Genomic DNA, 57,671 nt, shown 5'->3' on the forward strand with positions numbered 1-57,671 from the left:
ACCTTTGATTGGATATAATCCGGCAGCCGTATACCCTTGATAACCTTGGCCCATCAAAACTAAAGTGTCACCAACAGTAACCTTATAATAATCTGCCATTCTTTCTGTGATTAATATCGCTTTATCATCAGGCGAGAGTAGGGCACCTTTTTTTAGTTTTCTGTCTAGCTTTAGTAATTTATTATCGGTTAATGGATTGATTCCGTTTAAAGCGGCAAATCTAGATTTTAGTCCAGTTGAGACCAAAGCTCCCGATTGAAACTTGGTATAAACACCACTAACACCATCAATTTCTCTTATTTTTTTTAAATCAATTTGGTCAGAGGTAAGTGTGTTGTCAATTATTTTTTCATCAACATAGCTACTGTCAGTTATTTGAAGGTATCCAACACTTCCGGAAACAGTGTTTTTGATATTAAAATCATAGGTCCAGAATTGCATTTGACGTAAGAAAAGAACAAAAAATAGCGAAGCGGCAATAGAAGAGATCGTCAGAAAAGCTCTTTTTCTATTTCGCCAAATATTTCGCCAAGCGAGCATGATAAATGTAAACCTCATATTATGCTTTTATTTTGGTCATATATTGAGTAGTAAAATAATGAGAAGGAACTTTTACATCAAATTCAATTGATTCATATTCCATCAATGTCTTTTGGTTAGGTTTGTCTGCAGGGAAAAATTCCATTTTACTAGGAATTATTTCTCCTCCCATGTTTTTGATGTCAGAGGCTAGCATTGTGTTTACCAACTCCATGTCTTCATCAAAAGATTCCTGCTTCATTACATTATAATTTTCCTTTTCAATCCAAAGTTCAATTTTCCCCCAGATTACATCGGCATTTTCATGCGGAATTAGCTTAATGCGGTAACAGTCTTTTTCTGAAATAGTTTCTGTACCTAGCAGCGTGTGATCAAAATCTTTTGAAAGTGAGGTTTTCTTTACCAAATCATCATTACTCAAGTCCGTTCCCATCCAACTCTGATTCATCATTGAAGGAGGCATTTTTATATTACGTTCTATAGAAGGAAGATAATACCAAATTTCTCTGTTTCGTTTTAAGTAGGTTGTTCCTTTGTCACGTACAGGTTCCATAATATACATTAAACTAAGATCCTCACCCTGTGTCCATGATTTCATTCTCATTTCACGTGTGTATCTTGCTCGGATAGTGGTTATTTTCATTTCTGAAATAGAGCTTTTACCTCTTAATTTATTCTCAGCTTTGTATATTATTTTTTCTATCTCTGTAGTATTTTGAGCAGTGATTGAGAAGAAAGAAAAAGCAATCAAACAAAATGTTAGTATGGAAGTAGAAAAAGGATTTTTCATCATGAGAAAAAAAGAATTAATAAGTTTAAAAGTAATAATTTAATAAGGGACTAACAATTTATTAATTGTCTAAAATTTTATGTACCTGTTTGCTTAAACTGTGTTTTATACCCGGAGAAAGACTTTCAGTGTATTGGTCTTGTGTCCAAAGTTTAATTTCACTTTTTAGCTCTGGGAATTTATCTACAGTACTCAAAATAAATTTCATTGCTGTAATTCTAGTAGAGGGAATCAGTTTTATGTTCTCCCAGATATTCAAACAGATATCAAAAAGTTTTCCTTCTTGTTCTTCTCCAAGTTCCATCTTTAATAAAATAATTATGGTTTGTCTTTGATGTCCTTCTTTTAAGGTTGGGAGTTGTTCTATCAAGCGATCTATAAAACCAAAAATTCTTGAATCATTGCGAGACATCGCATGACCGATGAGCCAAGATGCTTTCCAAGCGTCAGGAGTATTTTTTAATGAAAGTTCAAGTAATGGTAAAAAGGCATTTGGATTGGATTTGATAAAACGCATCAATCCTTCTTTATTTTTTCTTGTCTCAAATAACTCTTTTAGATTTTCTTCTGTATACATAATATTAAAATATGAACGATGGGAAAAGGCGTTGAAATTTTTTTGTGACACTAGCTTTAAAAAATAAAATCTCTCGCGTTATGGGGTGCGTAAATTCTAAAGAGTAGGCATGTAAATACAAACCATTTCCTTTTGCCCGTTTTTCTGGATTACAATAAATGGAGTCGCCTAGAATAGGGTTTCCAATGGAAGAAAGGTGTTTTCGTATTTGATGTTTTCTACCAGTTGCTGGGTATAGTTTAACCAAATTCAGAAACTCATATTTTTCAGAAATTTCAGAAACTAAAATTTTATATTTTGTGCTTGATGGTTTAGCATCTATCGGAGTGTTAATATCCCCTTCAGCATTCATTTTTCCTGTAGAGACGGCAAAATATGTTTTGTTTATTTTTTTTTCTTCAAATAATTTATTCAGTTTGATTACTGAACTACTCGTTTTTCCAATTAGTAAAATTCCACTTGTTGGATGGTCCAATCGATGAATAGGTTCTGGAGATACTAAGGCGTCTGGGTGACTACTTTTTTTTAAATGTGAGGACAATGCATTTTCTAAGGTCCATTTTTTATTACCACTGACAGTTATCCCAGCAGGTTTATTTACAAGTGCTAGATAGTCATCTTCAAAAATAACTTCTAGCTGGATGTCAATTTTTGGTTTGTTTTTTTTTGAACTAGATTCATATAGTTCTATGATTTCTCCACCTAGCAAGAAAGTTCCAGAATTAACGCAATTACCATTGATTTTAATAAGTTTGTTTTTAAGCGCTTTTTTTACACCACTTTTTGTTGGAATATGTTCAAACATACCAGGAGCTAAATCTTGTAGTCTTGTTTTTTTCTCTAGCAATGGAACTTTGAAAGTTTCAATGATTTTCAAAGTTTTTTCAGGTGTATTCATAAGTCAAAGTTAATGAAAATGGAATCAAGAATTGACTTTTGTATTTGTTATTGTTTGTGAAAGTAGCGTTGCGTAAATCGGTTTGTTTCCCATGAGAGTAGTCAATACAGAGGCGGTTACTGTTGTTATAATTAGTGGTAAAATTAATTCGTAGTTTGAAGTCATTTCAACGGCTAGCACCAAACCGGTTAATGGAGCTCTCACGGTTGCTGCAAAAATTGCAGCCATTCCTGCTACAGCGAATACTCCCGGATGCTGAATAAAGTTAGGGAAGTAGGTTTGCATTGCGATCCCATAATACATACCAAATAAGATTCCTAATGTCAACATGGGAACAAAAATCCCCCCGGATACTCCTGAAGAATAGCTAAAAATGGTAAGCAACATTCTGATGCCAAGTAAAAACAATAAAAAACTCAATGAAAAATTATGATTGAGGACTTGTGTAATAGTATGATAACCGCCACCAATCATCTCAGGGAAAAACAAGCCTGTAGATCCTATAATAATGGCCATAAAAATTCCAATTATGATAACTGGTTTTTCCTTGAGAAAAGAAAATAGAGTAAGTGAACCAATTAATAAATAATTAAACAAATATCCGAGAATTCCAAATATCAGACCAAGAATGGCAAACATCCATAAGGAACTAGGATCAGGACTTACAAAAATTGTCATTTTAATACTAGGTGCAGGTTCCAGTAACAAACGAACCATTAAATCAGCAGTACCTGCGCCTACCATAATGGCAGCAACTGAGAAAAAATTCCATTTAAAATGTTCGTGCATTTCTTCAATAACAAAAATAATTCCGGCAAAAGGTGCATTAAAAGCACTAGCTAAACCAGCTGCTGCACCCGCGGATATTAAAGCATTTTCTTTTATGGAGGAAGGAGCAAGGATATCCTTTACCATTTTACCTATATTGGCACCTAATTGAATTGTTGGACCTTCTCTGCCGAGTAGCAAGCCACTACCTAAGGATAGTAGAGATGCAAAGAATTTTACCGGTAGTACTCTTTTCCATCGCATCGGACGGATTCCATCCAAAGCACCTTCAATTTCTTGAATTCCACTACCTGTGGTCTCTGGTGCGTATTTTCTGACTAAAAATAGAGACAACGAAACAGTGATTGCGATAAAAATAATTGGATAAATCCATGAAATACTAGCCTCAGTGGTTGAGATAGAAAATAATTTATCTCTATACTGCTCAATAAAATTCAAACAAATCCTGAAAAAGGAACTTACTATACCAACAAGAACACCTATTACGAAAGCATAGAACAATAATTTATTATTGCTGCCATTGTTTTTATGGAGGCGAAATTTAGATCTGAAATTCATAAAATAGCAATAGGAATATGACTAAAAATAATAAAAATATTGAAGTTAGGCATGCATTGATTTTTATATTTGTGGAAAGCGTTAGAAACTTATGCTAAAAGAATTTGAAAGAGATATTTTAGAACAGCTAAAAGCTAATACAATAGAGCCTTTAGAGGAAATACAAGCACTTTGGAGTGGTTATGGTAGTATTGTTCGCTATCGTGTGCTTGGTGGAATGGTAGAGACTGTAATCATCAAACACATTAAACCTCCTAAACAAGGTAATCATCCGAGGGGATGGAATACCAATATTTCTCACCAGAGAAAGTTAAAGTCCTATCAGGTAGAGTCTTCTTGGTATCAAAGCTGGAGTTCAAAATGTATGGAAGCTTCAAGAATTCCTAAATGTTTTGGTGTAATAAAAAAAGAGGAAGAAATATGCATTATTTTAGAAGATATGGATGCTGCCGGATATCCAATACGATTACAACATGTTTCAGAAAAGCATTTGCAGAACTGTATCAAATGGTTGGCAAATTTTCATGCCACTTATCTCCATCAAAAACCAAAAGATTTATGGACAGTGGGAACTTATTGGCATTTAGAAACACGACCTGAAGAACTTGATGTTTTGAGCGATATTAAATTGAAACAAAATGCCAAAAATATTGATGCCATTTTGGTGAATAGTACTTACCAAACCTTTGTTCATGGGGATGCAAAGCTTGCTAATTTTTGTTTTTCTTCAACAGGTGAAGTTGCAGCTGTCGATTTTCAATATGTTGGAGGAGGAGTGGGGATGAAAGATTTAGCCTATTTTGTTGGGAGTTGTTTTTACGAGGATGAATGTGAACGTAAAGAGCAAGAAATTTTAGATCGTTATTTTTCAGAATTGAAAATAGCTCTTAGAAAGAATAACTCCTCTGTAATATTTGATAAATTAGAAGAAGAATGGCGTGCTCTTTATCCAGTAGCATGGGCAGATTTTCATCGTTTTTTAAAAGGATGGAGTCCTGGTCATTGGAAAATAAATAGTTACAGTGAAAAGATTTGTAACGAAGTATTAAAAAAAATAAATAATTAAAATTTCTCAAATACACCAAGCCCAAAAAGTGCAAAGTCATATTTTACAGGGTCGGATGGATCTAGTTTACGAAGGGCGGTATCAAGTTCTAACAGTGCTTTACCGTCATTTTGTTTTCTTGTAAGGATTCCCAGTTTTCGAGCAACATTTCCTGAATGTACATCTAATGGGCAAGAAAGTAGGGCTGGACTGATTTCTTTCCATAATCCAAAATCAACGCCTTTTGTATCCTGTCTAACCATCCATCTAAGGTACATGTTAATTCGTTTAGCAGCGGAGCCATTTTTAGGATCGGAGACATGTTTGGTACTTCTAGGAAGATGAGGAATTTCAAAAAACACTTTTTTAAACTCATGAATAGCTGATTGTAAGGAATCTTGAGTTTGATTTTTTGTAAAAACACCTTCTAATCCATTATGATTGAGGTAAATGTTTTTTAGGGAACGAATAAAGAATTTGAAATCTTCTAAGTTATAGGTTCTATGCACAAAGTGTTCGATTTTGGACAAATCCTCTTCCGTATGATTTAAAATAAAGTCGTAAGGAGAGTTTCCAAGGAAATCCATCATTTTATGACTGTTTTTTATAATCATTTCCCTTTTACCCCAAGCAATTGTTGCAGCTAAGAAACCAGCAATTTCTATATCTTCTTTTTGAGTATATAGATGTGGGATTTGTACTGGGTCAGAATCTATAAAATCTAAGGTGTTGTACTCTATAACCTTAGTATCTAAAAATTCTTTTAGTTCCTTAGAATTCATTTTTCTAACCGTGTATAGATTGTGTAGTTCCTAAATCCTTCATAATATTTGCTTCGTATTCCAACAAAGCATTCCATTTTTCATTTACTTGATTTACATCACCATAATTTCTGGCGAATTGTAAAAATAGAGTGTAGTGATTTGCTTCAGAGACCATTAAATCTCTATAGAATTTTGCTAATTCTTTGTCTTCAAGATTTTCAGATAATAATCTAAAACGTTCACAACTTCTAGCTTCAATCAAAGCAGCATACAAAAGTCTGTGTACCAATTGATCTGTTCTAGAACCTCCTTTAGGAAAGAATTTTAATAATTCAACAACGTATAAATCTTTTCGATCTCTACCCAAGGTTACGCCTTTAGCAACTAATTTATCAAGCACTAACTTAAAATGACTCATTTCTTCCTTTACCAAAGCAATCATTTCTTGTACAAGATCTGTGTATTCCGGGAAACTAACAATTAATGAAATCGCTGTTGAGGCTGCTTTTTGCTCACAATGTGCATGATCAATTAATATTTCATCAATGTTTTTTTCTGCAATGTTTACCCATCTAGGGTCTGTAGGTAATTTTAATCCTAACATATTTTACTCTGTTATTTGTGTTTCGAAACCATCAAAACTAGTGGAGTTCTTTTCTAATTGGTATTCTTTTATTTTTTCTTCACCCTGCTTTGTAGCCCAGTCATTGAGGTGAGTTCTTTCTTCTTTGAAATCATAAAAAGGTACTGCCATTCCGCAAGATTCTTGAACAGCTTCAATATCTAATTCTATAATTTGACGCGCCCCTGCTAAAGGAGGGAAATACGAGATATAATCAGTGAATTCAGTATCTCTTTCATGGAAAATTTTTGCTTTTCCATATAGTCTTAGAATATTTGGTTTTCCTTCAAAAGCAGTAAACATGATGGTCATTCTGTTATCTTGTAATAAATGAGCAGCGGTTTCATTTCCACTTCCAGTCACATTCAGCCAGATAATTTTATTATTATTTAAAACTCTAAAAGAGTCCATTCCCTTTGGTGAAATATTAATAGTTCCAGTAGGGGCAGCGGTAGCAACAAAAAACAATTTTTGCGCTTTTATAAAGGAAATAATTCCGTCGTTTAATTCTTTTTGTTTCTTTCCCATAATTATTGATTTATGATTTTTTGTAAACGGACACCAAAATCAGTCATAGCTTTGATTTCTTTTACTGATGCAAGTCTCTCTTTATACACAATTAATAATCCATTTTTAGAAGCTTCTATATGATAGTATGTATTGCTTTCAAAAAACAAAACTAATTCATCATTAAATAATTTTTCAATGGCTTCCGTTTCGTTACCAGAAAGATAAAATCTTTTTGTGAAATCTTGATGATTTTTAATTCTAATATCTTCATAACCTGCAAGGTGATAAATGTATTCAAATAAACCATCTCTGTCTAATATAAAACTAGGGATATCTTTATTCACTTTTATGTGCATCATGGTACTTCTCACCACCTGCTTTGCAATAAATTCCCCTTCTGTATAAATCACATCAAATACAGTGGTGTCTTTATTAGAGAGAACATTTTTAATTTTACTGATATTTTTTGATTTAAAAAAACCATAATTTTCCAGAAACAAAAATGGCTTTTTTTGAAGGGCACGGTAGTTATAATGAAATGCCTCTGAAATATTTTTGATGGCTTTTTGTCTTCTTGTAAGATTTTTTGAGGCAAGTCTTTTTGTGGCACTTATTCTTCGCAAAGCAAATGGGTGCTCAGTATGTGAACCATGTAAGTCTAATCCGGTAACTTCAAAATGCCCTCCTTTAGAGGTAAAGGTATTAATGTAGTCGTTTACATTTTCCATTACGGTATGATCTACAAAGCTACATCTAGAAAAATCTAAAATAACATCTTCGTTTTCTGGAATTTGATCCAATTTGGATTTTAGTTTAGAGTAATTTAAAAATGTACAGAAATTAACAACACTTACATAGTAGTTGTTTTTCTCATCATCTTCTTTATACATTAAAACATTAGGCTTTAATAAGTTTCGAGTGAATAAAGTAAAGTTTTTGTTTAAAATGACATGAATGATAAATGTAATCAGGATACCACTAAAAATTCCAATAATTAAATTGAAGAATATGGTAGCGAGCAAAGTAGTCATAAAAATAATTAGCTGCTCACCTCCAATTTTAAATACTTTAGCAATGTTTGTTGGGTTTGCTAGTTTGTAACCTGTATATACTAAAATTGCAGATAAGGCAGGTAAAGGAATTTTACATAATTGATCTTGAAATAAAAGGATAAATAAAACAAGAAAAAATGCATGAAAAAAATTGGCAGATCGATTGGAAGCTCCGTTGTTTGCTGCAACTGAACTTCTGGCAATTACAGTAACCACATTTAGGCCACCCAAAAAACCACTCACTGTAGTTGCAATCCCTAAGGCTTTTAAATCTTTGTTGATATTTGATCTTCTTCTTAAGGGATCCAATTTATCTACTGCTTTGATACTTAAAAGCGATTCTATACTTGAGATTAATGTGATTGCAAGTACCACATTTATAAATTTAATACTAAAAATATTAGAAAAGTCGGGAAAAGCAAGACTTTGAACGATATTGTCGGGTATATTGATCAATAAACTTTTATCTACAGGATATTCTTGTTGTAAGAAATATTCATAATGGTACGCCAAACCAACTGCTAACATTACAATCCACATAGGAGCAGGAATCAACTGGAAATAACGATTTCTAATTTTAGAATAGAAAACCATGATAAACAAACTCATAATACCCTCCATACCTGCAATATAATTGTTGTGTGTATCTACAAAAAAGTGATACACGGTAAATGGAATTTCATATAATAATTCTATCGTAGTTCCTTTGATGGTAATATATCCGAACATTACATGAAACTGTTTGGCAAGAATACCAATACCAATAGCTGCTAACATTCCTTGAATAGCAGAAGAAGGAAAGAAATCACTAAGACTTCCCATCCTTAAAAAGCCAAGTATTAGCATCAGAATACCTGCAAAAACAATGGCAGCAAGCGTGAATAAGTATCCTTGATGTAAGTCCCCGCCTGCTAAGGTAGTGATGGCTCCAAGAAGTACAACTACCAACCCGTTACCCGGTCCTGTTATGGTGACGTTAGATCCTCCTAAAAAGGCAACCAGAATACCACCAATTACAGAAGATATAACTCCCGCTACCGGAGGCGCTTCAGAGGCTATTGCCAAGCCTAAGCCTAGTGGTAATGCTATTAATGATACTACAAAACCAGCAAATATATTTTTAGGAATTGTGGAGATAAAACTTTTGAGCGCAGATTCTTTTTGTACCATATGTTATTTAACAATGAGAACATCCGTTGGGAGTTCAGATAATATATACTCCATATCGTGCGGAAACAATCTATCTAATATAGTTGTTTTGTTAGGAGCGTTCATAATCAATAAGTCAGCTCTCACAACACGGGCATAATGACCGATAGAATAACCTCTTTTACCAAAAATACTTTGAGTTTTTATAGCAATTCCATTTTTATTTTCTTCAGAAATATGAGTTAGAATATCTTTAACCCTCATTTCTTCTCTATTGGCAATCCTTTCTTTTTCGATCTTCATTTTTCGCAATGAAATATCATCATTTGCTTTTGCATGAATTTCTTGTTGGGTAACCTCTTCCACAATTGTAATTTTTGGACATGATAGTCCTTGAGAGACATAAAAGGAGGTTTGAATTGTTTCTTCAGTTCTAGGATCTTGCAATCCATTTACAACAATATGTTTACACGGAACTCTTTCTACTGAATGTTTTATCAATAAAAGTACCGAACATGGAGCTTTTCTGGTAAGAATTCTTGCAATAGATCCTACATAGTATTTGTATATATTCTCCTTTTGAAGGGCTCCTAGAATAAGCAAATCTATTTGATGTGTTTTGCAGGTGTCTAAAATAACATCAACAGGATTACCTGTTTGAAATACTAAATTTTTTTTAGAATGAAGTTTAGGAGCGTTTTGGAAAATATTTTCCAGTTTAGATTCTTTTTCCTTGGTTTTTTCGCCTACATGAACACAGACTAATTCCGAGTTAAACATATTTGCCAGTCGAACGGCTTCATGTATGTTGGCAACTATATTTGGGGAAAATGCAATACCTATTAAAATTTTATCAAATGAATGCATTTAGTTTATATTTGTTAGGGCGGCAAGATATTAAAAAAATGTAACTAACTGATATTAAATGTCGAGACCAAATAAATTTCTAAGTAAATCTATTGTTGGGTTTAATTCTTGCAATTTTTCAAATTTTTCTTGCGGTGTATACACAAACTTTTTAACCTCGGTAACTTCAATTTTTATAGTCAAATCAATACTATAATTGTTAAGCGAATCTCTTAGGAATTTCAACAATCTAGGTCTCAGTCTTTCCAATTGTTCAGCCATCAGCTGATTAGGAAGTATATAATGAATGTGGAATTCTGATAATGTAGGTTTGGATGCCATTAAAATAGAAGCCAAACTTTTATCTCCTCTTTTGATAAGTTGCTGTGCGTACTGCGACCATAAGTTCACCAATTTTCCTTCAGAGAAAGGAGTTTTCGGTAAGGTATCTCTATCAATTTCAGTTTCAGGCGTGATTTCCACGGCTTCAACTTTTTCAGTCAAACTTTTTAAAGAAAGAGCAGAAGTTCTCCTTTTGCCGGTTCTCATTCGTGGAGCCGGTTTTGGTGGGGCCACATTTTGCGAAGGACTTTCTGGGAGTGATTTTTCTTTTGGGATCTCTTTTTTTACCGTTTGAATTTTTTCTTCAACCAATTGAGATTTAAAAAATGAGGCAGGTATTATGTAGTTACTGCTTTTTTTTTTTCTGCCTCGAAGGTTATAGAAGCAATTTGCATCAAAGTCAATTCAACTAATAAACGTTGATTTTTACTAGTCTTGTATTTTAAATCACAATCGTTCGCTTTTTCAATGGCTTGAAGTAAAAAAGGCAACGAAGCCGCACTAGCTTGTTCTAAATATCTTTTTTTAGCAATATCTCCAACTTCTAAAAGAGGGATTGTTTCAGCATCTTTTGCGACTAATAAATCTCTAAAGTGTGATGCCAGTCCGTTGATGTAATGATGTCCTTCAAACCCTTTACTTAAAACAGAATTGAATTCAATCAGTACTTGAGGAATGTTGTTTTTTAAAACTAAATCAGTTGTTTTAAAATAAACATCATAATCCAATACATTCAAGTTTTCAGTAACAGCCTCTCTAGTAAGGTTTTTTCCGGAAAAACTAATAACCCTATCAAAAATCGACAAGGCATCACGCATAGCACCATCTGCTTTTTGAGCAATGATATGCAATGCATCATCATCAGCCGTTATTCCTTCTTGTTCTGCAATTTTCTTTAAATGTAATTTTGCATCTAGCACACCAATTCTTTTGAAATCAAAAATTTGACAACGAGAGAGAATGGTAGGGATTATTTTGTGTTTTTCAGTTGTAGCTAAAATAAAAATAGCATGAGCAGGTGGTTCTTCTAATGTTTTAAGAAAAGCATTAAATGCTGCTTGAGATAACATATGAACCTCATCAATGATGTATACTTTGTATTTTCCTGTTTGAGGAGGAATACGAACTTGATCGGTTAAGGATCGAATATCATCTACGGAGTTGTTAGAGGCAGCATCCAATTCAAATATATTGAAAGCAAAATCTTCATCCGCATGAGTTCCATCTTCATCATTAATTTTTTTAGCAAGAATCCTGGCACAACTAGTTTTTCCAACTCCTCTAGGTCCTGTAAACAATAAAGCTTGTGCTAAATGGTTGTTTTTTATAGCATTCTCCAAAGTATTGGTAATGGCTTGTTGGCCAACCACGTCTTCAAAAATTTGAGGACGATACTTACGAGCAGATACTATAAATTGTTCCATAGAGTGATAAAAATTGAAAGACAAATGTAGGGATTCGAACAGCGATAAGCAACAAAAAAATACTGCTAGAATAAAAAGATTTTTTTGTAATGAATATGAGCTAGTTATTTAAAAAAAAATTAATATTGCTTGTAATTATTTAAGATACCTGCGTACTAAATGGTGTAGGTTTAAAATGAAAATTAAATATGAGGAATAATAAAATTGTAGTGCTAATAGTGGGATTGTTTTTTACTATGTCTTCATTAGAGGCTCAGAATTATGAGAAAAAAGTAAAAAATGGAACTTTAAAAGTGGCTTATTTTGCTAGTGGTTGTTTTTGGTGTGTTGAGGCAATTTATGAGAGTGTGAATGGGGTAGAAGAAGCGATATCTGGTTATTCTGGTGGACATACTAAAAATCCAACTTATAAATCAACGGGTACTGGAAAAACCGGACATGCTGAAACAGTTGCAGTATATTATGACCCCAATATTGTGAGTTATGAAAGTTTGGTTGAGGTATATTTTGGAAGCCAAGATCCGACTACTTTTGGGCAAAATCCAGATTTTGGTTCTCCTTACAGAAGTATTATTTTTTATCAAAATGCAACAGAGAAATTAATTGCTACAACCATGTTTGATGCTTTAAATAAAGAGGTTTATAGAAATAAAATGGTAACTGAGATTAAGGCTTATGAAAAATTTTATGAAGCAGAAGACTACCACCAAGATTTTGAGAAATTACATCCGAACAATGGCTATGTAAAAAATGTATCGATACCGAGATTGAATCGATTTAAAAAGGCTTATCCTGAATTGTTAAAATAAAACAAGAGGAGTAATTATTAGATTACTCCTCTTGTTTTTTAGGGGCTCTTTTATGTTCTTTAAGACTTTGCATAAGCATCCATTCAATCTGTCCGTTGGTAGATCGAAATTCATCAGAAGCCCATTTTTCAATAGCCTTAATCATATCTTCGTTGATGCGTAATGCAAATGCTTTCTTTTTAGCCATATTATTTTTTATATCGCAGCAATATTTCTTTTGCTTTTGCTTCTAATTGAGTGCCAATTAAAATTTTCTTACCATTGTTTAAATGCAACTGAATTCCTTTGTTTCCTGATACATTCATGGCAGTTCCATTTAATTTTTTCCAAAATCTTCCACCTTTTAAGCCATAGCCACCAAATTCGGTAAAAGCATTGTAGGTTCTAACTTCAGCTGTTTTAATTTGATCCCATGAAATAATATTATTGCTAAAATGAAATGGTAAAAATTGATAATGAATTCCTTTTTCATCAATTCTAGTTTTTAATTTAAAAAGAAAAATCAAGCTTGCAGAAGCAATAATAATGGACAAAGTTACAAGATACTCATAGATATTCATTCCATTTTTATTTAGAAATAAATGAGTAACTAAAAGCAATGGCCCCAAGCTGCTGACAGCGAGTAGGGTAATAAGCCATTTTTGTTTGAATTGTTGTTCTTCCACAAATACTCTCATAATTAGCGGTTTTTTTCTCTTTCAAAAACAATTCTTGTAGAGCTCTCAGAAATATGTCTCGCTTCCCATCCAGCCCTTCCATATTCATTCAGCACATCTTCCAGCTTTTCATTGTTATTTGAAAAACCCATTTTCCAATTGATAACTTTATATTCTTTCATGTTTCTTGATTAATGGTTTAGTGTTCCTGTATTTAAAACAGGTGAAGCTTCTTTATCACCGCATAAAATAACCATTAGGTTACTTACCATAGCAGCTTTTCTTTCTTCATCTAGCACTACAATTTCCTTTTTATTCAGTTCTTCTAAAGCCATTTCTACCATGCTTACCGCTCCTTCTACAATTTTGTGTCTTGCTGCAACAATAGCGGTTGCTTGTTGTCTTTTGAGCATTGCATTTGCGATTTCTTGAGCGTAAGCTAAGTAACCAATTCTAGCTTCTAGAACTTCTATTCCAGCAATAGATAGTCGTTCTTCAATTTCTTTCTCTAAGGCTTCACTTACTTCGTTTACACTAGAGCGTAAAGTAATATCTTCAGCAAGTCCTTCGTCTGCAAAATTATCATAAGGGTACATACTCGCAAGTTTTCTAACGGCCGCGTCTGTTTGAACACGTACAAAGTTCTCGTAATTGTCAACATCAAACGCCGCTTTGTATGTATTGGTAACACGCCAAACTAAAATAGTACTGATCATGACAGGGTTACCGAGTTTGTCGTTTACTTTTAAGCGTTCACTGTCAAAATTACTTGCTCTTAATGAGATTTTCTTTTTCTTATAAAAAGGATTTGCCCAATAAAGTCCATTGGTTTTTACAGTTCCGATGTATTTACCAAATAGTAATAATACTTTAGAGCTGTTTGGATTCACCAAAACAAGTCCAAATGATAAGAATAGCCCGATAAATGAGAGAGGAATATAAATACCAGTTTCGTTACTTATTGATAGAAATATTCCACCGAATAATAATAAAAAGATGAGTACTAACATGAAATACCCGTTGAGAAGTTTAATAGTTTTTTCTTGGTTCATAGTAATAGATTTAAAGTGATATCAAAATGATATCACAAATATAAGAACAAAATACTTTGATTTGCAAGTGTTTAAGGAAAAATGTTTTTTTAGAGTTTAACAATAAGCTTTCCATGACGATTTGTCCTAATTTATTTTTTGGCTTGATATTCGTATCTTTTCAAGCATGAGCAAAAAACAAGTATCCTTTAAATGGGCCTTTACAGAGTATATTTGGCCAAGAAGAAAAACTATGTTTGTTGGACTTTTACTGATTATAGTAAGAAGTTTAGCAGGAATGGTTTTACCATATTCAAGTAAAACGTTAATTGACGATGTCATTCCATCACAAAATATTCAAAATCTATTGTTGTTGCTTGGAATAGTGTGTTTTGCTATTTTAGTGCAAGCGCTATCTTCATTTTCGTTAACTAGGGTATTGAGCGTAGAAGCACAGCATTTAATTTCAGTTTTAAGGGCACAGGTGCAAAAAAAATTATTAAAATTACCCATACGTTTTTTTGATAATAACAAATCCGGGGCTTTGGTTTCTAGAGTAATGTCTGATGTGGAAGGTGTGCGAAATTTAGTTGGAACAGGGTTGGTTCAATTGGTAGGAGGTTCTTTTACGGCGATTATTTCTCTTGTAGTTCTGATAAGAATTAATGCCTTGATGACTGTCTGTGTTTTAGTACCTGTTTTGATTTTTGCATTTGTAGCATTAAAAGCTTTTGGGTATATCCGACCGATTTTTAAAGATAGAGGAAAGATTAATGCCGAGGTAAAAGGAAGGCTGACAGAAACTTTAAATGGAATTCGTGTGATCAAAGGGTTTAATGCGGAGGAACAAGAAAGTAAATCGTTTGAGAAAGGGGTAGAACGTATTTTTCTGAATGTAAAGAAGAGTTTGACTGCGACGGCGATAATAACAAGTTCTTCTACATTTTTATTAGGATTGGCCTCTGCCGGAATCATGGGAATTGGTGGCTATTTTATGATGGATAATACGATGACTTATGGTGAATTTATTTCTTTTACCTTGTTTTTAGGGTTTATGATTGCACCGATTGTTCAAATGAGTAATATTGGTAGTCAATTGACAGAAGCTATGGCAGGCCTAGATAGAACTCAAGAATTGATGGAGATGGATGAGGAAGATGATCCAGAGCAAAGAAAAGTGGTGTTAAAAAATATCGAAGGTAAAATTGATTTTGAAAATGTTTCATTTAGTTATGAAGAGCATAAGGAAGTTTTACATGATATTAGTTTTTCAGCGAAAGCAGGTTCTGTTACAGCATTAGTAGGTTCTTCAGGATCAGGAAAATCCACTATTGCTGGGTTAGCAGCAACATTTTTAAACCCTAGTTCAGGTAGCGTTCTTTTGGATGGAATTGATATGTCTACTGTTAATTTAAGTAGCTTTCGAAGAAATTTGGCCGTGGTTTTACAAGATGATTTTTTATATGAAGGTACCATTCGTGAAAACATTTTGTTTCCAAAACCAGAGGCTAGTGAGGAGGAGTTGTTGGCAGCCGTGAAAGGCGCATATGTAAATGAGTTTACTGATCGTTTTGAAGAAGGTTTAGAAACTGTAATTGGAGAAAGAGGAGTGAAGCTTTCAGGAGGTCAAAGACAACGTATTTCTATTGCTAGAGCTATTTTAGCAGATCCTAAAATTATTATTCTAGATGAGGCAACTTCGAATCTAGATACACAAAGTGAAAGTTTTATTCAAAAGAGTTTGCAGGAGCTAATGAAAAATAGAACCACTTTTGTAATTGCACATCGATTGAGTACGATTCAAAAAGCAGATCAGATTTTAGTGATAGAAAAAGGAAATATAGTTGAATCTGGAAAGCATACTGAGCTTATAGAGAAAGAAGGTAGATATTACGAATTATTCACCTACCAAAGTAGGATATAAAGAAAGAGGTTTTACATTTTGTAAAACCTCTTTTTGTTTAACTCTTGATTCCATCATATATAAGCACCTTGCTCCAAAGTGGGCTAGCTTCATTTATAAAATCAATATGCGCTTTTTCTACTTGGTAGGCATCATGTCTTTCTTTAGAGGTGAATCCTACGGTGAGTTTAAAACTGAAGGAGTCATCTACAACATCTCGTTCTGCTTTCGGTGAAGTTCCATAAAAGGATAGATCTACATATTTTGAGTCTTCAATAAAAGTTTTCAGGCATTTTTCGAAAGTATGAGCCTCTTTTTCAGGTTCTTTTAGCCAGAATAAAACAGTGTGCAAGAATTGGATAGATTTCATATCAAATTATTTTTTTGAGTTATATGTGAAGTTATGTTCTTTAGCAATTGCATTAAAGGCTTCCATTTGATTTTTTGCATGCATCGTTGCATGGATAGAATCAATTAATGTGTTTGCTTTTTCTATCTCAGTTAATGCAGTTTTTGGTGTGTATTGCAATGCTTTTATCGAGTGTAATAAGGCAGCTTCGTTTAGTTCATCTCTGTATTCTGTTTTAGCCAATCCTAAATAAACATTGGACATTTGTGGGAAGTGAGTTGTAAGTGTACTAAAATAGACAGAAGCATCTTTGTTGTCTTCAAGTTGGTAATAAAGTTCTCCCAGATTCAATAAGGCTACATCTCCTTCTGGAAAAATTTTTAAGGAAGATTTAAATGATTTGATGGCTTTTTTTTGCTCGTTATTGTACATATAAGCAATACCAAGTTTGTCCATGGCCATTACAAAACTTTCATCAAGCCTAATAGCTTTTTTATATGCGCTTATGGCAGAAGCGTATTTTTTTTCCGTGATGAGTTTATCTCCTTTTAGGTAGTTAAATGTTGCTTCCTTATTAGAAGAGGGAGTGTAGGCTAAATATTTTTTGCGTTCTGACCTTTTGGTAGTAAGTGTGCTGCAGTTTTTGGTAAGTAACTCAAAAACGTTTTTGTATTTTTCTCTAAGTTCTTCTATAGAAACCTTAGGTTTTAATTCAGGAAATTCTTGTTCAATTTCAAATTTGGCTTGCAAAATACATTTTTTCATGCCTTTGTCTATGTCCTCTTTAATATCAATATCTTGGATATATGTACAACTTAATTCAGCAATTTTTTCTTCGTATTGCTGTGCAAATAAAGTGCTTCCAATAAAAAATATTGCGATGGTTACTATAGATTTCATATCTGATTCTTTGGCTTTGATTTTGAGCTATTAAACATACAAAAATAAAAGGCTTTTATACATTTATCCCTATTCTTTTATAAATTCTTTATAATGGTTGTAACGTTGGTAAATTTGCGACACATAGTTATATGGTTCAATTCCTCTTACATATCCATAACTAACCACAGGATCGGAAAAATGTTTTTTATGACTTAAATCTAAGATCATTTGTTCAACATTATCATCCCAGATATTTTTATTCAATCCTCTTTTTGTTGCCAGTTTTTGAGCGTCTAGTACATGATAGTAGCCGCAATTGTAGGAGGCCATTGTTAGTTTTTGTCGTTGGGTTTTGTCTTCTGCTTCTTCAAATTTGTTATAAAGAGATGCTAAATATTTAGTACCTCCTTGCACGCTATGCTTTGGGTCAGATCTGTTAGGGACTCCTAATTCTTTGGCAGTAGAGGGCATTATTTGCATCAAACCACCTGCACCTGCCCATGATTTTGCTTTGGGATCAAATCGAGATTCTTGATAGATCAATGAAGCAACCAGTCTCCAGTCCCAGCCGATTTTTTTAGATTCTGTTTTGATCAAATTATCATAAATACTGATTTTGTTTGTGTTGATACTGTAAAAGCTACTTTTGATACGTTTTTTAAAATCTTTTTTATTCTTGAAGTATTTGTTGTAGATAACATAATAGTCTACATTTTTCTTCGCTTTTTTTAGCCATTTGTTTAGTTCTGCAAGTAACTCGGTAGATTCTTTTCTAGTGGCCCAAGCTGTTCTTTGTGAAAAACTGATGGGAACATCAATATCTAAAATAGGATAATAGGACGCCATGATTTTTGCAATATTATCGTCTGCAACGGTGTATTTAATTTTACCTTCTGCAACCATTTTAATGATCTCATCGGTGGTTAGTTCTCCGTTTAGGGTGTCAATGTGGATGGTACCTCCCAGTTCTTCGGACAAGTTCTCTAGTCTTTCTCTATAGGATGTTTCTGCTCTTACAGAGACGGTGTCATTCAAAAGCTCCATGGGGTCATGTATAACAGAACGCTCAAGTGTGCTCCATTTTAAGGATCTCCAATTATTCGGTTTTTTCTGTACTAAAACTTGTTTGGTTAGGTAAATGTAATCAGAAAAATTAATCAATTCTTTTCGCTCATTTGTCACAGTCAAACCATGAGCCATTAAGTCTACTTTGCCGCTTTGAAGGTTAGGGATTAGGTTATTAATATCTTGTGCTACAACAATTTCTAATCGAACTCCTAAGTGTTTTGCAAAGCGTTCTAATAACTCATATTCAAACCCCATTGTTTTTCCTTTGTAGAGAAAATAACTAGTGGCACTATAGGTAGTTGAAACCTTTAGGACTCCAGATTTTTTGATGTCATCCAAGCTTCTTTTTTCGTAAGCTATTGGTGTTTCTTGTGTCTTTGTGGTATTCTCAACTATTCCATTTTTTTTATACTCTTTTTTATCAGAAGCACAAGATAGTGTACTTAGTAACAACGAAATAATAATAAGTTTTTTCATAAAACAAAGGTGGTTTGGTAAGGGGAAAATACAATTATTTTTTTGCGATTACAATGGAAGTTTGCCTTCTATTTTAGAAACGTTTTTCTTTAAGAATTTTGGAGAGTCTATTCTTAATCCAAAAAATAAATTATAAAAGACTCTTGTTTCATTGTTTCTAGCGGTTGTATGTTGTTGCTTGTAGTGCGTATCTGAAAGGGTAGCAAAGATACCGCTGTAGAATTTTTTTCCATTGTAACCCGTACCTATTTTTCCTTGCCATTGCGTGAGTAAATTGTTTTGATAGCTTAGATTGCTGGTTGCAGTACTTCTTGTTGTCAATTTGGTATGTATGTTTCCTATGCTTACGAGTGCACCAATGGTGGCATAAAAATTTTCTTTGAGTACAAAATTATAGGCGTAACCGGGGCCAATGGTGAATTCAAGGTTGTCTGATTTTTGAGTGTTTATGTTGGATGATAGATCATCTATTGTGTACTGTCTTAGTTTTAGAACAGGAAGGAAGGTGCCTGCACTTTTTAATTGCCTTTCCATATGTGAGGTGATACTTCTATAAGAGAATTTTGAATTTTGGATAAATCCTGTTTCTATTTCATAGGCGGTATAATGTAAATCAGGGAATTGAATGAAGTTATTTTCTGGAATGCTGGTAAAATCTGAGCTGTTTTTTAAGTAGTAACCTTGAATGTCTGAATATTGTAGAGTTGTGAACCAGTGTTTTAAAACCAATTTTATTTTTAAGTTGAAAGAACTGGTTTTTCCTTTGGAATCATTATCGTTGTTGTTAGGGAAAATTTTTGGAGCAAATTGAAAGCCAGCTAGTATAAATTTATAATTTAATTGAATGCGATAATTAGTTCGGATATTTGGTGATAGTTCGTAGCTAGTGTTATTCGTTTTTACTTTAAAAATTTCATACTCATTATTGATAGAATTTTCAATTGCTAATTTGTTCCGCATTTTTTCGATAAACCCGTTTTCCACAATAACTCTGGTAGAGTCAATTTGGCCAAAACTCCATAGGGTCAACATTAAAAATGATAATAAGGAAAATAAGTCCTTTTTATGAAGTTGTCTCATAGTTGTAATAGTTCTATTCTCCGAGTTTTTGTATTTCGTCAGACAAAAATAGAGAGCTATTCATTTTAGAATTGGCAACTTTAATCATAGCACTGGCAACGGTTATGGTTTTAATGGCTCTGTATTTTTTTAAAGGACCTAAAAATAAAAAGTTGACTCCTTTCATAAAAATAGCTGCTATGGATTCTAGGATACGAGTCTCTTTGGAGTTTCTGAGTAAAAGAGAAGGTCTGAAAATAAACGTTTGCTCAATGTTAAAGTTAGAAATCCTAACCTCCATTTCACCCTTTGTTTTTGTGTAGAAAGTATTACTTTGACTATTGGCTCCCATTGACGAGATTACTAAAAATTTGGGAATCTTATTTTGCTTAGCCATTTTTGCCGCAGTTACGGGAATTCCAAAGTCAATTTTTCTGTAAACGTTTTCATCGGGGGTTTGTTTTTTTGTGGTACCGATACAGCAATATACTTCGTCAGCAGTGAACTCTTCAATTTGTTTTTCTAGTTCAAAAAGGTTGCCTAAATATTCTTTTATTTTCGGGTTGCTTATATTGCAGGTTGATCTAGAGAAAAGTTTAACCGTGCTATATCTCTTATCTAGCAGTAATAATCTTAATATATGATTTCCTGTTGCCCCTGTGGCTCCGATGATAATAGCTGTTTTTCCCATTTTTTCTAGTTTTAGATGCGGTCTACAAACGAAAGGTAATAATTAATGCTGAAATATTTACGATGCTTTTTTAAAGCATGGCATCATATAAGATTTCTACGGGGTGTGTTGCGGTTTTATTCACTCCATCTTTTATTTGGTGTCTGCAGCTTGTTCCTGAGGCGGCGATAGTTACAGAATTGTCAAGTTTTCTCAGTTTTGGAAATAATGTATCTTCTCCTATTTGCATACTGATGTCATAATGTTCCTTTTCATACCCGAAGGATCCAGCCATTCCACAACATCCAGTGTTTAAAATGGTCACTGTGTAGTTTTCTGGTAAATTTAAAATACTGAAAACAGGGGAGGTGGAGCTTAGTGATTTCTGATGACAATGTCCGTGTATTTTTATGGTCTTTTTATCTTTTGTAAACTGTTTGGCGGTCAGTATGTTTTTATCAATACAGTTTGCTAGAAATTCTTCTATGGTAAAAGTGTTTTCTGAAATTTGAATCGCTTTTTCTTTGTCGGACACCATTCGATGGTACTCATCTCTGAAAGTTAAAATAGCAGAGGGTTCAATTCCAATAAGGGGTGTTTCTTTGGAGATAAGCGGATGGAAAATAGCAATGTTTTCTTCTGCTTTTTCTTTTGCAAAGGAAAGAAGTCCTTTGGAAATAGCGCTTCTTCCAGATTCAGCATGATTGATAATTTTAGGATCGTACCCCAATTTAGTTAGTGTTTTTAACGTCGCAATTCCTGCCGATACATCAAAATAATTGGTAAACTCATCACAAAAAACATACACTATTCCAATTGGATTCACTGGAGTGTAAAGCTTTAGCTTGTTTTTTTTATAATGTTGAAGTAGTGTTTTGGTATTAAGTTTAGGTAGTTCTCTTTTGTTGCTAATACCTAAAATATTTTTAACAAAGTTTTTATTTAGGAAAAAGTTGGTTATTCCTGGAGTGATGCTTCCTAGCTTATTATATTTTTCGTTGTAAGCAAATAGTTTTGTTCTCAGACTAGGAGTGTTGTTTTTGTAGTATTGATGTAAAAATTCAGCTTTTAGAACAGATACATCTACATTACTAGGACATTCACTAGTGCACCCTTTGCAATTTAAACACAAGTCAAAAGCTTCGTATAATTCTTGATGGTTGAACTTATTAATTTTATCACTGTTGGTTAAGAATTCTCTCAACGCATTAGCTCTAGCTCGAGTAGTGTTTTTTTCGTCTCTTGTAGCACGGTAACTAGGGCACATGGTGCCGCCTGCTTCTGCTGATTTTCTACAGTCTCCTGATCCGTTACATTTTTCTGTCAATCTCAGGATGCCTTGATTGTCAGAAAAATCTAAGAAAGTTGTAACTTCTGGTTCTTTTCTGTTTGGTGTATATCTTAGGTCTTCGTCCATGGAGTAAGAATCAATGATTTTCCCTGGGTTTAATATATGATTTGGATCGAAAGCGGCTTTAATTCGTTTGAGAAGAGCATAGTTTTGTTCTCCAATCATTAAAGGTATAAATTCAGAACGAACAATTCCGTCTCCATGTTCACCACTAAAAGAACCTCTGTATTTTTTTACTAATTTAGCAGTGGCGGTAGTTATTTCTCTAAATAACTTTACATCTGCTTTTTTCTTTAGATTTAGAATAGGACGGAGGTGTATTTCACCGGCACCTGCATGAGCATAATAAACAGCTTCTTGTCCATAGTTATCCATCATTTTAGTGAACTCTGATATATAAACAGGTAAATCTTCTAATACAACCGCTGTATCTTCAATACATGCTACTGCTTTTGGGTCACCAATTATATTTCCGAGTAAACCAAGTCCTGCCTTTCTTAATTCATGCACTTTTTGAATATCAGCACCATGTATTTTAGGAAAATGATATCCGAAATTAGAATTCTTTAAATCTGCAATAAGAGCATCCGCTAATATCTCTGTTTCTTCAGGGGAGTTAGAAGCAACTTCTAGCATCAATATAGCTTCAGGATCTCCATTTAAAAAAAATCTATTTTTCTTTTGATCTGCATTGTTTTTGGTACAATCAAGAATTATTTTATCCATTAATTCACAATTGTACAAAGTGTGTTTCATTGCCGTAACAACTGCCTCAAGACTCTCTTGGATACTTTTAAAATGAGCACCAATCATAATATTATGAGAAGGAGGTAGGTGATCTAGTTTGATAGTGATCTCTGTACTAAAAGCCAAAGTACCTTCACTTCCGCAGAGGAGTTGTGCTAAATTGATATTTTCTTTAGTCCCTCCAAATAATTTTGATTCTAATAATAAATCTATTGCATAACCAGTATTTCTTCTGTGAATTTCTTTTTTAGGAAATTCTTTATGAATCTCATCTTGTTGATTTTTTTTAGAAAGCTCCTCATAAATGCTTTTGTAAAGTTGTCCCTCTAAAGAATTTTCTTGGGTCTTTTCTTTAAATTGTTCTGAAGTCATTTCATGGAAATAGGCAATACTTCCATCGCTTAAAATAGTTTTTAAGGCAATTACTTTATCTCTAGTAACCCCATATCTAATGGAAGTTGTTCCAGATGAATTATTACCTACCATTCCGCCAATCATACATCTATTGGAAGTAGAAGTATTTGGGCCAAAGAATAAACCATGTGGTTTTAAATATCTATTCAAATCATCTCTTATCACTCCAGGTTGAACGGTAACCGTGCGTTCTTTTTTGTTAAAAGAGATTATTTGGTTTAAATATTTAGAAGTATCTACTACAATTCCATTGGTCACACATTGTCCTGCTAACGAAGTTCCTGCGGTTCTAGGAGTTAATCCTATCAGGTGTTTGTTGGCAAAAGATAAGAGTTCAATAATATCCGACTCGTCTTTTACAATGCTTATGGCTGATGGTTTTTTTCTGTAAACTGACGCATCTGTAGCATAAATACTTTTGTGTAGTTCATCAGTAAATAGTTCTCCCTTTAATTTGGCACGTAACTTATTGAAATGTTCTTCTGTTGGCATAAATGGTAAATAAGACCTAGATGATTATAGAAAGTAAAATTAATTATATAATTGAATTTAAGATAGAATTACAGAAAAGTTTCCATCTGAGGATTGAAGTTTTTGGTTTTCTTTCTTTTTTGAATAAAAATTATTTTTTTTATTCTTCTAATCGATTCAATCTCAAAGATTAAGCGTTTTTAAGCTGTTTTAATTGAAAAAAAACCAATAAAAACGCTTGTTTATCTAAATATCGGTGCTATATTTGTAACCGCTAAGGGCAATTAGCTCAGTTGGTTCAGAGCACCTCGTTTACACCGAGGGGGTCGGGGGTTCGAATCCCTCATTGCCCACAAGAAAATTAAAAGACTACATGAAAATGTAGTCTTTTTTTTGTTTTACAAAATTTCAAAAAAATAAAAATTAATTTTTTGAAATGTAAAATAATGGGATTTAGTTAAATAAATAGCAGCTATTCTCCTCAAACCAGTTAGATTTAGGGTTGTGTAATTTCTCATTGCTAACAAAAGTATAAGCTTTACAGGCTATGTAGCTTTTTGTTAGCCCCTACTTTTTATATATGGTACAGTTTTCTTTCAGTTCAAATCCATTGAGGAATTAAGTATTGTTTAACAGGTATTGAAAGGTCCATTTAGGCACGATGTTTGTATATTTGAGGGCTTAAACAGAGTATGATAAAATTATTGTATTTTGTTTTAGAGAAAAATAGAATTCATCTTACTTAAACAGTACAAATTATTTCATGGGAAAAGCTAGATTCGTTATTCTTGGGATTGTCATATTAGCTCTTTCTGTATGGGCTTACCAAGGTTTCATAAATAATAAAAAAGAAAAAAAAAGAGTTTTAACAAAAGTTGAAAAAACTGTTTTTACAGAAGTCGTACAGAATTCAGAAATCCCTATTGTTATAAAAGAAAAAGGAAGTCTTCGCTCAAAGGATCGAGTTGTTTTGTACTCTGAAGTGCAAGGGGTACTAGAGAATTCAAAAAAAGAATTTAGAGTAGGAGTTGCTTTTAAGAAAGGAGAAACACTTTTAGCGATAAATAGTGATGAGCATATTGCTACTTTAAAAGCTCAGAAAAGTATTTTTCAAAATTTAATTGTATCCATCATGCCTGATTTAAGAATGGATTATCCAGATTCTTTTGAGAAGTGGGTAAAATACTTAGACAGTTTTGATGTGAATAAAAGAATTAAAGAAATTCCTGAGCCTTCTTCCGATAAAGAAAAATACTTTATTACAGCCAAAGATATTTACACTACTTACTACAATATCAAAAATTTAGAAGTGCGCTTAGAAAAGTATAATTTAAAAGCACCTTTTGATGGTGTTATTACAGAGGTAAATGTAAATGAAGGTGCACTGGTTCGTCAGGGGCAGATAATGGGAGAGTTTATCAATACTGATAAGTATGAGTTAACGCTTTCAGTCAACGCTAGTTTAGCGAATGATATTAGAATTGGAAAAAAGGTAGAATTAACTGATTTAACTGAAACGATTAAAGTTACTGGAAAAGTTGTTAGAATTGGTGGTAAAATCGATTTAAGTAGTCAAACCTTAGATGTGTTTATTGAGGTGAGTGGGAAGAATCTAAGAGAAGGAATTTATTTAGAGGCTGAAGTTACCGCAAGAGGTGTTCCTGATTCCTATGAAATAGCAAGAAATTTATTGATTAAAAAGGAACATGTGTTTGTTTTTAAAGATTCTGTATTAAATAAAATTCCTGTTACTCCAATTTATTACAAAAGAAATACGGTCATTGTAAAAGGAATTCCAAATGGGGCAGAGTTGATTTCTAGACCTGTATTAGGAGCTTTTGATGGAATGCCAGCTAAGAAATTTAATACTTCCAAAGAGTAAGTAATATGAAAAAAATAATTTCTTATTTTATTAAATATCCTGTCTCTGTTAATATTATTATCATCGCTTTCGTTCTGTTAGGGATTTTAGGATATTCTAATTTAAACTCTTCATTTTTTCCTTTGTCAGATTCGGATCAGATTTCGGTCAATGTGGCGTATCCAGGAGCTTCTCCATTAGAAATGGAAGAAGGGGTTGTGTTGAAAATTGAAGACAATCTAAAGGGAATTGTTGGGATAGATAGAATTACTTCCACATCAAAAGAAAATTCTTCCTCTATTGCCATAGAAATTATCAAAGGGTATGATATCAATGTGGTTTTGGCGGATGTTAAAAATGCAGTTGACAAAGTACCTAATTTTCCAACCGGTATGGAGCCGCCTGTTGTGGCAAAAGTAGAACGTATTAGAGAAACAATAAGTTTTGTGATTACAGGAAAAGATATTCCTTTAAAATCGCTTAAAACATTTTCGAGAGAAATAGAAAATGATTTAAGAAGAATGGAAGGAGTATCTCAGATTTCTATAATGGGGTTTCCAGAAGAAGAAATAGAAATAGCAGTGAGTGAGAGTTCTTTAAGGGCTTTTGATTTAACTTTTGCCGATGTTGCGCAAGCTGTTTCAAAAAACAATATTCTTACTTCAGGAGGATCTGTAAAGACTAGCTCGGAGGAATTTTTAATTCGTGCCAAGAATAGATCTTATTATGGAATTGATATGAATGCTATCGTGGTTAGAGCTGACCCAAATGGTAGAGTCATTCGATTGAAAGATATTGCTGAGGTTTCAGATAGATGGAATGAATCACCAAATCGTTTGTATTATAATGGAGATTTATCTGTTAGAGTGCGCGTGGATAATACCAATAGTGAAGATTTAATAGGTACTGCAGATAAGGTAAACGAATATATTGAAGAGTTCAATATAAGACATGATAATGTTCAGTTAGTGGTTGCTAGAGACTCTTCAATCACCTTGGTAGAAAGAACAAAATTATTGTTTACCAATGCTTGGCAAGGAATGTTGTTGGTATTATTGTTTTTGTCACTTTTTTTAAGACCTCGTTTGGCTTTATGGGTTGCTGCAGGGTTACCAGTTGCCTTTTTTGGTATGTTCATGTTAGCAGGGTACTTTAATGTTACTATAAATGTGTTATCTCTTTTTGGGATGATTATAGTAATTGGAATTTTGGTTGATGATGGAATTGTAATATCTGAAAATATTTACCATCATTACGAACAAGGTAAGAATCCAGTAAGGGCAGCAATTGATGGAACCATGGAGGTTGTTCCTCCGATATTTTCTGCGATTTTTACTACAATCTTGGCTTTTTCAGTTTTCTTTTTTCTAGATGGACGATTAGGAGAATATTTTAGTGAAGTAGCGACTGTAGTAGCTTTAACTTTGGTAGTTTCATTAGTTGAAGCTTTGATTATTTTACCGGCTCACGTAGCACATTCTAAGGCTTTAGACAGAAATGAGAAAGTAAATATAATCAACAAACACGCTGAAAGGGTAATGGATTATATGCGAGATCGTTTGTATGGTCCCTCATTGAAATTTGTATTGAAAAATAAGTTTTTTGGTATTGTGATTCCGATTGCACTTTTCATAATTACATTAGGAGCTTTTAAAGGAGGATTGATAAGAGCTACTTTTTTTCCGAATATTGCTAGTGACAGGGTTGCTATTTCCTTACAAATGCCGCAAGGAACCAATGAAAAAATAACAGACTCGATTATAAGTATGATAGAGGATAAGGTCTGGGAGGTAAATGAGGAGTTGACAGCCGAACAAACAGGTAATTTATCTGTTGTAGATAATGTGATTAAAAGATTAGGAGCGGGTACATCAACAGCGTCTTTAAACGTGAACTTATTACCTGGACAAACAAGGGATTTTAACGCTATTGAAGTAGCAAATAGGTTTCGAACAGCTGTAGGACCTGTATATGGAGTTGAGTCTTTGGTTTTTGGTTCAGGAGGTAGGTTTGGAGGAAGCCCAATTTCAGTTTCATTATTATCAAATGATATTGAGCAACTAAAACAAGCCAAGGAAGAGCTAAAACAAGATTTTTCTGATAATCCAATATTAAAAGATATTTCAGATAATGACCCTCAGGGAATTAAAGAAATTAAGATCAAACTTAAAGAAAGTGCTTATTTGCTTGGTTTGACGTATCAAGATATCATGACTCAAGTAAGGAGTGGTTTTTTTGGATATCAAATCCAGCGTTTTCAGCGTGGTCAAGACGAAATAAAGATTTGGGTTCGTTACAACCGAGAAGAGCGTTCTTCAATTAAAAACTTAGATGATATGAGAATTGCGACACCTACAGGGGCAAAAGTTGCTTTTTCAGAAGTCGCTACTTATGAAATTGAACGTGGTGAAATTAAAATCAATCACCTTAATGGTTTAAGGGAAATTAGAATTGAGGCCGATTTAAAAGATGATAAAGCTTCTGCTACAGAAGTCTTGCAAGAGATGAAATCAACCGTCATTGCTGATATGTTGGCTCGATATCCGCAAGTATCCGTTTTATATGAAGGTCAAAATAGAGAAGCTGCAAAAGTGATGAGTAATATTCCAACGGTAGGAGGAATTATTCTTTTATTAATTTATATAGTCATTGTATTTACTTTTAGATCCTATGGTCAACCATTTATGCTTTTACTAATGGTTCCTATCAGTTTTGTAGGAGTTGGTTGGGGGCATTATATTCATAATTTCCCAGTGAATATGCTCTCGATGTTAGGGATTATTGCGTTGATTGGAATAATGGTAAATGATGGGTTGGTTTTGATAAGTAAATTTAATTCTTATCTAAAAGAGGGCTTAGAATTTGATGAAGCTTTACTTAAGGCAGGTAAATCTAGGTTTAGAGCCATTTTTTTAACAACCATTACTACTGTTGCCGGTTTAGTTCCCTTAATTTTTGAAACGAGTAGACAAGCACAGTTCTTGATTCCAATGGCCATATCAATTGCTTATGGGATCATCATTGCTACTTTTTTAACGTTGTTGACTTTGCCAATTTTATTGTCTTTTGCGAATTGGGTAAAGGTTTATGTGAAATGGTTTTTCAGTGGATCAAAACCTACTCGAGAATCTGTAGAAAGGGCTATCAAAGAAATGGAGTACGAACAAAAAGAATTAGAACTATAATATGAGAAAAAAATATTTTATACTAGTTGTCTTATTTCTGGCTGTGTTTTCGGAGTTTTCAGCACAAGAGTTGCTTACCAAAGAAGAGGCAATCTTGCAAACATTGGAGAATAATTATGATATTATTCTGACCGAGAACAGTCTTGAAACTGCTAAAAATAATGCGAGTTTGTATAATAGTGGTTATTTACCAACTTTGTTTACCAATGCGAATGCCACATATGACTTAAATGATTCTGAAGCAACTCAAATTTCTGGAGATGTTGTGTCTACCAATAGTTTAGAATCAAAGAATCTGAATGCCTCTGTTGGTTTTAATTATACCTTGTTCAATGGTTTAGGCAGATATTATACCTATGGAAAACTGAAAGAGACTTATAATTTGACAGAGCTGCAAGCAAGATCGGTATTGGAAAACACACTGATAACCTTGTTTTCTGCTTATTATGAGGTGGCTAGGTTAACAGAAAACTTAAACAATCAAAAGCAGACGCTTGAAATCTCAAAAGAAAGATTGAAAAGAGCTGTTTATGGATCTGATTATGGTCAGAATACAAAGTTAGATGTTTTGAATGCTGAGGTAGATTTAAATAATGATAGTATTACTTATCTGGGAGTTCAACGTGAGTTGGCAAATGCAAAACGAGATTTGAATATTGTATTGGGGACTGATGTAAACAATGAAGTTTCAGTAGATACTACAATTGTTTATTTAGATGATTTGTATTTAGAAAACGTTTTAGACAAATCACTAGACAATAATGTAGATTATTTGCAAGCAGAAAAAGCATTAGAATTGGGTGAGTATGACGTGAAAATTAACAATTCTGGTTGGATGCCGAATGTGAGTTTAACAAGTTCTTATGCTTGGTCAAAAAACTATAGTGATCCTTTTAATCCAGACAATCCATTTAGTACGGTTGAGCGTTATCAAAATGGTTTGAATGCGGGAGTAGGGTTGACTTGGAATTTATTTGATGGAGGAAGTACAACTACTCGCGTAAGAAATGCTAAAATCGCTGTAGATCGTTTGGAAACGCAAAAGGAACAGCAAGAAGAATTTTTGAAACGAGATGTAAATAATGCTTGGGAAATCTATCAAAATGCTCTGTTTACCTTAAAAGTTCAAAAAGTAAATGTGGCAACGAACAAATTAAATTTTGAACGTTCAACCGAGTATTATAAACTTGGGCAAATTAGTTCGATTGACTTTAGATTGGCGCAAGTGAATTTAGTGAATGCGGAGCTAACTTATAGTGCGGCAAAATATTCTGCAAAAACCGCAGAACTTGTTTTATTACAATTGGCAGGAGATATTATAGCGAATAAACAATTCTAGGATGCCTAAAAAGGGAAAGGAAAAAAACACAAAAAATAAATCAAAGCATACCAAGTTGATGAATCGTAAGTTAAATAAACAGCGCGAAGAAAAACTAACGCGACAAAAACGATTAAAAGAGTTGGTGCAGAAACATAATGAACTCAAAAAGGAGAGTGAATTATGAATGCTGTAAAGTGTCATTGTGGTAGAGAGATTCACTACCAAGATTGTTGTGAATTGATTCATAGAGGTGTTAAAAAGGCGGAATCGGCTGAGGACTTAATGCGTTCACGTTATGCTGCATTTGTGTTGGCTAACGGGAAGTATCTACAGAAAAGTCATCATACAAAAACAAGACCAACCAAAAAAGAAGCCATTGAAATTGAAAACTGGGCAAAGTCAGTGGATTGGGTTAAGTTAGACGTTTTAAATTCTACCAAGGGAGCAGCCAAAGATTCCGAGGGTACCGTTGAGTTTAAAGCCTATTTTTATGAGAATGGGAGGATTTCAATTATCCATGAAAATTCATTTTTTGAAAAGGAATCTAGTATTTGGAAATACAAATCTCAATTGTAATTAGTTATTATTTTCAGTAGCAAGTGCTGCTAGGTAAATAATGTGTTTATTTTTAGTAACTTTAAAAGACTAGCCATACTAAATTTAGATATGAGGTTTCTTTTAAAAGTTTTTTCATTGTTTTTTCTTTCATCTTGTTTTAATACGGAATTATTTAAAGAGAAAATGTTCTTTAAAAATTTAGTGGAATATGAAGAGAACTTTGACAATGAAGCAAAATTTAAAAAATATTGGAGTAACGGATCTCAGAATATTACATATATCAATTATTTTTTAGATTCAAGTTATGTTCGGTTGAAAACCAAGAGAGGATCCGACGAACGTGTTAAAATTATGTTTAACAAGACAAATTTATCATTTGGCACCTTCAAATGGCGTGTTTATGTTCCGAGAATGAAAATATATGAAAATTGTAGTATTGGAGCGTTTTTGTATTCAGATAATCAACATGAATTAGATTTTGAAATAGGTTCTGGTAACAGAGAGGATAGAGAAAAATATCAAGCTCTAGACGATGAACTTTTGCTATTTTGTAGTTCTCAAAATAATCCACATGTATCCAATGTGATAAAAATTAAAAGTTCGCAGTGGTACGAGTTAGAACTTGTATTGGATAGAGGAGAGAAAAATAAATATTATGTTCAATGGTTGTTAAATAATTCTTTGATTCAAGAAGTACAGTTAGCCTATGGGAGAACTCATAAGTTTGAAGCTTATTGCAGTTTAGAAAATATTCACTTTATCGGTGATAAAGCTACAACGCAAGAAAATTATGTTTTGTTTGATTATTTTAAATTTGAAAGTTTGAAATAATTTCTACTTCATTTTTTTAGCTTTCTATTTAGATTTTTAAGATCCCTAAAAAGATTTTTTTATTGAAATTATATAATTATTTTTTTGACATTTATTTGAAACTAAAATTGTAAATTTGCACTTTATTTTTATAAACTGTAAATCTTAAAAGGATGCAACGTGATCAAATCATCTTCGACTTAGTACAAGACGAAAAAGAAAGACAATTAGAGGGATTAGAATTAATCGCTTCTGAAAATTTTGTTAGTGAGCAAGTAATGGAAGCACAAGGTTCTGTGTTGACTAATAAATATGCTGAAGGATATCCTGGTAAGCGTTATTATGGTGGTTGTGAAGTAGTAGATGTTGTTGAGCAAATTGCTATTGACAGAGCTAAAGAATTATTTGGAGCTGCATATGTAAATGTACAACCTCATTCTGGTTCTCAAGCAAATGCTGCTGTGTATTTGGCAGTATTAAACCCTGGAGATAAAATTTTAGGATTTGATCTTTCTCATGGAGGACATTTAACACATGGTTCACCAGTAAATTTTTCAGGAAAAACTTACAAAACTTCTTTCTATGGAGTTGAAGAGGAAACAGGTCGTTTAGATTATGATAATATTCAAAAAATAGCATTAGAAGAAAAACCAAAATTAATTATTGCTGGGGCTTCTTCTTATTCAAGAGATATTGATTTTGCTCGTTTTAGAGAAATTGCTGATAGTATTGATGCTTATTTAATGGCTGATATTTCTCATCCAGCAGGTATGATTGCAAAAGGATTATTGAATGATCCAATGCCTCATTGTCATTTTGTAACTACAACTACTCACAAGACTTTAAGAGGTCCAAGAGGAGGTATGATTATGATGGGTGAAGATTTTGACAATAAAATGGGACTTACATTAAAAAGTGGAAAGTTGCGTAAAATGTCTGCAATATTAAATTCTGCTGTATTCCCAGGAATGCAAGGTGGGCCATTAGAGCATGTGATTGCTGCAAAAGCAATTGCATTTGGAGAGGCATTGACAGATAACTTTTTGCATTACCAAGTACAGGTGAAAGAAAATGCTGCTGCCTTAGCTGCTGCATTTGTTGCAAAAGGATACAAATTGATTTCTGGAGGAACAGATAATCACTGTATGTTGATTGATTTACGTAATAAAAATTTGTCAGGAAAAGATGCTGAGGAAGCTCTAGTAAAGGCAGATATTACAGTAAACAAAAATATGGTTCCTTTTGATGATAAATCACCATTTGTAACTTCAGGTATTCGTATTGGTGCTGCTGCTGTTACTACACGTGGTTTAAAAGCTGATGAAATGGCAACTGTTGTTGATTTAATTGATGAGGTAATCATGAATTTTGAAGACGAAGCCGTTTTAGAAGTTGTTGGAGAAAAAGTAAACAAATTAATGAGCGGAAGAAAATTATTCAACGCTTAATAATTTTATAAAATTTATTTGAAATCCCTTTCTATTTATTTAGAAAGGGATTTTTTTGTGAAAAAGAGTTAACTATCATGGTTTTAGTGATAGTGTATATTAAGATCGTGCTATAAATAAAATTTAATCAGTTTTAGCTTAGATTGATGTGAATTGTTTACTGTGAAAACACTCAGTCAAAAGATTGATGTTTTTTTTTCGAGAGCAAGGAGATTGTTGTAGAATTGCCGCATAAAAATAAATGTTATGAAAAAAATGTTATTCACTGCCATTTTGGTAGTATTGTGCTTGTCAAATGTTATCGGACAAGAAAATTCTTTTGGAATTAGTGCTGGATATAGTTCTTTGATTGTCAAAGTGAAGGGATCTTATCAAGGACAAACAGATTCAGATTCAGATTCAGCAGGTGGATTCTACTTAGGTTTGTTTAAGGAATTTAATATTGATGAAAAGTTTACTATTCGTCCAGAATTTCAATTTGCTGTTTACATTTCTGATGGAGAAAATAGTTCAGAATTATTGATACCAGTTATGTTTAAGTATGAGGTAGCCAGAAGTTTTAGTTTGATGGCAGGACCACAATTTGATTATTTGTTAGATGACGATGCGGATGGTCTTAATAAATTTGGTCTTGGTCTAGCATTAGGTGCAGAAGTAGATTTAACAGAGAAATTATTTCTAAATCTTAGATATTCATTTGGTGTTTCAGAAAGGTTAGAGGATGATGAAATGTTTGCTCCTGTTGATATAGACTCGAGATTTGATACATTCAATCTAGGTTTAGGATATAAATTCTAGAATAATAATACTCATAAAAAATCCCTTTCATTTATTTGAAAAGGGATTTTTTTTGTTTTGAAGGGTAGGGTATAGTGAAAATTGATTGTTTTAATAGTAAACAATCTAAAACCTATTATTATGAAAAATTATTCCATTCAACTTTTATCGGCACTTTGTTTTTCAAGCATATTGTTCTTGAGTTGTGCGTCACATGATACTACAGGAAATATAGAAGAAGAAACAAATGAAACGGAAACGGAGGTTGTGTCGGGTGAACTGCATGCAGCTTTTGCGGAGTTTGATGAGGGAGAAACGGATGTGTTTTTAACAAATGGAGGGTCTGATGTCACAATTGAAACAACAGGACTTCCCAATCATGAATCCTTTTATTGGGGAAGTAATCACGAGTTGTATAGACAAGAAGGTAGTGGTTTTGAAGGAACTCCTTCTACTATAAATCCAGATGGTACTTATACAGATATGAGAGGGGTAGCGAGAACTTATGATGATTCTTTTACGGTTTCTACAAACCCTACTTTAGCAAATAATACAACAGCAACTACCTTAGGCCTGATAGGAATTTCAGTTTCTGGGGCTGCAATTTATAATGATCAAGAAGGATCAGGTTCTTTAGATGAAGCAGCGGCAACCTTAGATTGGACCGGGGGGCATATTGGGCCGGATGTGTATCATTACCATTTGGAACCACATGCAATAACAAATGACGATGATAAGCTTGTTGGAATTTTGAAAGATGGATTCTTTATTTATGGTAGAAAATGTAACGCAACAGGAGATTATCCGACGGATTTAGATAGTTCAGGAGGACATACTTCTACAACTCAGCATACAACAACATCAGAGTATCATTATCATATTATCAATGAGATGTATTCAACTACCTCAGGCGGAGAGGTAGGTTATATATTATTTGCAGGTCCTTATAATGGAAACTTATAACATTAGGTATGAGGTCTTATAGCTACATATGGTTGTTTTATTTCATTCTATCCTATGGATGTTCAAGTAATGTAAAGACTGACGATAGAATCTATTTTGAAGAAATTAAAAATGAGGTGGTATTAAAATCAGATTTGAAACTTGATGGAAATCGTGGTGTTTGGAGTTTTCAAGGTAAACCTTATGATGGCTTCGCGGTAAGGTATTATGGTAACGGTAGAAAAGCTGAATTTATTGGTTTTTTTAAAGGACAAAAGGAAGGAGTAGCCAAACAATGGTTTGCTAATGGTAAAGTGCGTAAAATATGTCATTACAAACGGAATGTGCTTGTGATGGATTATATAACTTTTTGGTCAAATGGTAATAAAGCCTATCAAGTTGTCTACAATCACAAAGGAAAAAGACAGGGAAAAGAAACTAGTTGGTGGGCCGATGGAAAAGTCTCTAAAATTAGGAATTTAGATAACGGTAAAGAAAATGGTTTGCAAAAAGCATGGTTGCAGAATGGCAAATTATATGTAAATTATGAAGCGAGAGAAGGAAGAATATTTGGGATGCGTCGGGCAAATTCTTGTTATAATTTAAAAAAGGAAACCGTTGTTAGATATGAGAATTATAAAAATTAACTTACTTTTTTTATTTTTAGTTTGTTTGGCATGTAAAGATGCTAAAACAAAGAGTCGTGTTGCTAATTTGCCATTTTATAAAGATGAAAGTTTTACCCCTTATTGGTTGGAACCTGGTAGTGATGAAGAAAAGAAATTTCATAAAATTTCAGAATTCTCATTGAGGAACCAAGATGCGAAAATAGTTAATGAAGATACTTTTATTGGGAAAATTTACGTTGCGGACTTTTTCTTTACATCTTGTCCTGGTATTTGTCCTAAAATGACTGCAAATATGAAAGAAATTCAAGATTCTTTTTCAACGGAGGAAAGATTATTATTACTATCACACTCGGTTACTCCAGAAAAAGATTCAGTTTCAGTGTTAAAAAGCTACGCAATAAATAAAGGAGCTATTTCTGATAAATGGCATTTTGTGACAGGGGAGAGAGATGCTATTTATAATTTGGGCAGGAACCAATATTTTGTAGAAAATGATTTGGGTAATGTAAAAAATAATGATGATTTTTTACATACCGAGAATTTTTTATTGATTGATGAGAATAGACATATCAGAGGGATTTATAATGGTTTGAATAGAGCTTCGATGAATCAACTTAAAATTGATATTCAAACTTTGCTGAAAGAATAAATATTGATTAGAAAAGAGTAGAATTTTATGGTCACCAACTAGGATTTCAATATTTTTGCGCACAAAATAGATATTATGTGTGCAAAAAAGCTTTTTGGATTAGTAGGTAAAAATATTGAGTACTCTTTTTCAAGAGGTTATTTCTCTGAAAAATTTGAAAAATTAAATTTGAAGGAAAATTCATACGTGAATTTTGATTTACAAAGCATTGAAGAATTTCCTGCTGTTTTTGAAACACATAAAGAAAGTTTATTAGGGATGAATGTTACCATTCCTTACAAAGAGGATGTGGGAGCATTTTTAGATGAAATTGATGAGGAGGCTGAAGAAATAGGTGCTATCAATACCATTAAAATTTACAAAGATGGGAAGCGTAAAGGGTTCAATACTGATGTTTATGGATTTGATCAATCTATTGATCCTTTTATCAAAGAAACTCATAAAACAGCATTGATTTTAGGTACTGGAGGGGCGTCTAAGGCTGTTGCATATGCCTTTAAGAAACGTGGTATTTCGTATAAATTTGTATCTAGAATCCCTAAAGATGAAAACCAAATTAGTTATGAAAATTTGACTGAAAAGGTTATTTCAGAAACAGGAATTATTGTAAACTGTTCTCCACTCGGAACGCATCCTGATGTTGAAAAACATCCAAACATTCCATTTCAATATTTAAATGAAACTCATTTGTTGTTTGATTTGATTTATAACCCTTCAGAAACTGCTTTTTTAAGAAAAGGAAAGGAGCAAGGTGCTAGCATTGCCAACGGAATGAAAATGTTGGAACTTCAAGCGGAAAAATCTTGGGAAATCTGGAATAGAGATTAGGGAATTTACATGTTTCATTACATATAATGAGGTCTTTTTTAAAGCGTTTAATTTTGTTGTTTAAGATGCTATAGCTATATTTAAACAATTATAATTAGGAACTTTAAACACGTTAAGATGTTAGACGCAGTAAATAATAATTCTGAAGAGATAGAAAAATCAACCGAAGAACAAAAGGATATAGATTCTTCAACAAATAGCGAGGCCAATGAGGTAGAGGATTCTACTGACAAAACTTCTGATTCGGCTGCAGAAGCTATGGAAAAAGTTGTTTCTTCGATAGAAGATAAAGTGGCTGCTGATGCTGAAAAGGTAGAAGAAAAAGAGGTAGTTCCTACCATAGACTATACTTCCTTGAGTATGGAAGAGATTGTAAAGGAAATTCAGAAGCTAGTTAAAAATGAGAAAATTCAAGCAATTAAAACTAGTGTAGAATCGCTTAGAAAATCGTTTGATACTAAATTTAGCGAGTTGTTAGCATCTAAAAAAGCTGCATTTTTAGAAGAAGGAGGAGAGTCTATTGATTTTCATTTTTCAAGTCCTGTAAAAGTTGAGTTTAATGAAATTATCAATGAATACAGAACGAAAAGAAATAAGCACTATGCGGATGTAGAATCGCAACTGAAAGAAAATCTTGATAAGAGATTGGCTACGATTGAAGCTTTGAAACAAATTATTGAAAAGGCAGACTCAAAGACCATGCATAAGGAGTTTAAAGAGCTTCAAGAAACCTGGAAAACAATAGGTCCAGTACCTAGAACAAAATACAATAATACCTGGAGAAATTATCACCATCATGTAGAGCGTTTTTACGACTTGTTACATATGAATAATGACTTACGTGAATTAGATTTTAAGCATAATCTAGAAGAGAAAATAAAAATTGTTGAAAAGGCTTTTGAACTTACTTTAATGGAGGATGTTTCAAAAGCATTTAAAGGCTTGCAAGAATTGCACAAGGCATGGAAAGAAGACGTTGGTCCTGTTTCAAGAGAATTTAGAGAGGAAATTTGGCAAAAGTTTAGTGAAGCTACAAAGATTATTCATGACAAGCGTGATAAATATTTTGACGAGCAAAAATCAAAATACCAAGAGAATATTCAAAAGAAATTGGAAGTTATTGCTGCTCTAGATAAATTTGATATCTCAAAAAATAAAACGCATTCAGATTGGCAGAGATCTATCAAGGATTTTGAGGCGCAAAGAGAGGTGTTTTTTACGATTGGTAAAGTACCAAGAAATAAAAGTCAAAAAATTTGGGATCAGTTAAAAGCGGTAACTAAAAGTTTTAATCATGCCAAAAATCAGTTCTATAAAGATTTAAATTCGGTACAGCATTCAAATTTAGAAAAAAAGATGGCGCTTTTAGAATTGGCTAAATCTTTAAAGGATAGCGATGATTTTAAAAGTGTAACCGGGCAAATGAAGAAAATCCAAGCAGATTGGAAAACTATTGGTCATGTTCCAAGAAAGCACTCTGATAAAATCTGGAAGGAATTTAAAGATGCTTGTAATTATTATTTTGACCGTGTTCATCAAATTCAAGATAATGGATCTAATGAGGAGTTAGAAGCTTTGGCTACCAAAAAAGATTTTTTGTCTCAGATATTGGGTGTTATTGGAAATTCAGACATTACGCTTGATGAAGTTAAAGCATATATGCAAACCTGGAAAAATATAGGGAGAGTGCCAAGAAAGGATAAGCAAATTGAAGCTGATTTCAATGAAGCTTTGGAAAAGTTATTTGCACAATTATCTATTGAAGGGGATGAGTTACAGATGTTGAAATACAAAATGCAAATAGATACTTATTTGACTTCTAATAATTCTAGAAAAATTGAAAGTGAAGTTCAGTTTGTTAGGAAAAAGATTGATGAAATCACAAAAGGAATTCAACAACTGGATAATAATATAAGTTTTATTGCCAATGCAACAGAGGAAAATCCTTTGGTTAAGAATGTAAGAAATTCTATCGCTGAGCAAACAAAAGGATTGAAAATTTGGAAAGATAAACTTGCTTATTTGAGAAGTGTGAATTAACATGTTTTCATATTACATAAAAAAAGCTACTCTCTTTGAGTAGCTTTTTTTATGCAATAATTTAATGATGGGTATTGATGATGTAGATTCTTTTTAACTGTACATAAAACATGTTGCGCAGAAAAAAAGGCTATTCGTAAGAATAGCCTTTTTGTTATAGAGTAAAAGAAATTACTTCTTTTTCTTTTGTTGGATTTGTTGCTGCTCTTGAGCTTGTTTCATAGCATCGTCCATTCTTTGTCTGAATTTACTTTTCTTCTTTTCAGGACGTTTTTTGTTTTCTTGTATTTGTGCGTGAATTTTGTCTTCATCAATGATGAAATTTTTAATCACTAACATAATTGTAATCGTCAATAAGTTAGATACAAAATAGTACAAACTTAAACCTGATCCATATGAGTTAAAGAATATCAACATCATGATAGGAGAGAAGTACATCATCATCTTCATCATTTTCTGCATATCAGGCATTCCTTCTTGCGCAGGTTGTTGCATATTCATTTGTTGACTTTGACTCATTCTCATATAGAAAAAGATTGCTACCGAAGCTAAAATTGGAAACAAACTAATATGATCTCCGTAAAATGGAATTGTAAATGGTAACTGAAAAACAGAATCATAAGAAGATAAATCATCAGCCCATAAAAATCCTTGTTGACGTAAATCAATAGCCGCAGGGAAGAATCTAAACAAAGCAAAGAAAACTGGCATCTGCAACAATGCAGGAATACAACCAGCCATCATACTAACTCCAGCTTTACGTTGCAAAGCCATTGTTTCTTGCTGACGCTTCATGGCATTTTCTTTACCAGGATACTTTTCATTGATCGCTGTCATTTCAGGTTTCAATACTTTCATTCTTGCACTAGACAAGTATGATTTGTAAACCAAAGGAGACATGAAAATTCTAACCACAATAGTCATCAAAATAATAACCAAACCGTAGTTACTTATAAGACCTCCTAAAAGGTTAAATAAAGGAATAAATGCATGTTTATTGATCCATCCAAAAATACCCCAACCTAAATCTACTACATTTTCAATGTTTTTTTCGTAGCTAGACAGTAAGCTATAATCATTAGGTCCTATAAATAAACTAAAACCATTGTTTAATTCCCCGTTGTTTAATTCTAAAGGAGCTGATACCTCAAAGTTTTTTGTAAAAACTTTATCCGTAGCCTCGTCTTTAAAAAGTGTTTGAGAAACCAAGTCAGCTGTTTTAAATGGAGTGTCTGGAATAAGGATGGTTGAGAAAAAGTGTTGTTTGAAAGCAAACCATGAAACTTCAGACTCTTGTTCGTTATCATCACCAGAGATTGAAAGGTCATCTTTTTTACCTCCCTCTTTTTCATAAATTAAAGCAGTCATTTGATTTTCATATTTCATGCTTTTTTCATGACGAAATGCTTTCAATTTATAGTTTAGATTTATTTTATTAGAACTATTAATAATAGTACCTAATCCAACAGAACGAATAGCAAAACCAACCATGTAATTATTAGGCTTCAATTCATATCTGTATTCTAAATATTTACTTTCAGAAACCTTTAATTTCATAGAAAGAACGGTGTTCTCCCCATTTTGAGATAGGTTTGGTTGGAATACCAAATCTTTCGTGTTGAAGTTTCTGTTAGAAGTAGTCCCAAAATTAATATTAAAAGAAGCGTTTGCGTCTTTTACTAAGTATAATGGTAAAGAGTCATATGATTTGTAGTTTTTTACTAAAGCTTCTACAATTTGTCCTCCTTTGTTTGCAATGGTAAGTTTTAACAAGTCATTTTCAATAATGGTTGTACCATCTTGAGCTACCTGTAAACCTGCAGAGTAGGCAAAGCTTCCTAATCTTTTTTGTGCTTCTATAGATGCAATTGAATCAGAGACAACGGCTGCAGTTTCCAAGTTACCTTCTACCGGAGCAGAAAAACCTTGTTCTGTTGAAGTTTCTTCAGTAGTAGTAGTTGTTTCAGGTGCTACTTCAGGTTGGTTTGTATACATAAACCAAAGCATGATTGCTCCTAAAAGTAAAAATCCAATTATAGAATTGGTGTCAAATTTTTTTTCTTCCATTTTGATTTTATTAAACTGAGAATTCAGTTTTTAATGATTAATCGTCTTTTTTAAAGTGTACTGTAAAGCCGCATCTACGAATTCCACAAATAATGGATGTGGGTTCAATACTGTACTTTTGTATTCTGGGTGATACTGAACAGAAACAAACCAAGGATGATCTTCTACTTCTACAATTTCTACCAATCCAGTTTTAGGGTTTACACCTGTTACTTTTAAACCAGCATCAGTTAATTGTTTTAAGTATTCGTTGTTGAATTCATAACGATGTCTATGACGCTCACTAATTAATTCAGATCTATAGGCTGCGAATACTTTAGAATCTTCAGATATTTTACAATCCCATGCTCCTAAACGCATTGTACCACCTTTTTCTGTTACATCCTTTTGATCTTCCATCAGGTTGATTACAGGATTCGGACAGTTGCTATCCATTTCTAATGAACCAGCATCTTGAATTCCTACAACATTTCGTGCGTATTCTATAACGGCCATTTGCATTCCTAAACAGATCCCCAAGAAAGGAATTTTGTTTTCACGTGCGTATCGTACGGCATCAATTTTTCCTTCTGTACCACGATTTCCAAATCCAGGAGCTACCAAAATAGCATCTAAATCTTTCATTTTTCGAGGAATGTTTTCAAGAGTCAAATCTTCAGAGTGGATCCATTGAATTTTAACTTTTACTTCGTTTGCAGCTCCAGCATGAATAAAAGCTTCAGAAATAGATTTATAGGCATCATGTAATTCAACATATTTACCAATCAATCCAATTTTTACTTTGTTTTTAGGACTTTTGTGTTTTCCTAAAAATTTATTCCAGTCAACAAGCTTAGGTTGATCATTATCACATAAATCTAATTTTTTCAAGACAACTTTGTCCAATCCTTCATAAAACATAAGATTTGGAACGTCGTAAATAGTTTCAGCATCTAAAGAAGAAATCACATCTTCTTTTTTAACGTTACAGAACAATGCTAATTTACGTTTGATATCATCTGAAATTTTATGTTCAGACCTACAGACTAATACATCTGGACTAACTCCGCTTTGCATCAACATTTTTACAGAATGTTGTGTTGGCTTTGTTTTTAATTCTCCGGCTGCAGCTAAAAATGGTACTAAAGTTAAGTGAACAACAATTGCATTGTTGTCTCCTAATTCCCATAATAATTGACGAACAGATTCTACATATGGTAAAGATTCTATATCACCAACAGTTCCACCAATTTCTGTAATTACTACGTCATAATCACCTGTTTTACCAAGAATCTGAATTCTTTCCTTGATTTCATTTGTGATATGAGGAATTACTTGAACGGTTTTTCCTAAAAATTCACCTTTTCTTTCTTTATCAATCACAGACTGATAAATTCTTCCCGTGGTAACATTGTTAGCCTGAGAAGTAGGAATGTTTAAAAATCGTTCGTAGTGACCTAAATCTAAATCTGTTTCCGCTCCGTCATCCGTAACATAACATTCTCCATGCTCGTATGGGTTTAAGGTTCCGGGATCGATGTTGATATAAGGATCTAATTTCTGAATAGTAACAGAATATCCTCTTTCTTGTAGTAATTTCGCTAGTGAAGCAGCAATAATACCTTTTCCTAGTGATGAAGTAACGCCTCCTGTAACAAAAACGTATTTGGTGTTTTTCATTGTCCTTATGTTTCGGCAAAAATACTAACTCTATTTTAGTTGACAAACCAATTTTGTCTAAAAATATTGTGAAATTTAAGGAACAATTATTTCATCCTTTTATAAAGGAGTTGGATTTGTTTAATTAGCCATTAATCAGTTCTTTAAGAATCCTTTCGTATTCTTGATAACATTCATCATAGATAGGAATTGTTTTTTCAAATATATCTTTGATTTTTAGAATGTCATCATTTTCTCGTGCTAATTCTTCAAGTAGAAGGTACTCATTGTTTATAGGGACCCCTAGAGTAGAGAAGGTAGATTTTAAATAATGTGCATTTTCTTTAATTTGAATGTGATTTTTTTCTAGAATTCCTGATTTAATAGATTCAATTTTAACAGGTGTTTCTTTTAAGAATATATTGATTACATCAATTTGCAAGGCAGTTTCTCCAAAAAAACAATCGTTTAATAGATTTAAATCTACAATAGTGCTTGTAAGTTTCTTTGTCATAACAATGAATTTAAATTTTGATACCTAGATAAGTAGGTTAATTCTTTCTTGTGTTAGCTTTTTTTTTTACTTTAACTAAATATAGTTAGAAAGTTGCATTTTAACTACATTTTGAACGAATGAATTTTCATTTATTTGAAATTATCATGTATTACTAATACCTGATTGTTATGAAAAAAATTGTACTTGCCGAAGATAATACCGTATTATCAATGCTTTTGAAGTTCAAACTTGAAAAAGCTGGATTTAATGTCTTCATTGTTGGAGATGGTAAATTGGCTATAGAAAGTATTGAAAAAAACTATCCAGATTTAATTTTAACAGATGTTATGATGCCTTATATCAGTGGATTAGAGGTGATCAGTCATGTGCGTAATAAATTGAATAGAGAAACACCAATTATTGTTTTTTCAGTGGCAGGCCAAGAGGAAAACGTATTAAATGCTTTTAACCTAGGGGCTTCTGATTTTATGACCAAACCGTTTAGTCCAAATGAATTATTAATTAGAATTAAACGATTGTTAGCTTGAAAGAAATTAAATAGTATATGAGTGTAACCAACACATTATATGAATATTTTAATTCGGTCCCCTTTATAATACGTGCTGTATGGTTTATTGGGATGTTTTTCTTTGTTTCTCTTTTCTTGTTGGTTGTTGGTCATAATGCATTACGATACTATTTATTTGGAAAAATTGATAAGGACAAAAATTTCTCCGACAAATATGAGCTTTTATTGATTGAGTTTTTAAGTATGTACGAGGAAGGGGTTTCTTATAACGATCGTCAAATTGAAATCATTTCTGTTATCAAAAATCATGTTTATAAAAGACACATGCGTAGTGCAATTGTCGGAACGTTAATCAAATTAAAAACTGAGATTTCTGGGGAGTTTGAGTTGGCAATTGATGATTTGTATCGAGAGATAGATTTAAAAAAATATGCCCTTTCGAAATTAACATCTATTGAAGATTTTAGATTGGTGAACGGGATCAGACAATTGCGTCTTTTTAATGTGAAAGAAGCTTTGGAACCCATCAAAGAATTATTAAGTCATCAGAAAGATGCTGTGAGGAATGAAGCTCAGTTGTATGTTGTGAAAATAGAAAAAATTGAAGGTCTAAACTTTTTAGACGATTTGGATAAACCTCTGACAGAGTGGAATCAAATTCAGATCTTGGATATTTTAAAAAACATTCAAGATCAAGAGATCCGTGATGTTTCAAATTGGTTGTATTCAAAAAATAACTACGTGGTTTTATTTGCTTTAAAATTAGTTAAAATATACAATCTATTTGATATGGAATCTAATGCTTTGGAGTTGTTGGAACATGATTTTAAAGAGATTCGTATAGATGCCATTAAGGTATTGTTGTTTTTGACAAGTATAGAAGCAAAGGACAGGATTATATCAAAATTTGATGCCATTTCAATAGAGGAAAAGATTGTGTTTTTTCAAGAGTTGCATCACGTGGCATTACCTTCAGATATTGATTTTATACGAAAACATGCCGATAATGATTGCTTTGAGATAAAACTAGAAGCTTTAGAGTTGTTGAATACCATAGATGTGAAGGTTTTTAAAGAAGTAGTTAAAGTTATGGTGGACAAAGATTCACAAGAAATAATTAAATATTTAGCGAGTTGACGGGAGAATATTTTCATACTATTGAAATGATTTTTGTGTATCTGTTTATTATTTATTCAGCTACGCTAATCATCTCGTATGTGGTGTTGTCAATCTTATCATCTATAGAAACCATAACCTATTTTAAAAAGAACGGGTTTATTAATTATAAAAATATTATGGCGTCTAATTATTCTCCATCTATTTCTATAATTGCTCCTGCCTATAATGAAAGTTTAAATATTGTTGATAACGCAAGGTCTTTACTTTCTAATCATTATGTAAACTATAATGTGATTCTTGTGAATGACGGAAGCACGGACGATAGTTTAGAAAAATTAATAGAAGCATATGATTTAGAGAAAATAAATTATCTAATAGACTCAAAAATTGAAACGAAACCGCTAAGAGCAGGGGTTTTTAAATCAAAAAATCCTGCCTTCGAAAAATTAATTGTGGTGGATAAAGAAAATGGAGGAAAATCCGATGCATTGAATTTAGGGATTAATATTAGTAAAAGTCGTTTTGTGGCTTGTGTAGATGTTGATTGCTTGTTGATTGAAGATGCTTTGCTAAAAATGGTTAAACCTTTTTTAGAGATTACAGATAAAAAGGTAATTGCCACGGGCGGAGTTATAAGAATAGCCAATTCATGTGTAATCAAAAACGGAAAATTGATAGAAGTTAACTTTCCTAAAAACTTGTTGGTAAGCTCTCAGATTTTAGAGTATTTAAGAAGTTTTTCTCTAGGAAGAATGGCATGGAGTAGGCTTAATGGATTATTGGTGATTTCTGGGGCGTTTGGTCTGTTTGATAGAGAAATAGCAGTAAAAGTAGGAGGGTATGATGTACATACCGTAGGAGAGGATATGGAAATTATTGTTAGAATGCGACGATATATGGAAGAAGCAAAACTTCCTTATAAGGTTAATTTTATTCCTGATCCCTTGTGTTGGACAGAGGCACCTGATAATTTTAAAGTATTGATATCTCAACGGAATAGATGGACAAGAGGTACAATTGAAACTTTAAAAAAACACAAAAAAATGGCTTTGAATTGGAGGTATGGCAAATTAGGTTTGATTAGTGTTCCGTATTGGTTTTTGTATGAACGTATGGCTCCGATTATTGAGGTGATTGGGATATTTTATTTTATCTTTTTACTATATATAGGTAGGCTCCGATGGGATTATGCACTTTCATTTTTTTTAGCAGCATATTTCTTTTCCATATTATTTTCTCTATTAGCAATATTTACTGAGGAACTCACTTATAATGAATACAAGAAAAAAGGAGTCGCATTTAGAATGTTATTAACCCTGTTTTTAGAACCTTTTATTCTGCATACGGCAATTTTATACGCTGCTCTAAAAGGAAATTTTGATTATTATTTTAATAAGAAAAAAAAATGGGGAGTAATGGTTAGAAAAGGGTTGAAAAATGATTTAAAGAAATAGTTATGAAAAATAATTTTTGGAACATAAGTCACTATCTATATTTGTTTTTTCCGTTGTTTTTGGTGTTCTTTTTGTTTAGCGTCATAGAAATATTTTTGGGAATTGGAAATTATGAGATTTCCTTTTTAGAATTTTATTTTTTCAAAGTCACTAATGATTTTTGGACCTGTGTAACCATTGTAATTGGTCTTTTACCTTTGTATTTGATACTGAGTATATTTGGATTTGAATTTCAGAAAAAAGCCTTTTTAGCACTTTTTTCATTCTTTTTAATTGTACAGTTTATTTTAGTGAAATATGCACTCACTTCAATGGTTTATTTGGGGTCAGATGTTTTGGGGTATAGTATTAAAGAATTATTTTTTATTGTGAAAGCCTCAAAAGAAACAAGTGTTTTAGAAATTGTTCCATTGCTATTTATTTGGATGTTATTTTTTGAGTTTTATTATTTTTTAGATAAAAGAGCACATTTAAAGGTTTTGATGGCTGTTTTTGCGAGTCTTTTTGTGTATCATGGAGTTGGTATCTTTTATTTTGATGAAATCAATGATGAAAAATTTCAGAACAAAACAAGCTATTTTATTCAAGATATTGTAGAGTTTAAATGGCAACAACAAAAAATAGCAGATTTAAATTTACACAATAGGGAAGATTATCCTTTTTATAGATACGTGAATCAAGTGCCAGATGTTTTGTCTCCATTTTTTAATTTAGAAAAAAAGAATCCGCCAAATATTGTGGTTTTGGTTGTAGAAGGTTTGGGAACAGAGTTTTTAACATCTAAAAGTTTGGGTGGCTGTATGCCTTATACAACCAGTCTAACTGAAAAATCGTTGTATTGGGAGAATTTTATTGCGAATACTGGAAGAACTTTTGGAGTATTGCCTTCTTTATTGGGGTCATTGCCAATGAGTGAAAATGGTTTTTTAGAGAATGATGTTTTACCAGATCACAAATCAATGTTTAATATTTTAAAACAAAATGGATACCATACCTCTTTTTATTCTGGTGATAAATCTAGTTTTGATAAAAAGATTAAATTCCTAGAATATAATAAAGTAGATCTTGTGATTGATCAGGATAAATATAATGCCTCTTATAAATTAACACCTTCTAACCAAGGAGGTTTTTCATGGGGATATCCAGATAAAGAAATATTTAGAAGAACTCTTGATGAAATGCCTCTTGAGGATCAACCAAGATTAGATGTTATCATGACTCTATCTAATCATGAACCCTTTAATTTTCCAGAAAGATCAGAATATGCTTCAAAGCTAGATAGTTTGATTAGAACAGATAAATTAAAAATAGATAAAGAAGATCTTATTAAGCATAATGATATTTTTAAAACATTACTTTATACAGATACATCTATTAAATATTTTATTGAGAATTATAAAAAAAGAGAAGATTTTTCTAATACTATTTTTGTCATTACAGGGGATCACAGGTTGATTCCAATAAATCAAAAAGATAAATTATGTAGGTTTCATGTTCCTCTTATTATTTATAGTCCAATGCTTCAAAAGACACAGAAAATGAAATCAGTAGGTTCGCATTGGGATGTTGCTCCGAGTATAATTTCTATGTTGCATAAAAATTATAATTTAAAGAAAGTTTCTAATATAGCATGGGTTGGAACTGGTTTGGATACTCTAAAAACCTATCGGAATAAGAATAAAATTGCGATGATGAGATATAAAGGCAGTATCAATGATTTTCTGTATAAAGATTTTTTACTCTCTGATAACGAGTTGTATAAGGTTAAAGAAAGTTTTGGGATTTATAAAGTTAATAATGATTCCATAAAAAAAATAATGCAAGCAGAGTTAGATAAGTTTATTGTAAATAACGCCTATGTTTCACAAGAAAATAAATTAATACCACAAAGTGCAGTTATTTATCCTAGACGGAAAAGTAAAATCAGTAAAAAAGTATGGAAAGAGTTAATTGCTGAAACCAAAGGATTGGATTACGACGCGATATTTTTTAGAGCAAGAGATAGTGCATTTTTTAAAAAATATGATAAAGCATTATTGTTATGTAATTATGTATTAGAAGAGTATCCTAATTATGTGGATGCTCAAATTTTAAAGGGAAGAATTTATGCTTGGAGTGGACGCTATGAGAATTCAGAGAAAAATTTGTTAGAAGCGATTAAAAAATCTCCTTTTTATGATGATGCTTATTTAGCAATGATGGATCTTTATTGGTGGTCAGATCAAAACAGCAAATCTGTAGCACTTGCAAATATGGCCTTTAATAGAAATATAAAAAATCCAGATATATATTTCAAATTAGCAAAAGCACATGAAAGAATGGGGCAAAAAGAAATGGCTTTTCGAGTAACAGATAGTATTGCTAGGCAACATCCAGATAGTTTGAAATATGTGAAATATAAAAATATTTTGAAATGAAAATAGGCTCAAAAAAACATATAACTCTCGTTGCTATTTTCTGTCTCATGGGATTGGGCGTTTTTGCTCAAACTCAGAAATTTGAAGGGGATCCAGATGTCGGTTTTGAAAAGGCACGGGAAATGGCTTTTGATAAAAAAAGAGCAGAAGCTCAAGAATTATTAATTTCTATTTTAGATAAATATCCAACCTATTTAGATGTACGATCTTTTTTGGCAAGTACTTATGCCTGGGACGGAGCTTATAAAAAGGCGAGGAAACAATATGAGAAGATTTTAAAAGAAGATCCTAAAAGAAGATCGGATTGGGTCGCTGCAATTAATAATGAGTTTTGGGGAGATTACCCATATCATGCTGGGGAGTTGGTAGAAAAAGCACTAGTTCATTTTGAAAACGATGAAGAGTTTAGACTTTTTGAAGCAGTAGTACAAGAAAAAACACAACATAGGAAAGAGGCCTTAAGGATTGTAGAACAGGTTTTGGAGAAAAATCCGAATAATGAAAATGCCATTAAATATAGAGATAAATTAACCTTTTTGTTAAGCTATAATACCATAGGAATTAGAACGGCTGTAAATATATATGCAAAAAATGAACGGGATATGATGGAGTATTATACCATCAATTATGGTAGAGACACCAAGTATGGATCGTTGATTGCCAAAGTAAATGTGGATCGGAGATTTGGAGATACTGGAGTACAATATGAATTAGATTTATATCCTAGAATAGCCAATGGCTTGTACGCTTATGTAAGTGGGGGGTATTCTAATACTTCCTTATTTCCGCAATGGAGATATGGATTTGAATTGTACAAAAATCTTCCAAAAAGTTTTGAGGTTTCTTTAGGATTTCGTGGACTAGAGTATACAGATACAACCATTATTTATACAGGTTCTCTTGGTTGGTATACCGGGAATGCCTATTGGTCATTCAGAACGTATTTAACACCTGGCGGAGCAGGAACTAGCAAATCAGGTACTCTTACTTACAGAAAATATAGAGCAGACGCAGATAATTATTTCGGGGTTGGAGTCGGAATAGGTTTTTCGCCTGAATTTGATCCGTACCCGATTGATGAAACTAACGCGCCTACTTTTGATTTAAAATCACAGAAAATAGATGTCAATTACTTCTTTTCAACCAAGGATAAAAAACATTTTTTTGGTACTGGATTAGGGATATCACATGAAGAGAAAATAAATGACAGAGGGAATTATTTTTTAGTGTTTTTTGCAGGGATCAGTTATGATGTAAGGTTTAAATGATTAATTTTAAATAAAAATAAATTGAATATGGAAATATTGGGAATAGATATTGGAGGTACAGGTATTAAAGGAGCTATTGTAAATGTTGAGACAGGAGAATTGGTTTCGGAAAGACATAGAATACCTACTCCTTTAGGAGCTAAGCCAAAAGATGTTGCAACGGAAGTTGGTAAAATGGTAACACATTTTAATTGGAAAGGGAAAGTAGGATGTGGTTTTCCTACAATAGTTTCAAATGGTAAAGCTCGTTCTTTTGGAAATATTGATAAAAGCTGGGTAGGGGTTCAAATAGATGCGTTATTTTCAGAAATAACCGGATTGGAATTTTTTGTGGCGAATGATGCAGACGCTGCTGGTTTGGCTGAAATTAAACTAGGAAAAGGAAAGGATGTTCCGGGTGTTGTGATTATGATTACTATCGGAACCGGTTTAGGATCCGGGGTTTTTGTGGATGGTAAATTAGTTCCCAACGTAGAGTTAGGTACCGTTCCTTATAAAGATTATGAACGATTTGAATTTTATGCCTCTGATGCTGCCAGGAAAAGAGAAGATTTATCCTATAAAAAATGGGGAAAACGATTTAAGAAATTTTTACGTTTTACAGAAACAACCTTTTCTCCAGATTTAATTATTCTTGGAGGTGGAGCTAGTAAAAAGACAGAAAAATTTAAAGAAGCATTAGAAATAGATACTCCAGTAAAATCTGCCAAATATGAAAACAACGCAGGCATAATTGGTGCTGCTATGACGGCAGTTCAATAATTTTTAATTGGCTTGTTTTCTGTGTTGTGTAACCAAATATATTTAGTTACTTTGCGAAAGTATTTGTGGTTAGAGAAAAAAATGCATCACTTCGCATATTTCCTAAGCCACATATGTAAACTACACAAATATAAACTGCAGATTTCTGTAATTATTTATAAGTATTAATGGAATATAATTTAGAATATAATTCGGATCGTCCTTTGATGATTATTCCTGAATATGGTAGACATATTCAAAAATTGGTAGATCACTGCGTAGCATTGGAGAGTGATGAGGAAAGAAAAAAAATGGCGCATGCTATTGTTGATGTAATGGGGAATTTACAACCTCATTTAAGAGATGTACCTGATTTTAAGCATAAATTATGGGATCAGCTGTTTATTATGTCACGCTTTGAGTTAAATGTAGAGGCGCCTTTTGGAAAGCCTGATAAGATTGAATTAGAAGCAAAGCCAGAGCCATTACCTTATCCTAAAATGGCATCAAAGTACCGTTTTTACGGACATAATATTCAAACCATGATAAAGGTAGCTTTATCTTGGGATGAAGGAGAATTGAGAACAGCACTTATTTTTAATATAGCAAATCACATGAAAAAGTGTTATTTGAACTGGAATAAGGATACGGTGGATGATTCTGTAATATTTAAACATTTAAATGACTTGTCAAATGGTAAAATAAATTTGACAGAAAGTGATGAAGTATTGTCTTCTAGTAGTAGTTTGATAAAAAAGACTGCGAATTCAAGAGGAGGGTCAAATCATCAGCATAAAAATCATAAAAACAATAAGAATAAAAATAATAGAAACTATAAAGGACATCAGAATCGTCATAAAAACTAGTTTCTATTTCTTCTCACAGCATAATTACTACAAAATACATTTCGTAAATGGCAATATTTAAAATTGAAGGAGGACATAAATTATCGGGTTCGATAACTCCTCAAGGTGCAAAGAATGAAGCTTTGCAAATTATTTGTGCGGTGTTATTAACGCCAGAAAAAGTTAGGATAGAGAACATACCCAATATTATTGATGTAAATAAACTGATCTTTATTTTAGGTGAGTTAGGTGTGAAAATTGAAAAACACGACGTAAACACATATACTTTTCAGGCAGATGAGATCAATTTAGAGTATTTGGAATCTGCGGAATTTAAAAGAGATGGTAGCTCTCTTAGAGGGTCGATTATGATTGTAGGGCCATTGTTAGCGAGATTTGGTAAAGGTTATATTCCTAGACCGGGTGGCGATAAAATTGGTCGTAGAAGATTAGATACTCATTTTGAAGGTTTCATAAAATTAGGAGCCACTTTTAGATATAATAGAGAAGAGCATTTTTATGGAGTAGATGCTGAGGAGTTGTTTGGGACTGATATGTTGTTAGATGAAGCTTCTGTAACCGGTACTGCTAATATATTAATGGCCGCTGTTTTGGCAACAGGAAAAACAACAATCTACAACGCGGCTTGTGAACCTTATATCCAGCAATTGTCGAAAATGTTGAATAGCATGGGGGCCAAGATTACCGGTGTAGGATCTAATTTATTGGAGATTGAAGGTGTAAAAGAATTGAACGGTTGTACTCATCGTGTGCTACCAGATATGATTGAAATTGGAAGTTGGATTGGGATGGCAGTAATGACCAAATCTGAAATGACCATCAAAAATGTGAGTTGGAAAGATCTTGGACAAATCCCAAGAGTGTTTCAAAAACTAGGAATCAATTTAGAAAAAAGAAATGATGATATTTATATTCCAGCACAAGAATCATATGAAATTCAAAATTATATAGATGGGTCATTTTTAACAGTTTCTGATGCTCCTTGGCCAGGTTTTACCCCTGATTTATTGAGTATTGTTTTGGTGGTTGCCACGCAAGCCAAAGGATCTGTTTTGATACATCAAAAAATGTTTGAGAGTCGTTTGTTTTTTGTAGATAAATTGATTGACATGGGGGCAAAAGTAATTTTGTGTGACCCACATAGAGCCACAGTAATTGGAATGGATCATCAATCATCGTTAAAAGCAACTACGATGACTTCTCCAGATATTAGAGCTGGTATTTCATTATTAATAGCAGCTTTGTCCGCAAAAGGTACTTCAGTAATTCATAATATAGATCAGATTGATAGAGGTTATGAAGATATTGAAGGTAGATTAAAAGCATTAGGAGCAAAAATAGAACGAATAGAGGAATAGCAACACAACATAGGAGTTGCTACAGGCAAAATCCCTTTTCCAAAAGAAAAGGGATTTTTATATGAATAAGAATTATGACATTTTGACACAGTAAGAACAATGGCAATATTGTTGCGTACTTACGAGTGTATTTTTAATTAACATTACAAATGAGTACAGAAGAACAAACAAAGAACGAAGAAACACAAGAGCAAGATCAAGCTGTTTCTCAAGAAAATAAAAACGAGGAAACTCAGGAAGAAAAGGCGGTAGAGGCGAAAGTAGAACCAACTCCAGAGGAACTTATTCAGGCTGAAAAAGATAAATATTTACGTCTTTTTGCAGAGTTTGAAAATTATAAGAAACGTACTTCAAAAGAACGAATCGAGTTGTATAGAACAGCTGGACAAGATATCATGGTGTCATTACTGCCAATTTTGGATGATTTTGACAGAGGTTTGGCAGAAATCAAGAAAGTGAAAGACAAAGAATTATTGAAAGGTATGACTTTGATTAATGATAAGTTTTCTTCTGTTTTGAAACAAAAAGGATTGGAAGTTGTTGAAGCAAAAGCTGGTGATGTTTTTGATGGAGATTTGCATGAAGCAATTACTCAAATTCCTGCTCCTTCAGATGATTTAAAAGGAAAAATTATTGATGTAATTGAAAAGGGATACAAATTAGGAGACAAGGTAATTCGTTATCCTAAAGTTGTAATCGGACAAGCATAAAAAATAATAATATTGATTTATTAGCATTGATATCAATTATTGATTGTTAGTAGTTTATTGAAAGAATATGGCAAAAAGAGATTATTACGAGGTGTTGGGGTTATCAAAATCTGCATCTACAGGTGAGATCAAAAAAGGTTATCGTAAAATGGCGGTAAAGTATCATCCTGATAAAAACCCTGATGATAAAGAAGCTGAAGAAAAATTTAAAGAAGCTGCTGAAGCCTATGAGGTTTTAAGTGATGAGAATAAAAAAGCACGTTACGATCAATACGGTCATGCTGCCTTTGAAGGTGGTCAAGGCGGTGGCGGTTTTGGAGGCTTCGGTGGAGGCGGTATGGATATGGATGATATCTTTAGCCAATTTGGTGATATTTTCGGAGGAGGCTTCGGAGGAGGAAGACGTCAATCTCGTGGTCCTGTGCGTGCTAAAGGAAGTAATCTTCGTATTCGTGTAAAATTGACTCTAGAAGAAATAGCAAATGGAGTTGATAAAAAAGTTAAGGTACGTAGAAAAATTCAAGCAAAAGGTGTAAAATATTCTACTTGTGGAACTTGTAATGGACAAGGACAAGTGATGCGTGTTACGAATACAATGCTTGGTAGAATGCAAACTGCAGCAACCTGTCCTACTTGTAACGGAGCCGGACAGTCTATCAAAAGTAAACCAAGTAATGCTGATGCTCAAGGATTAATCGTATCTGAAGAAACTGTAACAATTAATATTCCTGAAGGAGTTACTGAAGGAGTGCAATTAAAGGTAGCAGGAAAAGGAAATGAAGCTGCTGGAAATAATTCAATTGCTGGTGATTTATTAGTGGTGATAGAAGAAATTCCGCATGAAAAATTAAAGAGAGAAGGAGTTAACCTGCATTATGACTTGTATGTAAGTTTTTCTGAGGCTGTTTTAGGTGCGTCTAAAGAAATTGAAACGGTTACAGGAAAAGTGAAAATTAAAATAGAAGCAGGAGCTCAATCTGGAAAAATTTTACGTTTGAAAGGAAAAGGTTTGCCAAGTATTGAAAGATATGGAACAGGAGATTTGATGGTTCATATTAATGTTTGGACGCCAACAACTTTAGATAAAAAACAGAAAAAGTTTTTTGAAAGTATGTTAGATGATGAAAATTTCATCCCAAATCCGACAGTATCTGATAAGTCTTTCTTTGAGAAAGTTAAAGATATGTTCTCTTAAAAAGAAAAGAAAAAGTTACGTTTATTAAATTTAATTAAACTATCTTTGTGGAGTTATTAACTTCTTGGTTAATAACATCTTTTTCATAGCAATTTTCCCACTCTGGTCACAGAGTGGGTTTTTTATGAAGTACAATATTGAAGTAGGCCATCTTATCGTCTTGAATTTAATTCAGGAAAGGAAAGTCCGGACATCATAGAGTAGTATAGCGGATAACATCCGTCCAACGTGAGTTGAGGACAAGTGCAACAGAAAGCAAGTACAGTTCGGCTGTAGTGAAACCAGGTAAACTCTATACGATGCAATGCCATGTACATTGGAGCTTGAGGGCTACTCGCTCGATTCCAAGGGGTAGGCAGATTGATTCCATAAGTAATTTTGGAACTAGATAAATGATAAGAGTCTGTGTAAACAGAAACAGGATCCGGCTTATCGGCCTACTTTATTTTTTTGCCCAATTTATCGATTATTGATTCTTTAATAAATGGATAAAATTAGAAATTACCACTAAAGTTCTGTTTGTTTAAAGTGAATTCTTTAATGTATTCGTAAAATTAATCAGGTTTATTGAGAATATTTATAATTTAAGTATTCTTAAAATTCTAATCTCATTTATATTTATAATTTCATTGATAACATAGCAAGACCTCTTTTAAATACAAGCTATATTTTGTAATTTCGCAACAAATTATTTAACAAATAGATAGCTATAGCATTTGATACATTGGATGAGATGCTAAAACTATAAATTCCTAATATATTATGAGCATATACAACGATTACATTAAGCAGATCGAGGAAAGAAAAGGTCAGGGATTACATGCCTTACCGATTGATGGAGCTGAATTATTGAGCGAAATTATTTCTCAAATTAAAGATTTAAATAATGAAAACAGAGAAGATTCTCTAAACTTTTTCATTTATAATGTTGTACCGGGTACAACAAGTGCTGCTGGTGTAAAAGCAAAATTTTTAAAAGAAATTATTCTTGGAACCTCTGAAGTAAAAGAGATTACTCCAAGTTTTGCTTTAGAATTGTTGTCTCATATGAAAGGAGGTCCTTCTGTAGAAGTATTGTTGGATTTAGCTTTGAGCAATGAAGCAATCGCTTTGGAAGCTGCTAAAGTTTTAAAAACACAAGTATTCTTATATGAAGCAGATACAGAACGTTTAGAGGCAGCTTATAAAGAAGGAAACGAAATTGCAAAAGACTTATTAGAGAGTTATGCAAAGGGTGAATTCTTTACAACTTTACCTGAGGTAGAAGAAGAAATAGAGATTGTAACTTACATCGCAGGTGTTGGTGATATCTCAACAGATTTATTATCTCCTGGTGCTGATGCACATTCACGTTCAGATCGTGAGTTGCATGGTCAGTGTCTTTTTGAGCATAATAAAGAAATGCAAAAAGAACTTAGTGCGTTGAAAGCACAACACCCAAATAAGCGTGTGATGTTAGTAGCGGAAAAAGGAACAATGGGAGTTGGTTCTTCTAGAATGTCTGGTGTGAATAACGTTGCGTTATGGACAGGGATTCAAGCAAGTCCTTATGTACCTTTTATTAATATTGCTCCGGTAATTGCTGGAACAAATGGTATATCACCAATTTTCTTAACTACTGTTGGGGTAACTGGAGGTATTGGAATAGATTTACAAAACTGGGTAAAACAATATGATGCTGACGGGAATGTAATTGTTGACGAAGAAGGAGAACCAGTATTAAAAGAAAATTATTCTGTTGAAACAGGAACTGTTTTGACTATTAATACTAAAGAAAAACAACTTTATAAAGATGGAAAAGCGGTAAAAGATATTTCTGCAGCTTTAACTCCTCAAAAAGTTGAGTTTATCAAAGCAGGTGGATCTTATGCCGTTGTATTTGGTAAAAAAATTCAAACATTTGCTGCTAAAACTCTAGGAATTGACGTTCCTACAGTATTTGCTCCTTCTAAAGAAATCTCTGTGGAAGGACAAGGATTGACGGCAGTAGAAAAAATATTTAATAAAAATGCAGTAGGAAATACTCCAGGTAAAACCTTACATGCAGGTTCTGATGTTCGTGTAGAAGTTAATATTGTAGGATCTCAAGATACTACTGGATTGATGACTTCTCAGGAGTTGGAATCTATGGCTGCAACAGTTATTTCTCCAATTGTTGATGGAGCATACCAATCAGGATGTCATACGGCTTCTGTTTGGGATAATAAATCAAAAGCAAATATTCCTAGATTGATGAAATTTATGAATGACTTTGGTTTGATTACTGCACGTGACCCTAAAGGAAATTACCATGCAATGACTGATGTAATTCATAAAGTATTGAATGATATTACCGTTGGTGATTGGGATATTATTATTGGTGGAGATTCGCATACACGTATGTCTAAAGGTGTTGCTTTTGGTGCTGATTCAGGAACTGTTGCCTTAGCATTGGCGACAGGAGAAGCTACAATGCCAATACCACAATCTGTAAAAGTAACCTTCAAAGGAGAAATGAAAGGTTATATGGATTTCCGTGATGTTGTTCATGCTACACAACAGCAAATGTTAAAGCAGTTTGGTGGAGAAAATGTATTCCAAGGAAGAATCATTGAGGTTCACATTGGTACCTTAACAGCTGATCAAGCTTTTACATTTACTGACTGGACGGCTGAGATGAAAGCAAAAGCTTCTATCTGTATTTCTGAAGATGCTACTTTGATTGAATCTTTAGAGATTGCAAAAGGACGTATCCAGATCATGATTGAGAAAGGTATGGATAATGAAAAACAAGTTCTTAAAGGATTAGTTGACAAGGCTGATGCGAGAATTGAAGAAATCAAATCTGGTGCGAAGCCAGCATTGAGACCTGATTCTAATGCAAAATACCATGCAGAAGTTGTGGTTGATTTGGATGAAGTTTTAGAACCAATGATTGCGGATCCAGATGTAAATAATGAAGATGTATCTAAACGTTATACACACGATACTAT

The 57,671-nt window shown here is 32.9% G+C and carries 49 protein-coding genes, 1 tRNA gene, 1 other RNA gene and 1 pseudogene (2 of these 52 cut by a window edge); 28 read left to right on the forward strand and 24 right to left on the reverse strand.

The features are described 5' to 3' along the window. The 5 genes in view from AC2DGP_RS02390 to clcA are tightly spaced (at most 58 nt apart) and all read right to left on the reverse strand, a layout consistent with a single transcriptional unit that may run on beyond the window. Positions 1-558, reverse strand: partial view of an ABC transporter permease gene (locus tag AC2DGP_RS02390; RefSeq protein WP_484491432.1) — the start only. Its footprint begins 666 nt before the window's first position; the window shows 558 of its 1,224 coding nt (coding positions 1-558); its start codon is at positions 556-558; its stop codon lies off the left edge, out of view. A gap of 1 nt (position 559) precedes the next feature. After that, the gene (locus tag AC2DGP_RS02395; RefSeq protein WP_484491433.1) at positions 560-1,333 is read right to left on the reverse strand and encodes an outer membrane lipoprotein-sorting protein; all 774 of its coding nucleotides are present in this window, start codon (positions 1,331-1,333) and stop codon (positions 560-562) included. Between the two features lie 58 nt (positions 1,334-1,391). Then, positions 1,392-1,907 (reverse strand): hypothetical protein, encoded by a 516-nt coding sequence (locus AC2DGP_RS02400; RefSeq protein ID WP_484491434.1) that lies wholly within the window; start codon positions 1,905-1,907, stop codon positions 1,392-1,394. Positions 1,908-1,911: 4 nt separating this feature from the next. Next, complete coding sequence (locus AC2DGP_RS02405; protein WP_484491435.1) at positions 1,912-2,805, reverse strand: RluA family pseudouridine synthase; 894 nt, start codon at positions 2,803-2,805, stop codon at positions 1,912-1,914. 24 nt (positions 2,806-2,829) lie between these two features. Continuing rightward, complete coding sequence (gene clcA, locus AC2DGP_RS02410) at positions 2,830-4,152, reverse strand: H(+)/Cl(-) exchange transporter ClcA (protein ID WP_484491436.1); 1,323 nt, start codon at positions 4,150-4,152, stop codon at positions 2,830-2,832. Between the two features lie 91 nt (positions 4,153-4,243). Here clcA and AC2DGP_RS02415 point away from each other — a divergent pair, with 91 nt between their 5' ends. After that, complete coding sequence (locus tag AC2DGP_RS02415) at positions 4,244-5,218, forward strand: oxidoreductase family protein (RefSeq protein WP_484491437.1); 975 nt, start codon at positions 4,244-4,246, stop codon at positions 5,216-5,218. On the opposite strand, the gene AC2DGP_RS02420 is transcribed toward AC2DGP_RS02415, so the two are convergent. The 6 genes and pseudogenes from AC2DGP_RS02420 to dnaX form a co-directional block, all read right to left on the reverse strand. Then, a complete protein-coding gene (locus tag AC2DGP_RS02420) occupies positions 5,215-5,979 on the reverse strand; it encodes a TIGR02757 family protein (RefSeq protein ID WP_484491438.1) in 765 nt (254 codons plus the stop codon). The two genes, AC2DGP_RS02415 and AC2DGP_RS02420, sit on opposite strands and share 4 nt — an antisense overlap. Before the next feature lie 4 nt (positions 5,980-5,983). Next, positions 5,984-6,565, reverse strand: a complete 582-nt coding sequence (locus AC2DGP_RS02425; RefSeq protein WP_484491439.1) for a MiaE family protein — start codon at positions 6,563-6,565, stop codon at positions 5,984-5,986. Positions 6,566-6,568: 3 nt separating this feature from the next. After that, on the reverse strand, positions 6,569-7,111 hold the full coding sequence (locus tag AC2DGP_RS02430; RefSeq protein ID WP_484491440.1) for a pyridoxamine 5'-phosphate oxidase family protein: 543 nt from the start codon (positions 7,109-7,111) through the stop codon (positions 6,569-6,571). Positions 7,112-7,113: 2 nt separating this feature from the next. Then, positions 7,114-9,315: a SulP family inorganic anion transporter gene (locus tag AC2DGP_RS02435; RefSeq protein ID WP_484491441.1), complete on the reverse strand. Its 2,202-nt coding sequence runs from the start codon at positions 9,313-9,315 to the stop codon at positions 7,114-7,116. A 3-nt stretch (positions 9,316-9,318) separates the two neighbouring features. Beyond that, positions 9,319-10,161, reverse strand: a complete 843-nt coding sequence (locus AC2DGP_RS02440; protein WP_484491442.1) for a universal stress protein — start codon at positions 10,159-10,161, stop codon at positions 9,319-9,321. A 54-nt stretch (positions 10,162-10,215) separates the two neighbouring features. Beyond that, positions 10,216-11,906 (reverse strand): annotated as a pseudogene (dnaX, locus tag AC2DGP_RS02445) (DNA polymerase III subunit gamma/tau). A 188-nt stretch (positions 11,907-12,094) separates the two neighbouring features. On the opposite strand from dnaX, the gene msrA reads away from it, so the two are divergent. Next, the gene (gene msrA, locus AC2DGP_RS02450; RefSeq protein ID WP_484491443.1) at positions 12,095-12,715 is read left to right on the forward strand and encodes a peptide-methionine (S)-S-oxide reductase MsrA; all 621 of its coding nucleotides are present in this window, start codon (positions 12,095-12,097) and stop codon (positions 12,713-12,715) included. A gap of 22 nt (positions 12,716-12,737) precedes the next feature. On the opposite strand, the gene AC2DGP_RS02455 is transcribed toward msrA, so the two are convergent. From AC2DGP_RS02455 to AC2DGP_RS02470, 4 genes are read right to left on the reverse strand one after another with little or no spacing between them, the layout of a single operon-like run. Next, positions 12,738-12,902 carry a type II toxin-antitoxin system antitoxin gene (locus AC2DGP_RS02455; RefSeq protein WP_484491444.1) on the reverse strand — a complete coding sequence of 55 codons (165 nt, stop codon included), beginning with the start codon at positions 12,900-12,902 and terminating at the stop codon, positions 12,738-12,740. A gap of 1 nt (position 12,903) precedes the next feature. Next, complete coding sequence (locus tag AC2DGP_RS02460; protein ID WP_484491445.1) at positions 12,904-13,392, reverse strand: hypothetical protein; 489 nt, start codon at positions 13,390-13,392, stop codon at positions 12,904-12,906. Between the two features lie 2 nt (positions 13,393-13,394). Beyond that, positions 13,395-13,553, reverse strand: coding sequence for a DUF4177 domain-containing protein (locus AC2DGP_RS02465; protein WP_300321210.1), 159 nt, complete (start codon positions 13,551-13,553; stop codon positions 13,395-13,397). A gap of 9 nt (positions 13,554-13,562) precedes the next feature. Beyond that, entirely contained in the window at positions 13,563-14,423 is an 861-nt protein-coding gene (locus AC2DGP_RS02470) for an SPFH domain-containing protein (protein ID WP_484491446.1), read from the reverse strand. A 166-nt stretch (positions 14,424-14,589) separates the two neighbouring features. On the opposite strand from AC2DGP_RS02470, the gene AC2DGP_RS02475 reads away from it, so the two are divergent. Then, the gene (locus AC2DGP_RS02475) at positions 14,590-16,326 is read left to right on the forward strand and encodes an ABC transporter ATP-binding protein (RefSeq protein WP_484491447.1); all 1,737 of its coding nucleotides are present in this window, start codon (positions 14,590-14,592) and stop codon (positions 16,324-16,326) included. Positions 16,327-16,363: 37 nt separating this feature from the next. Here AC2DGP_RS02475 and AC2DGP_RS02480 read toward each other — a convergent pair whose 3' ends face one another. The 6 genes from AC2DGP_RS02480 to AC2DGP_RS02505 all read right to left on the reverse strand — a co-directional run bounded on the left by AC2DGP_RS02480 (position 16,364) and on the right by AC2DGP_RS02505 (position 23,814). After that, on the reverse strand, positions 16,364-16,675 hold the full coding sequence (locus AC2DGP_RS02480) for a Dabb family protein (protein ID WP_484491448.1): 312 nt from the start codon (positions 16,673-16,675) through the stop codon (positions 16,364-16,366). Positions 16,676-16,681: 6 nt separating this feature from the next. After that, a complete protein-coding gene (locus AC2DGP_RS02485) occupies positions 16,682-17,554 on the reverse strand; it encodes a tetratricopeptide repeat protein (protein WP_484491449.1) in 873 nt (290 codons plus the stop codon). Positions 17,555-17,623: 69 nt separating this feature from the next. Further along, positions 17,624-19,081, reverse strand: a complete 1,458-nt coding sequence (locus AC2DGP_RS02490) for an MltF family protein (RefSeq protein WP_484491450.1) — start codon at positions 19,079-19,081, stop codon at positions 17,624-17,626. A gap of 48 nt (positions 19,082-19,129) precedes the next feature. Then, positions 19,130-20,041, reverse strand: coding sequence for a DUF4421 family protein (locus AC2DGP_RS02495; protein WP_484491451.1), 912 nt, complete (start codon positions 20,039-20,041; stop codon positions 19,130-19,132). A 133-nt stretch (positions 20,042-20,174) separates the two neighbouring features. Then, positions 20,175-20,831, reverse strand: coding sequence for an NAD(P)H-binding protein (locus AC2DGP_RS02500; protein WP_484491452.1), 657 nt, complete (start codon positions 20,829-20,831; stop codon positions 20,175-20,177). A gap of 70 nt (positions 20,832-20,901) precedes the next feature. Beyond that, positions 20,902-23,814 carry an FAD-binding and (Fe-S)-binding domain-containing protein gene (locus AC2DGP_RS02505; protein ID WP_484491453.1) on the reverse strand — a complete coding sequence of 971 codons (2,913 nt, stop codon included), beginning with the start codon at positions 23,812-23,814 and terminating at the stop codon, positions 20,902-20,904. Positions 23,815-24,071: 257 nt separating this feature from the next. Between AC2DGP_RS02505 and AC2DGP_RS02510 the strand changes: the two genes are divergently transcribed. The 13 genes from AC2DGP_RS02510 to AC2DGP_RS02570 all read left to right on the forward strand — a co-directional run bounded on the left by AC2DGP_RS02510 (position 24,072) and on the right by AC2DGP_RS02570 (position 38,841). After that, positions 24,072-24,146, forward strand: a tRNA-Val gene (locus tag AC2DGP_RS02510). 410 nt (positions 24,147-24,556) lie between these two features. Beyond that, positions 24,557-25,675 (forward strand): efflux RND transporter periplasmic adaptor subunit, encoded by a 1,119-nt coding sequence (locus tag AC2DGP_RS02515; RefSeq protein WP_484491454.1) that lies wholly within the window; start codon positions 24,557-24,559, stop codon positions 25,673-25,675. A 5-nt stretch (positions 25,676-25,680) separates the two neighbouring features. Beyond that, positions 25,681-28,839: an efflux RND transporter permease subunit gene (locus AC2DGP_RS02520; protein WP_484491455.1), complete on the forward strand. Its 3,159-nt coding sequence runs from the start codon at positions 25,681-25,683 to the stop codon at positions 28,837-28,839. A 1-nt stretch (position 28,840) separates the two neighbouring features. After that, positions 28,841-30,178 carry a TolC family protein gene (locus AC2DGP_RS02525; protein WP_484491456.1) on the forward strand — a complete coding sequence of 446 codons (1,338 nt, stop codon included), beginning with the start codon at positions 28,841-28,843 and terminating at the stop codon, positions 30,176-30,178. Between the two features lie 162 nt (positions 30,179-30,340). Continuing rightward, entirely contained in the window at positions 30,341-30,736 is a 396-nt protein-coding gene (locus AC2DGP_RS02530; RefSeq protein ID WP_484491457.1) for a YchJ family protein, read from the forward strand. A gap of 90 nt (positions 30,737-30,826) precedes the next feature. Further along, the gene (locus tag AC2DGP_RS02535; protein WP_484491458.1) at positions 30,827-31,549 is read left to right on the forward strand and encodes a hypothetical protein; all 723 of its coding nucleotides are present in this window, start codon (positions 30,827-30,829) and stop codon (positions 31,547-31,549) included. A gap of 152 nt (positions 31,550-31,701) precedes the next feature. Further along, on the forward strand, positions 31,702-32,976 hold the full coding sequence (gene glyA, locus AC2DGP_RS02540) for a serine hydroxymethyltransferase (RefSeq protein WP_484491459.1): 1,275 nt from the start codon (positions 31,702-31,704) through the stop codon (positions 32,974-32,976). A 246-nt stretch (positions 32,977-33,222) separates the two neighbouring features. Beyond that, complete coding sequence (locus tag AC2DGP_RS02545; protein ID WP_484491460.1) at positions 33,223-33,774, forward strand: porin family protein; 552 nt, start codon at positions 33,223-33,225, stop codon at positions 33,772-33,774. Positions 33,775-33,894: 120 nt separating this feature from the next. Next, a complete protein-coding gene (locus AC2DGP_RS02550; RefSeq protein WP_484491461.1) occupies positions 33,895-34,716 on the forward strand; it encodes a YHYH protein in 822 nt (273 codons plus the stop codon). An 8-nt stretch (positions 34,717-34,724) separates the two neighbouring features. Beyond that, positions 34,725-35,342, forward strand: a complete 618-nt coding sequence (locus tag AC2DGP_RS02555) for a toxin-antitoxin system YwqK family antitoxin (RefSeq protein WP_484491462.1) — start codon at positions 34,725-34,727, stop codon at positions 35,340-35,342. Further along, positions 35,323-35,973 carry an SCO family protein gene (locus AC2DGP_RS02560; RefSeq protein WP_484491463.1) on the forward strand — a complete coding sequence of 217 codons (651 nt, stop codon included), beginning with the start codon at positions 35,323-35,325 and terminating at the stop codon, positions 35,971-35,973. The genes AC2DGP_RS02555 and AC2DGP_RS02560 overlap by 20 nt, the downstream gene beginning before the upstream one ends. Positions 35,974-36,048: 75 nt before the next feature. Further along, a complete protein-coding gene (locus AC2DGP_RS02565) occupies positions 36,049-36,801 on the forward strand; it encodes a shikimate dehydrogenase family protein (protein WP_484491464.1) in 753 nt (250 codons plus the stop codon). A 117-nt stretch (positions 36,802-36,918) separates the two neighbouring features. Next, on the forward strand, positions 36,919-38,841 hold the full coding sequence (locus AC2DGP_RS02570; protein ID WP_484491465.1) for a DUF349 domain-containing protein: 1,923 nt from the start codon (positions 36,919-36,921) through the stop codon (positions 38,839-38,841). Between the two features lie 171 nt (positions 38,842-39,012). Here the strand turns inward: AC2DGP_RS02570 and yidC are convergent, their stop codons facing one another. The 3 genes from yidC to AC2DGP_RS02585 form a co-directional block, all read right to left on the reverse strand. After that, the gene (yidC, locus tag AC2DGP_RS02575; protein ID WP_484491466.1) at positions 39,013-40,908 is read right to left on the reverse strand and encodes a membrane protein insertase YidC; all 1,896 of its coding nucleotides are present in this window, start codon (positions 40,906-40,908) and stop codon (positions 39,013-39,015) included. A 30-nt stretch (positions 40,909-40,938) separates the two neighbouring features. Next, on the reverse strand, positions 40,939-42,567 hold the full coding sequence (pyrG, locus tag AC2DGP_RS02580; protein ID WP_484491467.1) for a CTP synthase: 1,629 nt from the start codon (positions 42,565-42,567) through the stop codon (positions 40,939-40,941). Between the two features lie 124 nt (positions 42,568-42,691). Then, complete coding sequence (locus AC2DGP_RS02585; RefSeq protein WP_484491468.1) at positions 42,692-43,060, reverse strand: hypothetical protein; 369 nt, start codon at positions 43,058-43,060, stop codon at positions 42,692-42,694. Between the two features lie 170 nt (positions 43,061-43,230). Between AC2DGP_RS02585 and AC2DGP_RS02590 the strand changes: the two genes are divergently transcribed. From AC2DGP_RS02590 to AC2DGP_RS02645, 12 genes are all read left to right on the forward strand, one after another. Then, on the forward strand, positions 43,231-43,590 hold the full coding sequence (locus AC2DGP_RS02590) for a response regulator transcription factor (protein WP_484491469.1): 360 nt from the start codon (positions 43,231-43,233) through the stop codon (positions 43,588-43,590). A 17-nt stretch (positions 43,591-43,607) separates the two neighbouring features. Then, positions 43,608-44,708, forward strand: coding sequence for a hypothetical protein (locus tag AC2DGP_RS02595; RefSeq protein WP_484491470.1), 1,101 nt, complete (start codon positions 43,608-43,610; stop codon positions 44,706-44,708). Further along, the gene (locus AC2DGP_RS02600; RefSeq protein ID WP_484491471.1) at positions 44,705-46,144 is read left to right on the forward strand and encodes a glycosyltransferase family 2 protein; all 1,440 of its coding nucleotides are present in this window, start codon (positions 44,705-44,707) and stop codon (positions 46,142-46,144) included. The genes AC2DGP_RS02595 and AC2DGP_RS02600 overlap by 4 nt, the downstream gene beginning before the upstream one ends. 2 nt (positions 46,145-46,146) lie before the next feature. Continuing rightward, positions 46,147-48,561, forward strand: a complete 2,415-nt coding sequence (locus AC2DGP_RS02605; protein ID WP_484491472.1) for a sulfatase-like hydrolase/transferase — start codon at positions 46,147-46,149, stop codon at positions 48,559-48,561. Then, positions 48,558-49,829: a YaiO family outer membrane beta-barrel protein gene (locus AC2DGP_RS02610; protein ID WP_484491473.1), complete on the forward strand. Its 1,272-nt coding sequence runs from the start codon at positions 48,558-48,560 to the stop codon at positions 49,827-49,829. Before AC2DGP_RS02605 ends, AC2DGP_RS02610 begins: the two co-directional genes overlap by 4 nt. A 27-nt stretch (positions 49,830-49,856) precedes the next feature. Continuing rightward, positions 49,857-50,591, forward strand: coding sequence for a polyphosphate--glucose phosphotransferase (ppgK, locus tag AC2DGP_RS02615; RefSeq protein ID WP_484491474.1), 735 nt, complete (start codon positions 49,857-49,859; stop codon positions 50,589-50,591). A 167-nt stretch (positions 50,592-50,758) separates the two neighbouring features. Further along, a complete protein-coding gene (locus AC2DGP_RS02620) occupies positions 50,759-51,436 on the forward strand; it encodes a DUF4290 domain-containing protein (protein WP_484491475.1) in 678 nt (225 codons plus the stop codon). A 47-nt stretch (positions 51,437-51,483) separates the two neighbouring features. Continuing rightward, positions 51,484-52,794, forward strand: coding sequence for a UDP-N-acetylglucosamine 1-carboxyvinyltransferase (murA, locus tag AC2DGP_RS02625; RefSeq protein WP_484491476.1), 1,311 nt, complete (start codon positions 51,484-51,486; stop codon positions 52,792-52,794). Between the two features lie 149 nt (positions 52,795-52,943). Next, positions 52,944-53,504, forward strand: coding sequence for a nucleotide exchange factor GrpE (locus tag AC2DGP_RS02630; RefSeq protein WP_484491477.1), 561 nt, complete (start codon positions 52,944-52,946; stop codon positions 53,502-53,504). A 67-nt stretch (positions 53,505-53,571) separates the two neighbouring features. Beyond that, positions 53,572-54,699: a molecular chaperone DnaJ gene (dnaJ, locus tag AC2DGP_RS02635; protein WP_484491478.1), complete on the forward strand. Its 1,128-nt coding sequence runs from the start codon at positions 53,572-53,574 to the stop codon at positions 54,697-54,699. Positions 54,700-54,838: 139 nt separating this feature from the next. Continuing rightward, positions 54,839-55,147, forward strand: an RNA gene (gene rnpB, locus AC2DGP_RS02640) — RNase P RNA component class A. A gap of 314 nt (positions 55,148-55,461) precedes the next feature. Beyond that, positions 55,462-57,671, forward strand: the 5' portion of a protein-coding gene (locus tag AC2DGP_RS02645) for a bifunctional aconitate hydratase 2/2-methylisocitrate dehydratase (RefSeq protein WP_484491479.1). Its footprint extends 565 nt past the window's final position; 2,210 of the gene's 2,775 nt are visible here — the first part of the coding sequence; the start codon lies at positions 55,462-55,464; its stop codon lies off the right edge, out of view.

It is taken from the genome of Flavicella sp. IMCC45537 (assembly GCF_057197705.1).

Coding starts and splice junctions, on each gene's coding strand:
- AC2DGP_RS02565 (WP_484491464.1), top strand. CDS start 36,049: ATGTGTGCAAAAAAGCTTTTTGGATTAGTAGGTAAAAATATTGAGTAC.
- AC2DGP_RS02545 (WP_484491460.1), top strand. CDS start 33,223: ATGAAAAAAATGTTATTCACTGCCATTTTGGTAGTATTGTGCTTGTCA.
- AC2DGP_RS02630 (WP_484491477.1), top strand. CDS start 52,944: ATGAGTACAGAAGAACAAACAAAGAACGAAGAAACACAAGAGCAAGAT.
- AC2DGP_RS02515 (WP_484491454.1), top strand. CDS start 24,557: ATGGGAAAAGCTAGATTCGTTATTCTTGGGATTGTCATATTAGCTCTT.
- AC2DGP_RS02585 (WP_484491468.1), bottom strand. CDS start 43,060: ATGACAAAGAAACTTACAAGCACTATTGTAGATTTAAATCTATTAAAC.
- yidC (WP_484491466.1), bottom strand. CDS start 40,908: ATGGAAGAAAAAAAATTTGACACCAATTCTATAATTGGATTTTTACTT.
- AC2DGP_RS02395 (WP_484491433.1), bottom strand. CDS start 1,333: ATGATGAAAAATCCTTTTTCTACTTCCATACTAACATTTTGTTTGATT.
- AC2DGP_RS02420 (WP_484491438.1), bottom strand. CDS start 5,979: ATGAATTCTAAGGAACTAAAAGAATTTTTAGATACTAAGGTTATAGAG.
- AC2DGP_RS02490 (WP_484491450.1), bottom strand. CDS start 19,081: ATGAAAAAACTTATTATTATTTCGTTGTTACTAAGTACACTATCTTGT.
- AC2DGP_RS02415 (WP_484491437.1), top strand. CDS start 4,244: ATGCTAAAAGAATTTGAAAGAGATATTTTAGAACAGCTAAAAGCTAAT.
- AC2DGP_RS02525 (WP_484491456.1), top strand. CDS start 28,841: ATGAGAAAAAAATATTTTATACTAGTTGTCTTATTTCTGGCTGTGTTT.
- AC2DGP_RS02620 (WP_484491475.1), top strand. CDS start 50,759: ATGGAATATAATTTAGAATATAATTCGGATCGTCCTTTGATGATTATT.
- AC2DGP_RS02595 (WP_484491470.1), top strand. CDS start 43,608: ATGAGTGTAACCAACACATTATATGAATATTTTAATTCGGTCCCCTTT.
- msrA (WP_484491443.1), top strand. CDS start 12,095: ATGAGGAATAATAAAATTGTAGTGCTAATAGTGGGATTGTTTTTTACT.
- AC2DGP_RS02610 (WP_484491473.1), top strand. CDS start 48,558: ATGAAAATAGGCTCAAAAAAACATATAACTCTCGTTGCTATTTTCTGT.
- AC2DGP_RS02560 (WP_484491463.1), top strand. CDS start 35,323: ATGAGAATTATAAAAATTAACTTACTTTTTTTATTTTTAGTTTGTTTG.
- AC2DGP_RS02405 (WP_484491435.1), bottom strand. CDS start 2,805: ATGAATACACCTGAAAAAACTTTGAAAATCATTGAAACTTTCAAAGTT.
- AC2DGP_RS02530 (WP_484491457.1), top strand. CDS start 30,341: ATGAATGCTGTAAAGTGTCATTGTGGTAGAGAGATTCACTACCAAGAT.
- dnaJ (WP_484491478.1), top strand. CDS start 53,572: ATGGCAAAAAGAGATTATTACGAGGTGTTGGGGTTATCAAAATCTGCA.
- AC2DGP_RS02495 (WP_484491451.1), bottom strand. CDS start 20,041: ATGCGGAACAAATTAGCAATTGAAAATTCTATCAATAATGAGTATGAA.
- AC2DGP_RS02570 (WP_484491465.1), top strand. CDS start 36,919: ATGTTAGACGCAGTAAATAATAATTCTGAAGAGATAGAAAAATCAACC.
- AC2DGP_RS02550 (WP_484491461.1), top strand. CDS start 33,895: ATGAAAAATTATTCCATTCAACTTTTATCGGCACTTTGTTTTTCAAGC.
- AC2DGP_RS02500 (WP_484491452.1), bottom strand. CDS start 20,831: ATGGGAAAAACAGCTATTATCATCGGAGCCACAGGGGCAACAGGAAAT.
- AC2DGP_RS02430 (WP_484491440.1), bottom strand. CDS start 7,111: ATGGGAAAGAAACAAAAAGAATTAAACGACGGAATTATTTCCTTTATA.
- glyA (WP_484491459.1), top strand. CDS start 31,702: ATGCAACGTGATCAAATCATCTTCGACTTAGTACAAGACGAAAAAGAA.
- AC2DGP_RS02455 (WP_484491444.1), bottom strand. CDS start 12,902: ATGGCTAAAAAGAAAGCATTTGCATTACGCATCAACGAAGATATGATT.
- ppgK (WP_484491474.1), top strand. CDS start 49,857: ATGGAAATATTGGGAATAGATATTGGAGGTACAGGTATTAAAGGAGCT.
- AC2DGP_RS02470 (WP_484491446.1), bottom strand. CDS start 14,423: ATGAACCAAGAAAAAACTATTAAACTTCTCAACGGGTATTTCATGTTA.
- AC2DGP_RS02440 (WP_484491442.1), bottom strand. CDS start 10,161: ATGCATTCATTTGATAAAATTTTAATAGGTATTGCATTTTCCCCAAAT.
- AC2DGP_RS02460 (WP_484491445.1), bottom strand. CDS start 13,392: ATGAGAGTATTTGTGGAAGAACAACAATTCAAACAAAAATGGCTTATT.
- murA (WP_484491476.1), top strand. CDS start 51,484: ATGGCAATATTTAAAATTGAAGGAGGACATAAATTATCGGGTTCGATA.
- pyrG (WP_484491467.1), bottom strand. CDS start 42,567: ATGAAAAACACCAAATACGTTTTTGTTACAGGAGGCGTTACTTCATCA.
- AC2DGP_RS02465 (WP_300321210.1), bottom strand. CDS start 13,553: ATGAAAGAATATAAAGTTATCAATTGGAAAATGGGTTTTTCAAATAAC.
- AC2DGP_RS02480 (WP_484491448.1), bottom strand. CDS start 16,675: ATGAAATCTATCCAATTCTTGCACACTGTTTTATTCTGGCTAAAAGAA.
- AC2DGP_RS02605 (WP_484491472.1), top strand. CDS start 46,147: ATGAAAAATAATTTTTGGAACATAAGTCACTATCTATATTTGTTTTTT.
- AC2DGP_RS02435 (WP_484491441.1), bottom strand. CDS start 9,315: ATGGTACAAAAAGAATCTGCGCTCAAAAGTTTTATCTCCACAATTCCT.
- AC2DGP_RS02485 (WP_484491449.1), bottom strand. CDS start 17,554: ATGAAATCTATAGTAACCATCGCAATATTTTTTATTGGAAGCACTTTA.
- AC2DGP_RS02555 (WP_484491462.1), top strand. CDS start 34,725: ATGAGGTCTTATAGCTACATATGGTTGTTTTATTTCATTCTATCCTAT.
- AC2DGP_RS02400 (WP_484491434.1), bottom strand. CDS start 1,907: ATGTATACAGAAGAAAATCTAAAAGAGTTATTTGAGACAAGAAAAAAT.
- AC2DGP_RS02505 (WP_484491453.1), bottom strand. CDS start 23,814: ATGCCAACAGAAGAACATTTCAATAAGTTACGTGCCAAATTAAAGGGA.
- AC2DGP_RS02535 (WP_484491458.1), top strand. CDS start 30,827: ATGAGGTTTCTTTTAAAAGTTTTTTCATTGTTTTTTCTTTCATCTTGT.
- AC2DGP_RS02475 (WP_484491447.1), top strand. CDS start 14,590: ATGAGCAAAAAACAAGTATCCTTTAAATGGGCCTTTACAGAGTATATT.
- AC2DGP_RS02425 (WP_484491439.1), bottom strand. CDS start 6,565: ATGTTAGGATTAAAATTACCTACAGACCCTAGATGGGTAAACATTGCA.
- AC2DGP_RS02520 (WP_484491455.1), top strand. CDS start 25,681: ATGAAAAAAATAATTTCTTATTTTATTAAATATCCTGTCTCTGTTAAT.
- AC2DGP_RS02590 (WP_484491469.1), top strand. CDS start 43,231: ATGAAAAAAATTGTACTTGCCGAAGATAATACCGTATTATCAATGCTT.
- clcA (WP_484491436.1), bottom strand. CDS start 4,152: ATGAATTTCAGATCTAAATTTCGCCTCCATAAAAACAATGGCAGCAAT.